The organism is Mesorhizobium sp. P3_B5, assembly GCF_056402815.1.
Genome location: NZ_JBFUGR010000001.1, coordinates 946,546 through 1,004,216, shown reverse-complemented (window position 1 = coordinate 1,004,216; position 57,671 = coordinate 946,546). Strand labels below are relative to the sequence as shown.

Genomic DNA, 57,671 nt, shown 5'->3' with positions numbered 1-57,671 from the left:
TAAAAGCAACTATTTAATTGGACAAGTTGACCCTATTTCATTTTTCATCGGCGCGATCCCCCGTGGCGAAAAAGATTGGTGGCCACTGGTGCGTGCCACTGGCTAAGCTTCGTGACAGATTCCCGCACGAGGCCGCTTCATGCCCACCGATAGCCAGTACATTCTCGACAGCATCAGGCAGGGATGCGTGATGCTTTCCGATGACGAGTTCGTCATCGACAGGCTGGTGAAATATTTCGGCAATGGCAGGATCCGGTGGCACGTTGAATTCCGTGGGCATCGCATCGAACTGACGACAGGCCAGATCAAGAAACAGCCGACCTTCCGCAGGAAGATGCTCGAACAGGCTGGTGTACTGCCGCCGCAGCGTGCCGGGGTCGACTACAGGCGATGGGCACTCGATCTGAGAAAGAATGCCATCGAGCTTCCCTGGCGGGATAGGCCGGTCGATGCGGGTTTCGCCATCGAGAGGCTCACCAGCCACGGGGATGGGCGCTGGACGGTTGAATACCAAGGCAAGCCAATCAAGTTCACGACCACCAAACTGCGCAGGCAAGTCAGTTTCCGCAAACGCATGCTGGCCAAGGCCAAGGTGCTGCCGCCCCAGCTGGACCCGGCTGCCTATCGGAAGTGGATGGGCTGGCTCATGCAAAACGCCAGCGAGGCCGCACCGGCGGCCGGCGATGCCTTGATGGCGGAGAAAAGCTGGCTTGACGACCTGCCGGAACTGGCCGGCTGGCAAGAATGAAGCGCCGGCCCAAGGGACCAGCCAGGGAAAGTACAATCCGCTCATTCCGCGATTCAACTCGTTAAAGTCGGCTGAGCCTCCTATGCCGCCGGGCCGCCATTGTCAGAAAGCCGCCATCGACGGAAGCGCTTCGCTCCAGCACGTCCCCCGCGCGGGGGATGTGCTCAGGCATACGCCTTGGTAGGCCCCGGCGGTTGGTGGCTCAGCCTCGATGCTTGGCGCCACCTCTGATGAAATATGGAGAGATTTTCATGCTCAGATTTGCCTCAACGCTGGCGCTGCTGCTTCTCGGCACGGCGCCCCTGTTTGCCGACGACATGCCGATGAACGCGGACAGCATCAAATGGGGGCCCGCTCCTGCTGTCCTACCCGCCGGCGCCGACTTGGCCGTTATCGCCGGAGATCCGTCAAAGGATGGCATCTATGTGCTGCGGCTGAAGCTGCCCGCCGGCTACAAGATCCCCGCGCACAATCATCCGACGTCGGAATATGTGACGGTGATTTCCGGCAACTTTCATATCGGCATGGGCGACAAGCTCGACGAAACGAAAGGCATCGAACTGACTGCCGGCGGCTTCGGCGTGGCCCCGACCGGAATGAACCACTACGCGTGGACGACAAGCGATACGATCGTCCAGGTTCATGGCTTAGGGCCTTTCGCCATCACCTACGTCAACCCGGCGGACGATCCTAGCAAAAAGTGACGGTTCGCACTCTGGCTTTGAACAGTCGAACGGCCGAATGCTGTTCTGATCTGCTGGGCTAGCCAGACCTTCAAACCCCGGCCCGGTGCCGGGGTTCTTTTTCTGAAACTTACTCCGCTACCTGCACCCGGTTGGCCTGGATGATCGCCCGGATTTCTGCGCAGCAGAAGCCGCAATTGGTGCCGGCCTTCCGCGCGCTGCCGATGGCTTCGCCGGTCGCGCAACCCGTCCGGCTGCGGCAAGCTGCCAAGCTGCTGTGATGCAAGTTATATTAGCAATCAACGATATGTTAATAGCTATGGTGCAGCCTTTCCGTATCGGGGATGAGAAGCAACCTCCGATCGACGTTCCAGCGCCTCTTAATGCCTGGACGTGCGACCGATGCGGAGCAAAACGCATGAGTGTCGGAATAGGACTGGCACAGCTGCTGCGGATGATTCACCGTCGCGCCCTGAAAATAGCGGCGTTGCCAGACGATGAGAGAGATCCGCACTACGATCTCATCCGCCTGTCATGCTGCGGAGCCGCTGAACAGATTGGGCAAAGTCCCGATAAGGCAGCTGTCACGGCAAACAGTATGGTTGAATTTACGCGCGCGATGGTTGGGATCATTGAGTTAGGCCGCGGATCAGACGTGCGGCGAAGCGCCAATTGGCCGCTGGGCGAGAGTTCGACAGTTTGGCGGCCTGGGCGATCGCAGTAGGCATGGTCGCTGGCCCGCTTCATCACCCATAGCTGCCAGCCTTCAAGAGGTCGAGGCTTGACGAAGGCCTAGCAGCCTGGGCTCTGCGCCCTCACTCCGCCGCCTGCACCCGGTTGGCCTGAATGATCCCCCGGATTTCGGCACGGCAGGAGCCGCAATTGGTGCCGGCCTTCAGGGTGTTGCCGATGGCTTCGACGGTCGCGCAGCCCGCCGCCACCGCCGCCGCGATCTGATTGGCGCCGACGCTGAAGCAGGAGCAGACGATGGCGCCGGCATCCGGCCGCTCGGCCCCTGCGCGGCCGGCGACGATGCGGAAGCGCTCGCGCTGGCCGGCATGGGCCGCCTCAAGCTGCTCGGCCGCCCAGCCGCGAGACACGGCGACCGGGCCGGGTGCGACGAACAGGGCTCCCGACAAGCGGTCGCCGTCGAAAGCGGCGATGCGATGCTGGCCGGCGTCGCGGTCGTGATAGGCGAGGATATCGGCACTAGGCGACGTGTCGAATAACGATCCGGCGAAGGCGGCCCAGTCGATGTCGTCATCGGCAAAGGCCAGTTCGACGCGCCAGCCGCCCCGGCATCTGGCCACGGCCCAGTAGCTTGCGGCAACCGCCACCGGCAGCCTTTGCATCACCGCGAAGCCGAAGGCTTTGGCGGCGAATTTCTCGATGCGGGCCGCGACATGTTTTAGCGCCGGCTGGCCGGAGATCGGGTCGGTCAGCGGCGCGGTCAGTGCATCGAGCCGGCCTTTGGCGGCAAACTGGTCGGTCCAGTGCATCGGCGCAAACACGCTGCCCTGGCGCTGGCGGGACGTAACCAGCGCGCGGACCAGCACATCGCCGCGCGGGCTGGACACGCGCACGATGTCGGCGTCGCCGATGCCGTAGTGCTGCGCGTCGACCGGGTGGATTTCGACGAAGGGCTCGGCAATGTGCTGGGACAGCCGCGGACTTTTGCCGGTGCGCGTCATCGTGTGCCAGTGGTCGCGGACCCGGCCGGTGTTGAGGATCAGCGGATAGTCGGGGCTGGTGCGGGTGTATGTAGTCGGGCGGATGGCGATGAAGCGCGCCTTGCGGTCGGGCGAGTAGAAATTGCCGTTGGCGAAGAAGCGGGTGCTCTCGCCTTCTGACTGAAGTCGAGCTTGAGCCCCCCCCTCTGGGCTCGGCGCTGGCCATTGGAAGGGCGCCAATTGCTCATACGCCTGCGCATCGATCGCAGCATAGTCACCAATGTCGAAATCCCGCGCGCCGTTATTCTCGAACCCCGACAGCGCGGCGTGTTCGGCGAAAATCTCGGCTGGCGTCTCATGTGCAAACGCCTCGGCAAAGCCCATCCGCTTGCCGACTTCGGCGATGATCTGCCAGTCGGGCCGCGCTTCGCCCGGCAGGCCCAGAAACGCCCGCTGGCGCGAGATGCGGCGCTCGGAATTGGTGACGGTGCCGTCCTTCTCGCCCCAGGCGGCGGCGGGCAGCCGGATATGGGCGTGACGGACCGTGTCGGTGTCGGCCAGCACGTCCGACACCACGACGAAGGGGCAAGCCTTGATCGCCGCTTCGACGGCGTCGGCGTCCGGCATCGAATCGACCGGATTGGTGGCCATGATCCACAGCGCCTTGATGCGCCCGTCGGCCACCGCTTGGAACATGTCGACCGCCTTCAGGCCGGGTTTTTTGGCCACGGCCGGCGCGTTCCAGAAGCGCTGCACCCGGTCGCGATGCTCGGGGTTTTCGATTTCCATATGGGCTGCCAGCATATTGGCCATGCCGCCGACCTCGCGGCCGCCCATGGCATTGGGCTGGCCGGTCACCGAAAACGGCCCTGCCCCCGGTCTGCCGATGCGGCCGGTGGCAAGATGGCAGTTGATGATGGCATTGACCTTGTCGGTGCCCGACGACGACTGGTTGACGCCCTGGCTATAGACGGTCACGGTTTTCGCTGTGGCGGCAAACAGGCTGTAGAAGCGGCCAAGCTCGTCCTCGCTCAAGCCGGTGGCGGCGGCGATGCCGGCAAGATCGAGCGCTGACGCAGCAAAAAGCGCTTGCCCGAAGCCGGTTGTGTGCTCGGTGACATAGGCACGGTCGAGCGCGTTGTGTTGGCCGAGATAAGCGAGCAGCCCGGTGAACAGGGCGACGTCGCCATCCGGCGCGATCGCCAGATGCATGTCGGCGATGTCAGCGGTCATGGTGCGGCGCGGATCGACCAGCACGATCTTCATCTCCGGCCGCTTTTCGCGGGCCGCGGCGATGCGCTGGTAGAGCACGGGATGGCACCAGGCGAGATTGGAGCCAACCAGCACGATGAGGTCGGCAAGCTCGAGATCCTCGTAATTGCCCGGCACGGTGTCGGAGCCGAAGGCACGGCGGTGGCCGGCAACCGACGAGGCCATGCACAGGCGCGAATTGGTGTCGATATTGGCCGAGCCGACAAAGCCCTTCATCAGCTTGTTGGCGACATAGTAGTCCTCGGTCAGCAACTGGCCGGAGACGTAAAAGGCAACTGAGTCAGGGCCGTGCTCGTCGATGGTTTGCGAGAAGGTCGAGGCGACGCGGTCGAGCGCCTCGTCCCAGCCGGCCCGGCGGCCGTCGATCTCGGGATAGAGCAGCCTGCCGTCGAGATCGATGGTCTCGGCCAGCGCCGAGCCCTTGGAACAAAGCCGGCCGAAATTCGCCGGATGGTCAGGATCGCCGCGGACGGACACCTGCCCGTCCGCGGCGACCTTCGCCAGCACGCCGCAGCCCACCCCGCAATAGGGGCAGGTGGTCCTCACCTCGCGCGCTGCGTCGATCTCCATGATTTTCAGGCCGCGCGGCTGGCCAGCGCTTCCAGCGCAATGAACAGAAGCTCGCCTTCGATCCTGACCGGAATGGTGCGCACCACGCCCTCGTCGGCGCCCAGCGCCTTGCCGGTTTCCAGCGAAATCACCCAATTGTGCAAGGGACAGGTCACCGCCGTGCCGTGGACGATGCCCTGGCTGAGCGGCCCGCCTCTGTGCGGGCAGTGGTCGTCAATGGCATAGACCTGATCGTCCTGCGTGCGGAAGACGGCAATTTTTCCCTGAGGCGTGGCGACGCAACGGGCGCCGCGCCGAGGTATGTCGGAGATGGAGCCGATTGATATCCAGTTCATGTGCTCCATCCTTCTTTGCGCGTGTTTTTGACCGAAAACCGGCCTCCACTTTTCGGGAACATGCGACTACTCCGCCGCCTGCGCAAAACCGACCGAAGCCATCGGCCGGAATTCGTGCTTGTCCTTGCCGGAGACGCGTTCCGACCATGGATCGACCTGGGCGAATTTCTGGCTGAAGACGAAGCGCTCGTAATAGGCCTTGCGCTTCTCGCCATCCTCCATGATCTGGCGCTTGATCTCCGGGATGCCGATGCGCTTGGCCCATTTGTAGATGCGCTCGAGATAGCGGCCCTGCTCGCGGTACATCTGCGTCAGCGCCACGATATGCTCCAGCGCCTCGTCTTCCGTCTTCACAAGTCCGAGCACTTCGGTGCCCTTGATGTCGAGACCGGCGGCCCCGGCGAAGTGGATCTCATAACCACTGTCGACGCAGATGACGCCGACATCCTTGCAGGTCGCCTCGGCACAATTCCTCGGACAGCCCGACACCGCCATCTTGACCTTGGCCGGCGTCCACGAGCCCCACATGAATTTCTCGATGCGGACGCCAAAACCGGTCGAATCCTGCGTGCCGAAGCGGCACCAGTCGGAGCCGACGCAGGTCTTCACCGTACGCAGCCCCTTGGCATAGGCATGGCCAGAGACGAAACCGGCCTGGCCGAGATCTGCCCACACCGCCGGCAGGTCTTCCTTGCGGATGCCGAGCATGTCGATGCGCTGTCCCCCGGTGACCTTGACCATCGGGATCTCGAACTTGTCGACCACGTCAGCGATGGCGCGCAGTTCGGCGGCGTTGGTGACGCCGCCCCACATGCGCGGCACCACCGAATAGGTGCCGTCCTTCTGGATGTTGGCGTGGACGCGCTCGTTGATGAAGCGCGACTGGTAGTCGTCGGCGTACTCGTTCGGCCAGTCGCAGACGAGGTAGTAGTTGAGCGCGGGCCGGCATTTGGCGCAGCCGCAGGAGGTTTTCCACTCCAGTTCCTGCATGACGGCTGGAATGGTCTTAAGGTGCTTGGCCTTGATCAGCCGGCGCACTTCGTCATGACCGAGCGTCGTGCAGGAGCACATCGGCTGCACGGCGGCCGGGTTGTAGGTGTCGCCAAGGGTCAGCACCATCAGCTTCTCGACCAGCCCGGTGCAGGAGCCGCAGGAAGCAGACGCCTTGGTGTGCGCTCTGACATCGTCGAGCGAGGTCAGGCCCTTGCCGGTGATCGCACCGGTGATCTTGCCCTTGCAAACGCCGTTACAGCCGCAGATTTCCGCATCATCCGGCAAGGCTGCAACGGCCGCCATAGGGTCCAGGGGGGCACCCCCCTGGTATGACTGGCCGAAGATAAGCGTGTCGCGCATCTCCGAAATATCGGTCTGCTTCTTCTTGAGGTCGTTGAACCAGGCGCCGTCGGCCGTCTCGCCATAGAGCACGGTGCCGATGATGCGGTCGTCCTTCAGGACGAGGCGCTTGTAAACACCGGCTGAGGCGTCGCGGAGCACGATCTCCTGGCGGTCGTCGCCATCGGCGAAGTCGCCGAGCGAGAACAGCTCGATGCCGGTGACCTTGAGCTTGGTCGGCGTGTCCGAATGAACGAAGGCGGCAGTCTCGTCGCCGGCCAGTTGGCTGGCCGTGACGCGTGCCATCTCGTAGAGCGGCGCCACGAGGCCGTAGACCATACCGTTGACCTCGGCGCATTCGCCGAGCGCGAAGATATCGGGATCGTTGCTGCGCATGCCTGCATCGACGACGATGCCGCGGTTGACGGCAATGCCGGCCTCCTTGGCGATCGCCGCGTTCGGACGGATGCCGACAGCCATGACCACCAGCGTCGCCGGGATGATGGTTCCGTCGGCAAGTTCCACCTGCTCGACCTTGCCGTTGCCGGTGATTGCTTGAGTGTTGGCCTTGGTAATGACCTTGATGCCGCGTTCTTCAACCGCGCGCTGCAGGAGGTAGCCGGCGGCGGGATCGAGCTGGCGTTCCATCAGCGTCGGCATGACATGCAGCACGGTGACGTCCATGCCTTGCGCATTGAGGCCGGCCGCGGCCTCCAGCCCGAGCAGGCCGCCACCGATGACCACGGCCTTTGCCCTGGACTGGGCGGCAAGCATCATGGCGCGGACATCGTCCAGATCGCGATAGGTGAGCACGCCGGGCAGATTGTGACCCGGCACCGGGATGATGAAAGGCACCGAGCCGGTGGCGATGACAAGCTTGTCGTAGGGCTCGGTCACGCCATGATCGGAGATAACGGTCTTGGCCTGCCGGTCGATGGCGACGATCTTGTGGCCCTTGTAGAGGGTGATGCCGTGTTTGATGTACCAGCCGTCACCATGAATGATGATCTCCTCATAGGCCTTCTCGCCCGACAGAACCGGCGACAGCATGATGCGGTCGTAGTTCACGCGCGGCTCGGCGTTGAAGATGGTCACCTGGTAGCGGTCCGGCGCCTTTTCTAGGAGATGCTCCAGCATGCGCCCGGGGGCCATGCCGTTGCCGATGATGACGAGTTTCTCGGTCATATTGTTGATCCGCTCCGGTCTCACTCAGCCGCGTATGACAGGCTTGGAGCTTCGGCTGACGCCGCGCGCTCCATGCGCCTGATGGAGACGTGCATCCAGGCGAAGCCGGTGACGACGATCACGAAGAGCAGCATGAAGCAGCTCGACCACACGCCGGTAAGGTCGTTGAGGGCGCCGAAGGCGATCGGCAGGATGAAGCCGCCGAGCCCGCCGATCATGCCGACAACGCCGCCGACGGCGCCGACGCTTTGCGGATAGTAGGCCGGGATGTGCTTGTAGACGGCGGCCTTGCCGAGGCTCATGAAGAAGCCGAGCACGCAGGCGACGGCGATGAAGGCGAGCGGGCCGATCTCGAAATGAAAGGCGATCGGCCCGCCTATGCCGCGCACGACGTAGTCTGCCGAGGGGAGAGACAGAACGAGAGTCGCGACGGCACTGACCGCGAAGGTCCAGTAGAGCACGGTGCGAGCGCCAATCCGGTCGGACAGCACGCCGCCATAGGCGCGGAAGATGCTCGCGGGAATCGAATAGGCGGCGCCGATCATGCCGGCGGTTGCAAGCCCGAAGCCGTAGACGCCGATCAGGTAGCGCGGCAGCCACAGCGACAGCGCCACAAACGCGCCGAAGGCGAAGAAATAGTAGAAGGCGAAGCGCCAAACCTGCAGGTTCTTGAGCGGCGCGAATTCCTGCCAGAAGCTTCTGGTCGGCGCCGCCTTGCCGGCACGGCGCTCACGGATGACTGGATCGTCGCCGGTGGTGAACCAGAAGATGGCGGCCATGACGACCAGGGCTGCCGCCCAGATCAGTGCCACCGACTGCCAGCCCCAGGAAAGAAGCACGAACGGCGCCAGGAACTTGGTGACCGCGGCGCCGACATTGCCGACACCGAAGATGCCAAGCGCCGTGCCCTGCCTGCCGGCCGGGAAGAAGCGCGAGACATAGGCGACACCGACGGCGAAGGAGCCGCCGGCGAGCCCAACACCGAGCGCGGCGACCAGCATCTGCCCGTAGGTGTGCGCAAAAGCCAGCAGGAAGGTCGCGACCGCCGCCGCAAGCATGGTCGCGGTGTATACCAGCCGTCCGCCAAAACGGTCGGTCCAGACACCGAGCACCATGCGCACGAGCGAACCGGTGAGGATCGGCGTGCCGACCAGCAGGCCGAACTGCGTCTCGTTCAGCCCAAGCTCCTGCTTTATGCGCACGCCGATGATTGAAAAGATCGTCCACACCGCGAAGCAGACGGTGAAGGCGATGGTGGACATCACAAGCGCCTGCCGGGAAGCACTGTCCTGGCTGGGCGCGGCTGGGAGATTTGCGGTCAATGTCTGGCTCCGGTTTGCGGCGTGGAAGGCACCGCGGTGTCTTGTGAGTGAATGATCAGCGGCGCGGCATCGGTGCGTGCAACGAGACTGGGCCGGCCACGGTCAGGTCCTTGCTTTCGGTCTTGGCGTCGACGGGAAACAGCAGGAGTGCCGCGGTGAACAGCGCCGCCGTCAGCGCGCTGCTGGCCAGAAAATCACGGCGCGTGAAGTCCGCGAGGGACGCGCCAGTTCCGATCCGTTTCGTCATCGTCGTCTCCGGTTGGGCGCCGCCTGGGGTCAGCGCCGTCGATTGGGTCAAAACAAAAAAAGCCGCCGGCCAGGTCTTCGCGTGCCCGTCCATCCGGGATCGCGTATTGACCTGAGCGGCAGCTTTGCCTGTGGCGCCCGCCATTGGACGCCGTGTCACTTGGCCCTTGTGGGCCTGCATTCCGAAAAGCAGGAAGCGTGCCAATTCGATTTCGCTCTGGATTATCGAATGAAATCAATGCGAATTGTAGCCGCGCAACTTTCGATCACGCCCGGCAGCGGATCAAAGATTAGTCAGAATGCCTTGCACAGCAGCATAATATTTGTGCAATGCGGTAGATTGCCCATTGTCGATGCAGGTTGCCAATTGCGTTTTTCGGTCATGGCCTTACTCCACGGCCTCGACGAAGCGGTGGCGTTCGTAGAGGAACTTCAGCACCGCCTCGCGACAGCGCAGGAAGGTGCGGTCGGAAGAGAGCTCGACGCGGCGGCGCGGCCGGGCCAGCGGCACGGCAAGCACCTCGCCGATTGTCGCCGCCGGACCGTTGGTCATCATGACGATGCGGTCGGAAAGCAGCACCGCCTCGTCGACATCGTGGGTGATCATGATCGTCGTCGAGCCGAGCCTGGAATGGATGTCCATCACCGCATCCTGCAGATGCGCGCGGGTCAGCGCGTCGAGCGCGCCGAACGGCTCGTCCAGCAGCAGGATCTTCGGCTCCATGGCCAGCGCCCGGGCAATGCCGACGCGCTGCTTCATGCCGCCCGATATTTCCGCCGGACGCTTGTCCCTGGCGTGCGCCATCTGCACGAGGTCGAGGTTGCGCATGATCCAGTCATGGCGCTCGGCCCGGCTCTTGCTGCGGCCAAAAACCTTGGACACCGCCAGATTGATGTTTTCGTAGACGGTGAGCCACGGCAGCAGACTGTGGTTCTGGAACACTACGGCGCGTTCTGGCCCAGGGCTGTCCACTTCCTTGTCTTCGAGCAGCACGGCGCCGGCGGAGACCTTGGTCAACCCGGCGATCAAATTGAGCAAGGTCGACTTGCCGCAGCCGGAATGGCCGATGATGGAGACGAATTCGCCCTTGTCGATGGTCAGCCTGATGTCTTTCAGCACCTCGCTGACCTGGCCGCCACGAGCAAAGGATTTGTCGATATGGTCGAGTTTCAGATAGGCCGCCATCGCCCCTCTCCTCACTTTGCCGTTGTGCCGCGGGTGACGAAGGCGCCGACGCCAGCGACCAGGCGGTCGAGGCAAAAGCCGGTGACGCCGATATAGGCGAGCGCGACGATGATGTCGGGCAGCCGCGACGAATTCCATGCGTCCCAGATAAAGAAGCCGATGCCGACACCGCCGGTCAGCATTTCGGCGGCGACGATTGCGAGCCAGGACAGGCCGATGCCGATGCGCAGGCCGGTGAAGATGTAAGGGGCGGCTGCCGGCACCATGATCTTCACGAAGAATTCGAGCTGGTTGAGCCTCAGGATGCGCGAGACGTTTCGGTAATCCTCGGGGATGTTGCGCACGCCGACGGCGGTGTTGATGATGATCGGCCAGATCGAAGTGATGAAGATGACGAAGATCGCCGACGGGCTGGAATCGCGAAACGCTGCCAGCGACAGCGGCAGCCAGGCGAGCGGCGGCACGGTGCGCAGGATCTGGAACACCGGGTCGAGGCCGCGCATCGCCCAGATCGACTGGCCGACCAGGGCGCCAAGCGCGACGCCGACGATTGCCGCCAGGCCAAAGCCGATGGCGACGCGCTGCAGTGAGATCAGCACGCGCCAGGCCAGCCCGATGTCCTGCGGGCCATTGTTGAAGAACGGATGCGCGATCAGATCGTAGGCCTCGGTCCACACCTGGCTGGGCGGCGGCAGGCTTGATGTGGGCGACGAACAGGCAATCTGCCAGACGACGAGCATCAGCGCGATGACGATGACCGGCGGCACCAGCGCGCTCGCCAGTTTGCCGGCGATCGCCACCGGGTCGAAACGGCGTCTTGCCTTGCCAGTGAAGGCAATGACCTCAGCCGGCTTGGCCGGCGCGGGAAACGTCTTCACCTTGGTGTCCTCGATGGCTTGGATGGACATTTCTGGAAAAGCTCCTTGGGCGGTATTCTTGGGTGACAACAGCGCAAGCGCCGTTGCGCCGGGGTCGGTGCTGGCGACAACGGCGCATGCGCCGTTGCGCTTAGGCCGATGCCTTGATCTTCAAACTGTCGAGATAGGCGGACGGGTTGGCCGGATCGAAGGTCTTGCCGTCAAAGAAGGTCTCGACGCCGCGCGACGAAGACGCCGGAATATCGCTTGCCGCAACGCCTAGATCCTTGGCCGCCTCGCGCCAGATATCCTCGCGGTTGACCTGGTCGACCAGCGCCTTGATGTCGGTGGTCGGCGCGAATTTGCCCCAGCGGATGTTTTCGGCCAGGAACCAGCTGTCGTGGCTTTTGAAGGGATAGGATACGCCGCCATTCCAGAATTTCATGTAGAGATCGGTGCCGGTGGCGACGCGGCCGTTGCCGTAGTTGATGTCGCCCTTGAGGCGGCCGATGATGTCGGCGACGGGCACGTTCATCCATTGCCGCTTGCCGATGATGGCGGCCATCTCGTCCTTGTTTTCCTTGGCCTCGCACCATTGCTGGGCCGCCATGACGGCCATAACGATCGCCTTGGTGGCGTTCGGGTTCTTGTCGATGAATTCGGCGCGCAGGCCGAGTGCCTTTTCGGGATGGCCCTTCCAGAGTTCGCCTGTGGTGGCCGCGGTAAAGCCGACGCCCTGGTGGACGAGCTGCTCGTTCCACGGCTCGCCGACGCAGAACACATCCATGTTGCCGACCTTCATGTTGGCGACCATCTGCGGCGGCGGCACGACGATGGTGGAAACGTCCTTGTCGGGATCGATGCCGCCGGCGGCCAGCCAGTAGCGCAGCCAGAGATCGTGCGTGCCGCCCGGGAAGGTCATGGCGGCCTTGACCTCCTTGCCCTCAGCCTTCTTGGCGGCGAAGGCGTCCTTCAGCTTGGAGGCGTCGAGGCCGACGCCGGTGGCGGCGTATTCCTGTGCAACCGAAATGCCCTGGCAGTCGTAGTTGAGCCGCGCCACGATCGCCATCGGCATCGGCTGGTTGTTCTGCGTCACCTTGCCGGTGTGCATGAGGTAAGGCAGCGGCGTCAGGATATGGGCGCCGTCGATGCCGTTGGCCTCGCCGCCGAGCATCAGATTGTCGCGCGTCGCACCCCAGGAGGCCTGCTTGAGCACCTCGACATCGGGCATACCGAATTTCTCGAAAAACCCCTTCGCCTTGGCGATCATCAGCGGCGCCGCATCAGTCAGCGCGATGAAGCCGAGCTTGGCGCCGGTGACTTCCGGAGCGGCGGTCGCCGCATAAGCTCCCGACGGCAGCAGCGCACGTGCGGCCGCCAGGGTTGCCGCGGTGGCAGCACTTGCCATCAGGAAATTGCGGCGAGTCATGACCTCGAGAGAGGCTTCGGTCTTGATGCGTTTCGTCATCGTCATCTCCGGTTGGGCGCGCTTGGGATTCGCGCCGTCGATTGCGTGTTCGATCAAAACAAAAAAGCCGCCGGCCAGGCAGCGCGCGTCCGTACATCCGGGATCGCGTGTTGACCTGAGCGGCAGCTTTGCCTGTAGCGCCCGCCATTGGACGCCTGTTCCGTGACCCCGAGAAGGGTCTGCCTATTGCAAAGCAGGAACCGTGCCAGTTTCGGGACGGATGACAAACATCAATTGAATCAATAATATGACGCAATCGTCGGCGCGCCGGCGCGCTGGGCGAGCAAGCCAAAGATTGTTCATTCAGCGCAGTTGCACGCACAATTTTTGTGCAATGCACAAGAATGGCGCGAAAATGATCAGGCGTCAGTGCGGGCCGATTTCTGGCCTGCAATGTAGGCGTCAATCTCGTCGGGATCGAAGATCTGGCCGTCGAAGAAGCCGTCGGGACCGAGCACGAGGCTGGCGCCGGCGGAGCCGACCGGGGTCGCGGCCTTCAGCGCACCCTCGACCTTGGCATTGGCGCCGGGAAGGGCCACGCCAAGCGGCTTCAGCGCCGAGCGATAGAGGTCGGGACGGTAGCAGTCGCGGGCAATGGCGAGGTTTTCCGGCGTGTGCGCGACATGTCCCCAGCGCACCATCTGCGTGTAGAACCACAACGCATGGCTCCTCCACGGAAAGTTCGCCGCCTTGTCGAAGGGCAGGAAGAAGTCCTCGACCACGCGGTCGGCGACCTCGCCCAGCCTGAGTTTTCCCGTCAGGATCGGCATCTGCACCGCCGGCGGCAGGCCGAGGAAGCCCGGCTGTGCCATGACAGCCGCCAGTTCGCCATGGTTGGCCGGATCCTGGCACCAGCGCGCCGAATGATGCAGCGCGCGCAGCAGTGCTGCCAGCGTCTCCGGGTTTTCGTCGGCCCAGGCTTTGCGCACGCCGATCACCTTCTCCGGACTGTTCTTCCACAGCAGCGCCTTGACGGTGACGATGTGGCCGATGCCGGCGGCGACCGCGGCGCTGTTCCAGGGTTCGCCGACGCAGTAACCATCGATGCGGCCAGCGGCCAGCGCGTCGGCCATGAGGGGCGGCGGCACGATGACGATCTCGATCTCGCGTTCCGGATCAATGCCGCAGGCGGCTAGCCAGTAGCGCAGTTCGTAATTGTGCCCTGAATGCGGATGGACGACGGCAAAGCGCAGCGGCTCGCGGCCGGCAGCGGCCCGCTCACGGATGAAGGCACCGAGGGCTGCACCGGCCCGCGCGGGCTCGAGATCGGGCACAGCACCATGCGCCGCCATGCCGGCCCAGACGGCGTTGGAGATGGTGATGCAATTGCCGCCCAAGCCCAGCGAGAAAGGCACGATCGTCTCGGAAGCGAGCGGCGTCAGCCCGAGATTGCAGGCGAGCGGCATCGGCCCCAGCATATGGGCGAGATGGAAGTGGCCGATGGCGATGCGGTCGCGAATGTTGGCCCAGGAGGTCTCGCGGTGCAGCGTGAGGTCAACGCCCTCGCGCGCCGCAAACCCCAGTTCGCGCGCCGCGACCAGCACGGCACTGTCGAACAACGGCATGAAGCCGGCGGTAATCTGGTGTGTCGCGCTCATTCGTCCTCCGCCGGTCCGAGCAGCCCGGCGGCGGTCACCAGGCTCTGGGCGATGTCGCTGATCTTGCGGTTCTGGTTCATCGCCGTCTTGCGCAGCAGTGTGTAGGCAGCCTCTTCGGAGAGGCCGCGCGACTTCATCAAAATGCCCTTGGCGCGGTCGATGACCTTGCGGCTTTCGAGCTCGCCGCGAACCTCTTCCAGTTCGCGCGCCATGCGCGAGAAAGCGTTGAAGCGGCTGACCGCCATATCGAGGATCGGCTTGACGCGTTCCTGCCTGAGGCCATCGACGACATAGGCCGACACGCCGGCATCGACCGCCGCCTCGATCGAGGCCTGGTCGGAGCGGTCAACGAACATGGCGATCGGCCGTTTTACCGCGCGCGACAGCTGGAACATGTTTTCGAGCATGTCGCGGTTGGGGTTTTCCAGATCGATGACGATGACGTCGGGCTCGATCTCGGCGATGCGCCGGGCAATGCCCGACACGTCATGGATGACGGTGACCCGCTCATGGCCGGCCTCGCGCAAGCCGGCCTCGATGATCGAGGCGCGGATGCGGTTTTCGTCGATCACCAGAACGGCGAGTGAGGAACGGACCATGGCTCCAATATGTCGAAGCGGGGGGATTGTGCAATGCGGTATGGTGAAGTTGCCGGCGCCGCTCGTTGGGAGATTGGGGTGCCCGCCAATGGTTATATTAGCATAAGCGCAAGGAGCGGTTGTTGCGCGAACCCGGAAGGCGCTGCCTCGCCAGCCCTCACGCTACTGCCCGTCGTTGAGCCAGGCACTCAACGAGACAGCCGTAGCCCCGTCGAACCGCTCACTCCTCGAAGGAGCTCGCGGCGATATAGATCGAAGCCAGTTGCTCGATGCCGGCCTGGTCGGCCTTGTCGAAGCGGCCGGGCGTCGGGCTGTCGAGATCGAGCACGCCGAAGACGCCGTCATTGTCCCTGAGCAGCACGACCAGCTCCGAACGCGAGGCGGCGTCGCAGGCGATATGGCCGGCAAAGTCATGCACGTCCTTGACCAGCATCGACATTTCGAGATCGACCGCGGTGCCGCACACGCCTTGGCCGACCGCGATGCGCACGCAGGCCGGCTTGCCCTGGAACGGCCCAAGCACCAGTTCTTCGTCGGATGCCATGAAATAGAAGCCGGCCCAGTTGATATCGGGCACCATTTGGAAAATCAGCGCTGATGTGTTGGCTGCGTTGGCGATCGAGTCGCGCTCACCATCGAGCAGCGCCTTCAGCTGCGTGGCGAGGTCGCGGTAGAATGCTGCCTTGTCGGTGGTGTCGATGGCCTTGGCCGCAAACATCGTGCCTTCTCCGTTGCCGGCGTGCCGAAACGCCCGCTCCCTGTCTGCCACCAATGCAGCGGCCGCGAAATACACAATCGCGAATGTTGCCAGCCGAAAACGCCACGGCGTTCAGCCGTTCACTCGCCTGAACTGGCTATCGGCGCTCATATCGGCCGGCGGCCAAAGACGCGAGCGGCTCGCCCAAGCAGGCCGGAACCGGCACTGGCTGATGGGGCCGGTTGCGCCGCATTGTCGGCTGGGGGATGATTTCTCTTGTCGGACGCCATTGCCATGACCGCTTTGCTGGCGTCGAAGCCGGCGGTTGGCCTTGCGTCCTTCATTCTTTGCTGGGTCAGCGGCGAACATGTCGGATGGCCGTCGGCGCCGAGAATCTCTCCGACAGTCAGTTGGTTGGTGAAGCGGTAAATATCCCAAACGGCATATTTGACGGCCTGTGCGTCATAGGCGCCGCTTTTGTGCTTGGCATGCATGTCCATCAATTGCGGGATCAGGAATTGCGCCTTGTCCGGCGCGGCCTCGCCTTCAAATGGCAGCGTGCTCCAGCCAGACTTTATCAATGTCGACCTGAGTTCGGCCGGCCCTCGCCACAGTGCGACAGACGTTGCAGGATCGACAAAAGTGGCAACGTAGTTGCCCTTCATGTTGTGGGCGATGCCGACATCGGCCAGCAGGTCCTTGCATTCGGGGACGAGCCAGACGGCCTTCGGAAAGATCGATTGCAGTTCGAAGTCGTAGTTGAGTTCCACCGCCATCGTTCCATCGACTGACCTGGTGCCATTCTCGCTGTTTCCGCTTAAGGTTTTGCTATCCCGTTTGGTGAACGGTTGGTTCGCTGGCAGACAGGGCGGGCCGCAACATCGTTTGTCGTCTCCGTTGCCAGTGTGCCGAACCGCCCGCTACAGTTTCCCCTGTCAGCCACCCATGGGCGCGAAAGTCATCATCGTGAATGTCACCAGCAGAAAACGCGACCGCGCGCAGCCGACGACAAACGAAGGCCCCCTTACCTTCGCCGTGCTGGTGTTTCCCGGCTTTCCGATGATGGCGTTCAGTTCGGTGATCGAGCCGCTGCGCGCGGCCAATGTGCTGGCGAAAAAGGACTGCTACCGCTGGGTGATCGTTGGCGCTGCCGTGGGGGCAGTGGAGGCCTCCAACGGTGTCGTTATCCAACCCGGCTTTTTCGCCGGTGGTGCGCCCAAGGTCGACCGCATCGTCGTCTGCTCGGGCGGCAATGCCGACCATGTCGTGGCGGACGACGCCATGAACTGGATCCGCAAGAGCCTGCGCAATGGCGCCCATATCGGCGCGGTGGCGGATGCCGCGTTCTTCCTCGCCAGGGCCGGCCTGCTCGACGGCCATGCCTGCACCTTGCACTGGACCAGCCAGGCTGCCTTCACCGAAGCGTTTCCGGATATCGAGCTCAGGCGCGATCTCTATGTCATCGACCGCAAGCGCTTCACTTCGGCCGGCGGCGTCGGCAGCCTCGACATGATGCTGGAAATCATCACCAACGACTATGGCGCCGAACTCGCGGCCGGCGTCGCCGAATGGTTCGTGCACAGCCCTTTGCGCTCCAGCGTCGACCGCAAGCTGATGCCACTCAGGTTGCGCACCGGCGTGCAGAACGAACTGGTGCTGTCGGCCATCGCCATCATGGAGGATGCGGTTGAGGAGCGGCTCGCCATGACGGAACTGGCGGAGCGGCTCGGCGTCTCCTCAGACAAGCTCGAACGCAATTTCCGCTCCGAGCTGAGCATCTCGCCCAATGGCTACTACCGGCGGCTCAGGTTGAAGCGCGCCGCCGACCTTTTGGCGCACTCAACGCTGATGGTGCGCGACGTGGCGCTGGCCTGCGGCTTCGCCTCGATGTCGAGCTTTGCCCGGGCGTTTCGCGAAGAGCATGGGCATGCGCCAAAGGCGATGCGACGGCATTAGCTGTAGCGGCATTTCGCACGACATTTGCGGGAATCCGCACAGAAATTGCCCGACGCACCGCTATGTTCTAGCCTTCAGGAGGCACCCATGAGCATTGTCGTATTCGACCCCGACAACACCGAGGACGTCGACTTCAAGGACCGCATGCGCCACCCGGCCACGGCGGACCCGGCCGGCGGCATGTGGCTGTCCGACACCGAGCCGTCCTTCATCGATGCCGATGCTTTGCGCAAAGGCCGGCTGGCAAAACTGCGCGGCTGGATGCGCGAGGCCGGCTATGGCGGCGTCGTTTTGTTCGATCCCTACAACCAGCGCTACGCCACCGGCTCGCGCAACATGTTCGGCTATTTTCTGCGCAACTCGACCCGCTATTTCTTCATCCCCACCGTTGGACCGATCGTGCTGTTCGAATATCCGCAGAGCTACCATGTCTCAATGGTGCTCGACACGATCGACGAGGCGCGCCCGTCCAAGCTCGTCTGGTCGTCGGTCTCGGGCCGCGACGACGAAACCGCCGGACCTTTCGCCGACGAGATCACCGAACTGTTGAAGCAACACGGCGGCGGCTCGATGAAGCTCGGCCTCGACCGCTGCAGCCATTTGCAGGCGCTGGCCCTGGAAAAGCGTGGCTGCGAGGTCCGGGATTGCCAGGGCGAGATCCTGGCGGTGCGCGCGGTGAAGACGCCAGAGGAAGTAAAATGCCTGCAGGTGTCGATGGCCGGCGCCGAAGCCGCTGTCTACGCCGTGCGCGAAGCGATCAAGCCCGGCGTCTCCGAAAACGAGTTGTTTGCCATCATGTATGGCGAGGTGATCCGGCAAGGCGGCGAGTTCATCGAGACCCGCCTGCTCACCTCCGGCCAGCGCACCAATCCGTGGTTCAACGAGGCGAGCGGCCGCAAAATCCGGCCGGGCGAACTTTTGGCACTCGATACCGACACGATCGGCTGCTACGGCTATTATTCGGATTTCTCGCGCACCTTCCGCTGCGGGCCCGGCAAGCCGACCGATTATCAGAAATCGCTCTACCGCATGGCGCATGACCAGGTTCAGCACAACATCTCGATCGTGAAGCCGGGCATGGCGTTTCGCGAGATCGCCGAAAAAGCCTGGAAAATCCCGGACCGTTTCGTCGACCAGCGCTATACCTCGGTCATGCACGGCGTCGGCATGCATGGCGAGACGCCGTTCATTGCGCATGCCATGGACTACGAAACCTACGGCCGTGACGGCCATATCGTGCCAGGCATGGTGGTGAGCGTGGAAAGCTATATCGGCGAGAAAGGCGGCCGCGAGGGCGTCAAGCTGGAGGACGAGATGCTGATCACCGAGACCGGCACCGAGCTTTTGTCGCGCTTTCCCTATGAGGATGACTTTCTGGAGAAACAGGTTTGATGAAGGTTGCACGCCTCGATGAACCATCGCCGGCTGTTGGGAATAGCCGCAGCGCCCATCGCTTCGTCATCCTAGGGCGAAGCAAGGAGCGCAGCGACGCGGCGCAGACCCTAGGATCCATGCCGCGACTTCCGAGCGCTGCCGCAGTACTGATCTGGTCTGCTGCATTCCTCGGCCAAGGTCACGGCATGGATCCTCGGGTCTGCGCGTCCGCTTCGCTTCCGCTCCGCCCGTGGATGACGAAGTCGGGGAGGCTTCGGCCAATCACCAAGGGCGATAGCCCACTGAAAGCCACTACGTTGCCTCTTGCAGGCCCATCCGCATGAAGGCCCCCATCTCCATCAAGCGCCGCACGGTGGCGGCGGTGTTCATCGATCTCCAGGAGGAGCACCGGCAGGACAAGCGCTATCTGGTCGAGGGTTTTGGCGACATCCTCGCCAACGTGCAGCGCCTGCAGGCGGCGGCGCGAGCCAATGATGTGCCGCTCCACCACTGGGCCTATATCGTCGACCTCGCCAAGGCGCGGCCGTTCCATCCGGTCGACGCCAATGGCAAATCGGCCTTCTCCGACAAGAGTGATCCGCTGACCGCGATCTGCCCGGAAGTGGCGCCGGCGGCGGGCGAGACGATGCTGGTCAAGACGCAAGCCAGCGCCTTCGGCGCGGGAACTGCGGCAGACGAATTGAAAGCGCGCGGCATAGAGTGGCTGGTTGTATCAGGCGTGTGGACCGAGGCCTGCATCGACGCCACGGTCAGGGATGCGGTGGCATCAGGCTTTCGCGTGCTGCTGGTCAAGGATGCCTGCGGCAGCGCGAGCAGCGCCATGCACCAGACCGCCATCCTCAACCTCGCCAACCGGCTCTACGGCGGCGCCGTCACCAACACCGAAGGCGCCTGCCGGCTGATATCGGGCGATACGGTGACCGCATGGCAGGTTGAGGGCTCGGTGCCTTTGCGCTTCACTTATGAAAACGCGGCCCGGCTCTACGACGAGCTTTGACGATTGGATTGCTGTGGGCACGATCCACCAGATGACGGAGCGCGGGAAATACGCCAGGCGGCTCGATCCGGCTTTGTGGGCTTATGTCGATCGGGTCAATGACTGGTACCCAACCGAGATCGCCGAACTGCCGATCGACAGGCAGCGCGAGGTCTATGACGCGATGTGCCGGGCCTTCCACCAGGGTCATCCGCCGGGCGTATCCGTCAGTGATGGCCTGATCGCCAGCGCCGACCACGGCATTCCAGTTCGCCGCTACCAGCCTGCCGGCAAGGCCGCGCGAGCAATGGTCCTCTATTTTCATGGCGGCGGCTTCGTGCTCGGCGGGCTCGACAGCCATGACGACATCTGCGCTGAAATCTGCGCCGGCACCGGCTTTGCCGTGCTTTCCGCCGACTACCGGCTGGCGCCGGAACATCTGCATCCCGCCGCCTTCGACGATGCGTTGGCGGTGTTCGAATGGGCCGCCGCGACGACCGACCTGCCGATCGTGCTGTGCGGCGAAAGCGCCGGCGGCAATCTCGCCGCAGCGGTCGCTCACGCCACGCGCCGCCAGGCGAGTGCGACAGCCGGCCAAGTGCTGATCTATCCCGACCTTGGCGGCGACGAGAGCGCCGGATCCTACATCGAGCACGCTGAGGCGCCGCTGCTGTGCGCGCGCGACGTCGAGACCTATCGCAGCATCCGCTCGGGCCCAGCGCAGTCACCGGATGATGCGACCTTCTCGCCGCTGCGCGACAGTGATTTCTCCGGCCTGCCGCCGACGGTCATCATCACCGCAGAGTGCGACCCGCTGTCCTCGGACGGCGAGACCTATCGCGACCGCATTCTGGCCGCCGGCGGCAGGGCGTGGTGGCACGAGGAGAAGCGCCTCGTGCACAGCTTTCTGCGCGCCCGCACGACGGTGCCGCGCGGCGCCGAGGCCTTTGCGCGCATCATCGCGGCGGTTGCGGCGCTGGGTGAAGGTGAGTGGCCTTACTGAGGGCCAACGAAGCAGCGCCGATCTCCCCCCTCGTGGGGGAGATGGCCGGCAGGCCAGAGGGGGGCGCGAAGGATCACCACCGTCGATCCGATTATCCGAAATCCATCTGAGAGCACTGCTGAACTTGGCTGAGAGGTCGGCGGGACAGCGCCCCCCTCTGTCCTGCCGGACATCTCCCCCACTTGGGGGGAGATTGGCTGTCCCATTGGTTGCGGAACAGCGCACAAGAACTGCGGAAAGCCGAACACTCCGCTGCGTAACCCGGCCCTATCATCCCTCGAGGCAACGGCGTCCCGGCGAAACGCATCGCGTCGGTGTTCCGCCGGGGCGCCCAACAAGAGGGAACGACGATGAAGTTCATGCTGACCGACAGAAAATTGCACCCCAAAGCCAAGCCCGTCGCCGACGATTTCAAAAAGGGCGGCCTGAACCGGCGCGAATATCTCGCCATGATGGCCGCCTTCGGCGTCAGTGCTGCCGGCGCACTAGCGCTGGGTGGCCTCAGCACCTCTCCGGCCCTGGCCGAGGAGCCGAAGCGCGGCGGCACCTTGCGCGTCGCCATGAACGTCAAGGGCTTCAAGGATCCGCGCACATTCGACGGTGTCGAAATGTCCAACGTCGCCCGCCACTGCAACGAATATCTGGTGCGCTGGAACACCGACTTCACTTTTGAACCCTGGCTGCTCGAAAGCTGGGAAGCCAGCGATGACGCCAAGACCCTCACCCTGCATGTGCGCAAGGGCATTTCGTGGTCGAATGGCGACGCCTTCAACGCCGACGATGTCATCCACAATCTCACGCGCTGGTGCGACGCTTCGGTAGCAGGCAATTCGGTCGCTGCGCGCATGGGCGCGCTGGTCAACGCCGACACCAAGAAACTGGTCGATGGCGGCATCCAGAAGGTCGACGACTTCACCATAAAACTCAATCTGCCGAAGCCCGACATTTCGCTGATTGCCGGCATGGCCGACTATCCGGCGCTGATCATGCACCGCTCCTATGAGGGCGACGGCGACCCGATGAAGGCGCTGGCGATCACCACCGGACCTTGCGAGCTGGTGAAATGGGATGCCGAGACCGGCGCCGAGGTTAAGCGCAAGGACAAGCCGTGGTGGAAGGGCGACTTCTACCTCGACGGCATCAAATGGGTCGACTACGGCTCCGACCCCAACGCGATGCTGTCGGCCTTCGAATCCGGCGAGATCGACACCGACCACGAAACCGCTTCGGACGCCGTCTCGCAGACCGAGCAGATGGGCTTACAAAATTCCGAGATCGCCACCGGCTCAACCATCGTGGCGCGCTTCAATGTCGGCAATCCGCCCTATGACGACGTCAAGGTGCGCCGCGCGGCCCAGCTCACCGTTGACAATTCCGCCGTGCTGGCGCTCGGTCTCGGCGGTCGCGGCAAGCCCGCCGACAACCATCATGTCGGCCCGATGCACCCCGAATATGCCGATATCGGCCCGGCCAAGCGTGACATCGATACGGCGAAGAAACTGCTCGCCGAGGCCGGCAAGGCCGATCATGAATTCGACCTCATCTCCGTCGATGTCGAGTGGCAGAAGAGCACCGGCGACGCCATCGCCGCGCAGATGCGCGAGACCGGGCTGAAGATCAAGCGCACCGTGCTGCCGGCCGCCACCTTCTGGAACGACTGGAGCAAATATCCCTTCTCCACCACCGAATGGCTGGGACGGCCGCTCGGCGTCCAGGTGCTGGCGCTTGCCTACAAATCGGGCGCTGCATGGAACGAGAGCGCCTATGCCAATCCCGAGTTCGACACACTGCTCGACAAGGCACTGGCAATGCCCGACGCCCAGGCCCGCAAGGAGATCATGGCCAAGATCGAGCAGAATTTGCGCGACTCCGGCATCATCATTCAGCCCTACTGGCGCTCGGTCTACCGGACCTATCGCAAGGGCGTGCATGGCTGCGAGCAGCACCAGTCGCTGGAGCAGCATTTTGAGAAGGTCTGGCTGGAGAGCTGATCCGTTTTGACCGGATGCCTGGCGCGGCCACCGACTGTGGGCGCGTCAGGCAATAGCCTGCCTGACGACGTCCGGAACCCGTCCGACCGACATCCGCTCGATGATGGTCGTCGGAAGAACGATCCTTTCGGGCGGCCTGTCATCGCCTTTCAGGCGGCGTATCAGAAGCTCCGCCACGGATTTTCCGAGCGCATAGACCGGCTGGTCGATGACGGTGATCGGAGGCGTCGTCACGCTGGTCCAGTCGGCATCGTGGAAGGTGATCAGCGACATGTCCCGCGGAATGCGCAGCCCGCACTCCCGGATCGCCTTGAACAGTTCGAGTGCGACGACGCTGTCGGATGCGAGAATTGCGGTCGGCCTCTCGGCGCTCCGGAGCAACGCATGCATCGCCGCCCGCGATGTCTCGGACCGTCCGGTACCGAAATGGATGTTGCGCTCGGCTCGCTCTATGCCGGCGTCCCGGCAGGCATCGAGGAAGCCGACAATGCGCTCGCGCACGCTGGAGGTGTTGATCCTCGACTCGCCGCCGCGAAAATCTCCGGACAACACCGCAGCGGTCACATAGGCGATCCTGGTGTGGCCCGCCCGCGTCAGGATGCGCGTGGCGCGCAGCGCCGCATCCCGGTCATCGACGGTGACGGTGTCGACATCGAGGCCCGGCAGCGCCCGGTCGAGCAGCGCCAGCGGACAGGCGGAGTGCGCAATTTCGACGAGATGGGCGATTTCTCCGGATTGGGCGGGCGTGACGATCAGCCCGTCAACCTGCTTTGCCATGAGCACGCGTATTGCATTCTTCTCGGCTTCGACCTGTTCGCCCGAATTGGCCAGAATGACATTGATCCCCGACAGGCGCGCCGCGTCGCTGATGCCGCGCACCGCAAGCGAGAAGAACGGATTCTCGATGTCGCCGACGACCACGCCGATGCTGCCGGAGCGTCCGGTCGTCATGCTGCGCGCCAACTCGTTCGGACGATAGTCGAGCACCTTTGCGGCTTCGAGCACGGCGGTGCGCACCTCCTTGCTCACCCGACCATAGCCACCCAACACGCGCGCTGCCGTCGCTTTCGAGACCTTCGCCTGGCGGGCGACGTCGCTGACAGTGATGGAAGCAGCCTTGGTCGGACGTTTCATTCTCGAAAAAATCGCTTCTGAGTTCGTTGACGGATGGTCATTCCTGTGGCTACAAATGTCAAGAGACCGGTCTCAATTGCATTTGAGACCGGTCTCACAATAAAGAGCGCCTGGAGGCGTCGTACTGAAAGCCGTTTCGAAAATTGGCGCGTGTCCGTTGTGAAAGCTTCAGCGCCCCCTGCGGACCGATCTTCAGAGTGGAGAACAACAATGAGCATCTATGGCCCTTTCACATCAAGCCCGCGGCAGCGTGTCGGCTCGATCATTTTCGCCATCGCACTGGCTGCCCTGTCCTTGCCCAAGGCATGGGCCGCCGGCGACAACCCCTACAATCTGATCGATGCCAAAACGATCAGCGTCGGCACGATGGGCGATGCCAAGCCCTACGCCTTCACGACCGCCGATGGCAAGTTCACCGGCTTCGATCTCGAGTTCTTCCTGAATGTGGTGAACCGGATGGGATTCAAGGCGGATCAGGTGACCTTCACTGGGCAGGAATTCTCGGCACTCATGCCCTCGGTCGCCAATGAGCGTTTCGACGTCGCGGTCGCCGCAATCGGCACCACGGCCGAGCGGAAAAAGAACGTCGATTTCTCCGACGGCTACCTGGCCGGCTACCTCTCGGTGCTGACGTCGGACGCCAAGATCACCGATGCCGAAGGCCTGGCCGGCAAACGCCTCGGGGTTGTCCAGGGCACGCTGCAGGAGATCTATGCCGCGAAAAGCTTCAAGAACACCGACCTGGTAAAATTCCCGGACAACAACTCCGCAATCGCAGCTCTCAACAATGGCACGGTCGACGCGCACTTCCTCGATTACGAGGCGGCGAAACAGTACGGAGAGCGCTATCCGGCGTTGAAGATCGCGATCAATATTCCCTCCTTCGACGCGCCGGCAGGCTTTGTCATCCGCAAGGGCAACGACGCATTTCGTGAAGCACTCAACAAGGGCATTCATGAAGCGATGCAAGACGGCACCTGGAGGGATCTCTACCAGAAATGGTTCCCCGGATCGCCGATGCCGGAACAATATCTTCCCAAGAAGAACTGAGCCGCGTAGGGCCGCCGGCGCGAATGCCGGCGGCCCTCACCTATGAGCGATCGCGCGACCGGTGGCCTTGCCGCCGCGCAAGGCAGGTTTGCAGATGAACTGGCTTGAGAACATTCAGCGCAGCTTTTTCGACTGGGACGCGATGGCATCGGTCCTGCCGACGCTGCTTGCCGTCGGGCTGAAAAATACCCTGATCCTCGCGGCGGCTTCCACCGTGCTCGGCATCCTGCTTGGCATGGTCCTCGCTGTGATGGGTATCTCGCGCTCAGCCTGGCTGCGCATTCCGGCACGCATATACACCGACATCTTTCGCGGCCTGCCCGCCATTCTCACCATCCTGCTGATCGGCCAGGGATTCGCCCGCATCGGCCGCGAGATTTTCGGCCCCTCGCCCTACCCGCTCGGCATCCTGGCGCTCAGCCTGATTGCCGGCGCCTATATTGGCGAGATCTTTCGCTCGGGCATCCAGAGCGTCGAAACTGGTCAGATGGAAGCGTGCCGCGCGCTCAGCATGAGCTACGGCCAGGGCATGCGGCTGATTGTGATCCCGCAGGGCGTGCGCCGCGTGCTCCCTGCCCTGGTCAACCAGTTCATCGGCAACGTCAAGGATTCCAGTCTCGTCTATTTCCTCGGCCTGCTTGCCTCCGAACGCGAGATCTTCCGCATCGGGCAGGACCAGGCGGTGGTCACCGGCAACCTGTCGCCGCTGCTTCTGGCCGGAATGTTCTACCTGATCATCACGGTCCCACTGACCCATGTGGTCAACACCATCGACAATCACCTGCGGCTCGGCAGGCAAAAATCCGGCGGCGTCGTCAGCGGCCTCGTAGAAGTCGGCGAGCTTGAGACCACGTCAGGCAAAGCCTCGGTGTCGACCGGCGCCGCGCCGTCAGCCATCAAGGCCGGCAGCTTGGACGTCCGCGATCTCGACATGGCCTATGGCGATTTGCAGGTGCTCAAGCAGATCCGGCTCAAGGTCGAGCCGGGAACAGTCACCTGCGTCATCGGACCGTCGGGTTCCGGAAAATCGACGCTGCTGCGCTGCCTCAACCGGTTGGTCGAGCCGAAGGCGGGCGACGTACTGCTCGATGGCGAAAGCATCCTGGCGATGAAACCGGAGACGCTGCGGCGTCGCGTCGGCATGGTCTTCCAGCATTTCAATCTGTTCCCGAACCATACCGCGCTCGAGAACGTCATGCTCGCCCTCACTGAGATCAAAGGCATGGCGAAAAGCCAGGCCAGGCGCCAGGCGGAAGCGCGCCTTGCCGAAGTGGGCCTGGCCGCGCGCAAGGACTACCGGCCGAGCCGCCTTTCGGGGGGCCAGCAACAGCGCGTGGCGATCGCGCGCGCCCTGGCGATGGACCCGGAGGTCATCCTGTTTGACGAGGTGACCAGCGCGCTCGACCCCGAACTCGTCAAAGGCGTTCTCAATCTCATGGCCGATCTCGGCCGGCGCGGCATGACGATGATCGTCGTCACCCATGAGATGGGCTTTGCCCGCAAGGTGGCGGATCAGGTCGCCTTCATGGACGAGGGCCGCATCGTCGAGGTTGGCCCGCCGGCGGAGATATTCGACAGGCCGAAGAGCCCGCGGCTCAAGCAATTCCTCGCCGAGGTGCTGTGAAAGATGCCGCCGCGCCAACCGGCCAGGCTCGGCGCATCCCTGAAAAACCCACCATCCGATCATCGAAAGCTGCTTCTATGACTGATAAATCCGCTCTCAAGGTCGTCGTCGTCGGCGGCGGCATCTTCGGCGTCTCCACCGCCGTCCATCTCGCCCGCCTCGGCGCTAAGACGACGATCGTCAATGACGGTCCAGCCGCCAATGGCGCATCGTCGCGTTCGCTCGCCTGGCTCAACTCGGCGCGAAAGCGCTCGGCCGCCTATCACAGGCTCCGCATGCAGGGCCTCGACCGCTACAGGACGCTGGCCGCCAGACAGGACTGCGGTGCCTGGCTCCGCCTCGACGGCGGGCTCACCTGGGACACCGATGATGCTTCCAACCAGATCCCGGAAATCTTTCGCCACGAACAGGCGATCGGCTATGAGACGCGTCTGCTCGCGCCCGGCGACATCGCCGCCGTCACGCCGGGTGTCGATGCAAGTGCCGTCTCGCCCCAGGGCGCGATCTTCAATGCGGGCGAAGGATGGGTCGACCTGCCTTCGTTGATCAGCCTAATGCTGAAGGAGTTTCTCGAACGCGGCGGCCGCATCCTCACCGATGCCGGTTCCGCAGACGTCACTCTCGCCAATGGCCGCGTCAGTGGCGTGAAGACTGCGTCCGGCCAGGTCGTTGATGCCGATGCCGTCGTGGTCGCGACCGGTTCGGCAGTGCCGGACATGGCCGCAAAAGTCGGACGACGCATCGGCGACGGCACGACGCGCGCGCTGCTCGTCTTCAGCAGCCCGATCCGGCATCCGCTGCGCGCAGTGTTGAACACGCCGCGTATCGCCATCCGTCCGACGCCGAACGGGGCCTTCGCGCTCGACTCGGCCTGGTCCGAAGACGAAGTCGTCGTGCGTGCCGACGGCACGTACGGGGCAAGGCCATCGACGATAGCGGGACTGCTCGACGAAGCCTCCAAGGTCCTGGATGGAAACCCGACGCTTGCCCTGCAGAGTTATCACACCGGGCCAAAACCAATTCCGGCGGACGGCGAGCCGGTGATCGGCCAGTTGACCGGCATTCCAGGCTATCACGTCGTCTTCAGCCATAGCGGCGCGACGCTCGGGCTCGTCGCCGGAGAATTGCTGGCCGGCGAGATCGTCAGTGGAAAGCCCAATCCGTTGCTCGAAGGGTTTCGCCCCGGAAGATTCGACGACTGACCCGGGGCACGCAGCGGTCGAATGCCATTTGCCTTGCGCACGCATTCGTCACAAATTGCACTGACCAGACTTATCGGCTCAGGCCAGGAATTTGCGCGAGACGCACGCAGGCATGCACCACTTCAACCTTGGCACCTATCGGCGCCCCATTTCCACCCGCTCAGCAGAAACCCAGCGCTGGTTCGATATCGGCCTGAACTGGTGCTACGGCTTCAACCACGAGGAAGGCATCAAATGCTTCGAGAAGGCACTGGAGACCGATCCTGATTGCGCTTTCGTGCATTGGGGCATCGCCTATGCCGCCGGGCCCTTCTACAATTTGACGTGGAAGGAGCATGGCGAGGCGGAAGCCAATGCGGCGACCAAACGCTGTTTCGAACATATCCAGCTTGCACGCGCCAACGCGGCTCACGCCAGCGCGGTGGAGAAGCGGTTGATCGAGGCGCTGGCCTGTCGTTTCCAGAAGCCGCACGCTGTGACGCCTCCAGAATTCGAGCAGTGGGACAATGCCTACGCCGCCGAGATGCGGCGCGTGTACCAAAGCTTTCCCGACGACCACGACGTGATGGCGCTGTTCGTCGAGGCGCTGATGATGCGCACGGTACGGCGCCTGTGGGACCTCAAGACCGGCAAGCCGGCGCCGAACTCGGACGTCGTCGAGGCGCTGGAGGTTTGCGAGCGGTCGATCCGGCTCGCTGACGAGGCCGGCGTCGCGCAGCATCCGGCGATCGTCCACCTGCACATCCATCTGCTGGAAATGTCTGTTATGCCCGAGCGCGGGATGCGCTCGGCGGATCTGCTCGGCGAAATGTGCCCCGATGCCGGACACATGAACCACATGCCGGGGCATATCTATGTGCTGTGCGGCGACTATGAGAAAGCAAAACTCGCCAGCGAAAAGGCGGTGCGGGCCAACGACCTCTATCTCGCCTATGCGGACGAGCCGACCTACTATCTGCTCGGCTGCTGTCATGACCTGCATCTGATGATGTTTTCTTGCATGCTGCTCGGCCAATACCAGCCGGCGCTGTGGGCGGCCGACAAGGTGCGCAGCCTGGTCACCCGCAGTGTCGTCAGCATTCCGGACCGGCCAAAGCTCACCCAGACGGTGGAAGGCTATCATGCGATGAAATCGCATGTGCTGGTGCGGTTCGGGCGTTGGCAGGAGATCATCGACGAGCCGATGGTCGAGGAGCCCGAACTTTATGTGCTGGCGACGGCCATGCAGCACTACGCCAAGGGCGTCGCGCATGCGACACTACGAAACTTCCCCGAAGCTGAACAGGAGCGCGAGCGATTCCACCTTCATCTGAGCCGAATCCCCCTAGAACGGCGTTTTCTCAGCAACCCGACGCGGGCCTCGCTCGCCGTCGGTGCTGCCCTTCTCGATGGCGAGCTTGCCTATCACCAGGGAAGGCACGAGGAGGCCTACCGCCATCTGCGGCAAGCGGTCGAACTCGACGACAATCTGTCCTACACCGAGCCATGGGCGTGGATGCACCCGCCGCGCCATGCGCTGGCGGCGCTGCTTCTTGACCAGGGCCATGCGCAAGAAGCCGAGCAGGTCTATCGCGACGACCTCGGCCTCAGCGGCAAGGTACAACGCTGCGCCCAGCATCCCGACAATGTCTGGGCGTTGCACGGGCTGGTCGAATGCCTGAAACGTCGCGGCGAGAGTGTGGAGCTGCCGGGGTTGCAGGCCAGGCTCGCCACAGCACTTTCAAAGGCCGATGTGGCGATCACCTCATCGTGCCTGTGCCGGACGAGCGTGCAATCGGAACATGGCTGCTGTCATTGAGGCCGTGGGGGCCTCGGGAATGCCTGATGCCCCGGCTGCGACCCCTGCCGAGATCGGCCTGATGTCTCAGGCCGATCGTCGACGCGGCGACGCCTTTCCTACGAGAAGACTTCCGCCAGCTCTTCGACGCTGGTGCCTTCCTTGACCTGACGCAGTTCGACGTAGCTGACCGCGGCCGCAATCGACAGCACCATCGACACCACCGTCTGCACCAGGGCTGCCGCCACATAGGCGACAATTCCACCAAAGAGCAGAACCACCAGCGCTATCGCCCATTGGATGACCGCTGCGATGATGATCAGGATCAAGAACAGGCCGAACAACGGCCAGCGGTTGCCCTTGGTCAGGACGCGACTGCGCGACATCGAGCCGAAAACGCCAAGCCGCTCCTGGATCAGAACCGGCACCGACACCGACCAGCCAAGCCACAGGATAATGCCGGGCACCACCAGGGCAATCATGGCCAGGGCCGATCCCAGACCGACGAGCAGGCCGATCCCCAGTGTCGGCAGCAAAAAGCGGATGGCGATCTGAATGCAGTCGCCAAAGGTCGGCCGCTTGCCGTTCAAGTCCTCGATGGTCGCCCGCACAAGCGCCGACTGGAGCAGCAGGGCGAGAACAAAGGATATCAACGAGGCGGAAATCGTGACCCAAGGGTTACCAAACATCGCAGCAGGGTTGGCCGCAGCGCCGGGTTCGGCTTGCAGAATCGCGTCGATTTGCGGTTGGGTCAGCAGTCGAATGACAATCGCCGGCAGGCCTGAGAACAAAAAAGCCAACCCGAGGCACAGGCCGATATTGCGGCCGATGACGGCGAAGCTGTTGTTGAACACCCTGCCGATTCGGAATTTGTCCGTCCCACCCAGTGTTACAGAAGTCATGATGCGTCCCCCCGTGATCACCGCCGAATAGCGGCGGCTATCTTAACAGTAAATCTGCCAAGTTTGATCTCCGGCGTCCAGCCCACTTGCAATTTTCTTGCTGCATTGCCAGTGTCCGCGCGGAACCGCAGGTTGCAGGGGGAGTGGGTGACAGCTGCACAGCCAGACGCTGCGGGAGCCGAGTGGCTGGCCAAGGTGCACAAGCAGCTGCTCGCAGATGATTCGATTCAGTTCGACCTGCCGACCCTTGTGCAGCCCGAGCCGCCGGCATGGCTGAAGCCTATGCTGGACGGATTGGGGAAGATTGGCCCCTACATGATTTATCTGTTCTGGGGCGCGGTGATCATCGGCCTAGCAATCATCGCGCTGCTCGTCGCTCTCGAAGCAAAGGGGGTGGCGTGGCGCCTGCCGTGGCGGCGTGCCCGCAAACAGGCAGAGGCGGAAGAGGAATGGCGCCCGGATGCCGGTGCGGCGCAGATCCTGCTCTCCGAGGCCGACGCGCTCGCCGCGCGCGGCGCGTATGACGAGGCGGTGCATCTTCTGCTTCGGCGCAGCGTCGCCGACATTGCAGGGCGGCTGCCCGACTTCCTACGCCCGTCGCTGACATCACGCGACATTGCCACTGCCCCTTCCCTGCCGTCGCGGGCACGCCAGGCATTCAGCGAGATCGCGCGTATTGTCGAGGCTGCCCTGTTTGCCCGCCGGCCGGTCGGCGTCGAAGGCTGGCAGCAGGCGCGCGGCGCCTACGAGCGTTTTGCCTTCAGGGATGCCTGGACATGAGTGCGCCTGCCGTCGATGCCGCGCAGGAACCGTTCAACCGCAGAACCTTGTTCTGGGGCATTTTTGCCAGCCTGCTCGCGGCAGCGGGATTTTTCCTGCTGTCGACCTACGCGCCGGACTTCCGCCAGCCGGCAGGCGGCGCCACGCCGCTCTCCAAAGGCGGTTCTGGGTATGCAGGGCTTGTCGAATGGCTGAAACTTGCCAACGGACAATCACCACCAATGGTGCGTAGCGAGGAAGATCTCAGTTCCGGTCTGGCGTCCGGTTTCCTTTTGATCGTCACCATCGCTCCGAACAGCGACCCAGCTGCGCTCGAAAGAATCATCAGGCTTCGCTCGGGCAAGGACACGCTTTTCGTGTTGCCCAAATGGGTCACCATGCCGTCGTGGGAGCATGAGGGCTGGGAGATGAAGATCGAGCGGCTGCCAGATACAGCCGTCAACGACTGGCTCGGCCGCATCGCCAAGGCGAAGCTCGGCGCCGGCAAGACCACAATGGAACAGATCAGCGTCGAGGGTCGCATGGTGGCCACGCCGGATGATTTGCAGTGGGTTGCCGACGAACACCCGCTGATCGCTGCAGGCAACGGCAAGGCCGTTCTCACCGAGCTCGACAATGAGCCGTTCTACATCCTGACCGACCCCGATCTGATCAACAATGCGGCGTTGAAGGATCCGCAAAAGGCTGCTGCGGCACTCGACATGATCGCCATGCTGGAGCCCGGCAAGGGCGCGGTGATGTTTGACCTCACCTTGCACGGCATCGGGCAGAAATACGATCTTGCCAAGCTTTTGGTCGAGCCGCCCTTCCTGGCGCTGACATTGTCGGTGCTGGCGGCGGCCGCACTTGCCTTCCTGCACGGTCTCGGCCGGTTCGGGCCGCCACGCACAGAGACCCGCGCCATCGCCTTCGGCAAGCGGGCACTGGTCGACACCACGGCGATGCTGCTCAGGCGCGCCGGACGGCTGCAGGAGCTCGGCGACCGTTATGCGGTACTGATGCGTGCGCGCGCCGGAGCATTGCTCGGCGCGCCGCAGGGACTGCAGGGGGAAGCCCTCGACCACTGGCTAGACTCCCGTGACAAGGACGAAGCCGGCGGATTTACCGCGCGCTTCAAGGCCGCGAACAATTCCGGCACATTGGCTAAAATGCACGCGGCAGCGCAAGAGCTGCATGACTGGACGACAAGGAGGCTTGGTGAACGTCGATGATGTGAAGGCCCTGGCGAACGCGATCAGGGAAGAGGTGGCGAAAGCCATCACCGGGCAGCGCGACACGGTCGATCTGATGCTGACGGCATTGTTCGCCGGTGGGCACATATTGCTCGAGGGTCCGCCAGGTACGGCCAAGACCATGACCGCGCGCTGCTTCGCGCAGGCACTCGGCGTCGTCTACGGGCGCATCCAGTTCACGCCCGATCTGATGCCTGGCGACATCGTCGGCTCGAACATCTACAATTTTCAGAGCGGGCAATTCACGCTGACGCACGGTCCGATCTTCTGCGACCTGCTGCTTGCCGACGAGATCAACCGCACGCCGCCGAAGACGCAGGCGGCGCTGCTGGAAGCCATGCAGGAACACGCCGTCACCTTCGACGGCACGACGCATGCGCTCAGCCAGAACTTCATGGTGGTGGCGACCCAGAACCCGATCGAGCATCAGGGCGTCTATCCGCTTCCCGAAGCCCAGCTCGACCGCTTCCTGTTCAAGCACAAGGTGAGCTATCCCGACGCGCAGGAGGAACGCGCCATCATCGTCCATCACGGCGGCGGTTCCGCCTCCCACGACATCAAGCAATACGGCATCGCGGCACAGGCCGACAGCAAGACGCTGGAGAAGGCGCTCGCCACCGTCGGCCAGGTCACGCTGGTCGACGATGTCGTCGGCTACATTGCGGCTCTCGTGCGCGGCACGCGCGAAAGCCCCGACCTGGAGGTTGGCGCCAGCCCGCGTGCGGGCGCCATGCTGGCGCGCGCCGCGCGCGCCAGGGCAGCGCTCGACGGCCGCGCCTATGTCATCCCCGACGATGTCAAGGCACTGGCGGTGCCGGCTCTGCGTCACCGCGTTATCCTGTCGCCGGCGGCGCAAATCGACGGGCGGCTGGTGGAACAGATCGTTTCCGACCTCGTCGACCAGACGGCAGCGCCCCGTTGATCTATCCGAGCGGCCGAGCGGTCTGGGCAGCGGCGGCGGGCGCCATCCCCGCCTTCCTGATCGCGCTTGCGCTACCTTCGTTCTGGTATCTGGGCCTGTTGTGGATCTGCGCGCTGCTTGCTTTCCTGGCGGTCGACGCGGCCGCCGGGCGTGGACGCGCCTCGCTCACCGCCAGCCTTTCAGCGCCGCCGCAAGTCGGCGTCGGCGGGCGGTTCACCCTGCATATCGCGGCGAGCCTCGGCGGGCGGGCGCGCATGCTGCAGGCGCGAGTCGGTCATGACCAGCGGCTGGCGCCGGTCGCCGGCACCGGTGGCGCACTGCCGGCCAATGGCGGCACGCTCGACCTCGAATTCGATGCGCTGAGGCGCGGCATCGCCAGCTTTGATCGGCTATGGCTGCGCTGGCGTGGACCGTTCGGACTGATCTGGAACCAGGTCGTCCTGCCGATGGACCGGAAAGTGGCGGTGCTGCCCGACGTCAGCAGTGCGCGCGACGAAGCGATCACATTGCTGCAGCGCTCCACCCTTGCCGACGGCCACGCGCAAAAGCGGGCCGGCCAGGGACGCGAATTCGAGTCGCTGAAGGATTACCAGCCGGGCATGGGCCGGCGGATGATCGACTGGAAGCGCAGCGCCCGCCACGGCAAGTTGCTGGCGCGTGAGTTCCGCATCGAGGAGAACAACAACATCGTGCTGGCCATCGACAGCGGAAGGCTGATGTGCGAGCCGGTCGACGGCGTCCCGAAGGTCGACCGCGCGGTGACTGCCGCCTTGCTCACGGCTTTCATCGCATTGAAGGGCGGCGATCTGGTCAGCCTGTTTGGCTTCGATGCGCGGCCGCGCGTTTCCAGCGGTGCGGTGCGCGGCTCGGCCAGCTTCGCGATGATCCAGAAGCGCGCCGCCGAGATCGACTATTCGACCGAGGAGACAAATTTCACCTTGGCGTTGACGACATTGGCAGCCAAGCTCGACAGGCGCTCCCTGGTCATCATCTTCACCGACTTCGTCGATCCGATCAGTGCCGAGCTGATGCTGCGCACGGTGGGACGGCTGACCGAGCGCCATCTGGTGCTGTTCATGATGATGAAGGATGTCGAGCTGGAAACCTTGGCCGATATGCCACCCGCGACCCCGGAGGATGTCGCGCGGTCGGTGACCGCCGGCGGTCTGTTGAGGGAGCGGCAAGTGGTCATCGGGCGGCTGAGGCTGCTCGGCGCACATGTCATCGAGGCCGACCACCAGCGCCTCGGCCCCACGCTGATCGAGCGCTATATCCAGCTCAAGGAGGAGAACCTCTTATGACGCTGCCCGCCGGCACCGATGCGGTACGCCAGTCATTGGCCAGCTTCCGGCAGGAGCGCGAGGCCGATTGGAAGGCGTTCGAGGCGCTGCTCGCCCGCGTCGAGAAACGGGCGCCGCGCGTGCTTTCGGAAGACGAGCTGCTGTCGCTGCCGCTGCTCTACCGCTCGGCGCTATCCTCGCTTTCGGTAGCCAGGGCCACTTCGCTCGACAGCGCCCTGGTAGCCTATCTCGAAGCGCTCTGCCTGCGCGGCTATTTCTATCTCTACGGTGCGCGGCGCGGGCTGCGCCAGCGCATCGGTGATTTTTTCCTGCGTGACTGGCCGGCGGCGATCCGCGATCTGTGGCGCGAGACCTGGGCCTCGGTCGGATTGACGCTTGTTGGCGCCATTGCCGGTTACTGGCTGGTCGCATCCGACAAGCGCTGGTACGACGCCATCATTGCGCCCGGCCTCGCCGGCGGGCGCAATCCGGATTCGTCGGCCGAGATGCTGCGCAGCGTGCTTTATGATGGCGGCAGTCACTTCCTGTCCGGCTTCGCCGCCTATCTCTTCACCCACAACACCCAAGTGGCGATCCTGGCCTTTGCCCTCGGTTTCGCTTTTACGGTGCCAAGCGTGCTGATTATCCTGATGAACGGATGCATGCTGGGCGCCATATTCCAGATCTATGCCGCCAAGGGATTGGGCTTCGAACTTGGTGGCTGGCTGTCGATCCACGGCACCACCGAATTGTTCGCTATCGCGCTGGCGGGTGCCGCCGGCATGCGCATCGGCACGCGCATCGCCTTCCCCGGCGAGCTGAGCCGCATGGCGGCAGCTGCCCAGGCCGGGCGGATTGCGGCGACCGCCATGGTTGGGGTGATGATGATGCTTTTGTTTGCCGGCCTGCTCGAAGGCATCGGCCGGCAGACGATTACCGGCGATACGGCACGCTACGCCATTGGCGGTGGCATGCTCGCGCTATGGATCGCCTATTTCTACCTGTTGCGGATGGTGCGGCATGGCAACGGCTAGAAACCCGGCCGCGCTGACAAGGCCTTTGATTACGCCGGAGGGCGTCGACCTCAAGGTCAAGCTGGCGGATGCCGGCACTCGGGCTGCGGCCTTCCTGCTCGATGTGGTCATCATCGTCATCGCTGCAATCGCGGTCACTCTCGTTGTGATCTTCGGTCTTGGGGGGCTCGGCGCGCAAGAAGCGGAGCCGCTCTTCATCGCCTGGATCATCTTCATCTTCTTCTTGCGCAACATCTATTTCATTGCCTTCGAGGCTGGCCGGCGCGCCGCAACGCCGGGCAAGCGGATGGTCGGCGTTCGGGTCGCTTCCCGCAGTGGCGCCGGTCTCACCATCGATCAAGTCATCGCGCGCAACCTGATGCGCGAGATCGAGGTGTTTTTGCCGCTTTCGATCATCGCAGCGCGCGGCGGGGCCGGCGTCGCCGATACGCTGTCAACGATCTTCGGTCTGGTATGGGCGCTGCTCTTTTCGCTGTTCCCGCTGTTCAACCGCGACCGCATGCGCATCGGCGACCTGCTGGCCGGAACCTGGGTGGTCGAGGCGCCGAAGGTCGCGCTGGTCGAGGACCTGTCGACACGCAAGGATCCTGGCGCCGGAACCTTCCGCTTCAGCCAGGCCCAACTCGACGCCTATGGCATCGCCGAACTGCACAAGCTGGAGGAGGTGCTGCGTCGCGACGATTATTTCGCGCTGAAGACGGTGGCCGAGACGATCGGGCGCAAGATCGGCGCGGCCCCGCAAGCGCATGATGCCCGCGCGTTCCTGACGGCATACTACGGAGAGCTACGCGCGCATCTCGAACGAAAGCTGCTGCTTGGCACCCGCAAGGCCGACAAGCACCAGCGGTAGGTCGTCTTTTGGACGCGCCCTACCCCACCCACTTCTCATAGTCCGACACCAGCAGATGCAGCGGCGCTACATCCTCGTCGATGTTGGAAAAGCGGCCGATCGGCTCGCGGAAGACGTTATCGGTGAGATCGTCATTGACGGTCGAGACCTCGCCGATCAGCACATCCTTGCCCTCGGCCCAGAAGGCATGCCAGACGCCGGGCATCAAGGTGACGCTCTGGCCCGGATCGAGCTTCAGCAGCCCGCCCGCCGGCAAGCGGTGGATGGTGCCGTCGACCGGCACCGACACCTCGGCCTTCGGATCGATCCCGCCGTCGCGATCATGCATGAACAGTTCGAGCACCAGCTTGCCGCCGCCACGGTTGATGATGTCCTCGGCCTTGATGTTGTGGCGGTGCATCGGCGACAGCTGGTCCTTGCGCGAGATCATGATCTTTTCGGCATAGAGCATGCCCATGCCCTTCTTCATGTCGGCGTAGACGCCGTTGCGCACGGTGAACAGAAACAGGCCGAGTTCATCGAACTTCTCCTGTCCGTAGTCGGTGATGTCCCAACCGAGCCGCGAGCTAAAGACGGCGGCGGAGTCCGCTTTGCGCGCCTTCATCTCTTCCGGGCTCCAGTAGGCGAAGGGCGGCATGATGTAGCCGAACGAGCGGATGAAGGCGTCGGCGTCGCGGATAATGTCGTTGATGGTGGAGCGCTTCATGATCATGATCCCTTCTTCAGGCGGTGCCTACAGCGCATAACCGAACACCGATCCGGTGTCGACGTAAACTGCATGCTGGCCTCATGACATCCGGCTCGATCGAGGCCATAAGTCTGGGCAAATTTCCCAAGGTGATATTCATGCTCAGCATAGACGATCTCGATACGCCGGCGATCCTGATCGATGCCGGCCGCGCCGAAGCCAACATCGCGCGTGCGCAGGCCCATGCCGACCGGCATGGGTTGAAACTTAGGCCGCACATCAAGACCCACAAACTGCCTTACTGGGCCAGGAAACAGGTCGCCGCCGGCGCCGTCGGCATCACCTGCCAGAAGATTGGCGAAGCCGAAGTGATGGCCGATGCCGGGCTTGCCGATATTTTTCTACCCTACAACATTCTCGGGCGAGCCAAGCTGGAGCGCTTGCTGGCGCTGCATGGCCGCGTGACGCTTTCGGTAACCGCCGACAGCAAGGAGACGCTTGAGGGACTGGCCGCCACCTTCACCGATGCCGGCCACCCTCTGCCGGTGCTGGTCGAATGCGACACCGGCATGGGGCGCTGCGGCGTCCAGTCGGCCAGCGAGGCGGTGGCGCTGGCGAAAGAGATCGACAGGGCAACGGGGCTTAGCTTCGGCGGGCTGATGACCTACCCGGCTGCCGGTCGGGCCGACGAGGCCGAAGCCTGGCTTGCCGAGGCCAAGCAGGCGCTTGCCGCGTCCGGCCTTGCCTGCGAGCGCATCTCCAGCGGGGGCACACCGGATATGTGGCGCTCAGGCGAAGGCAGCGTCGTCACCGAATACCGCCCCGGCACCTACATCTATCTTGACCGCTACCAGGTTGCCAAAGGCGTCGGCAGCCTTGACGATTGCGCGCTGACGGTGCTGTCGACGGTGGTCAGCCATCCGACGCCGACCCGGGCCATCCTCGATTCCGGCAGCAAGGCGCTGTCCAGCGACACGCTGGGGCTTGCCGATTTCGGCGAGTTGCTGGGCATTCCCGGCGCCAGGATCACCGGCCTCAGCGAGGAACATGGCAACATCACGCTTTCGGGCGACGCCAAGCTTCGTATCGGCGAGCGCGTGCGCATCGTGCCCGACCATTGCTGCGTCGTCACCAATCTGTTCGACCAGGTGCATCTGATTGCGGGCGAACAGGTGCTGGAAACGTTGCCGGTGGCCGCGCGCGGCCGCACGGGGTGACGCACATAATCCAAACTCCGAGTTCAAGGTAGCCCTCGGTCGCCCCTGTCTAAGGTCCGGCTTGTCGCCTGCGTTCCCTTACGTCAATCTGCGTTCAGCAGGCTGGCCATTGGATGGATTCCGGCTTTGCTCGGGAGGAAAAAATGGCTTACGCAATCATGCATTATTTTCCTGGCGGCACGAAGGAGCAGTACGAGGCGTCCATCGCCGCGGTGCATCCAGCAGGCGGAAAAAGCCTGCCAAAAGGCCAGGTCTTCCATGTTGCCGGTCCGTCGGCCGGTGGCTGGTCAATTGTTGCGGTTCACGAATCCAAGAAGAATTGGGAGCAGTTCCGAGACGATATCCTGATGCCTCAAATGAAAAAGGGCATCAAGGGCGGGTTCACCTCGCCGCCTCAGGAGACTTCGTTCGAAGTTCACAATCTGCAAAAATGACAGGCCGGCGCAGCGGGCCTTAGATCGGCTACCCCTCCGCCTGCCTCGCCGCCACCCGCCGCATGGCAATCACGCGGCGGCGGCGGATTTCCGTGCGCATCGCCATAAGGTGCAGGGCGAAGAACAGCACGGTGAAGCCAAGCGCCATCACCAGCAAGGGCCACAGCAGGCTGGGATCGATGGTCGGCCCGCCGAGGCGGAACACCGATGCCGGCTGATGCAGCGTGTTCCACCAGTCGACCGAGAATTTGATGATCGGGATGTTGATGAAGCCGACCAAGGTGATGATGGCCGCGGCCCAGGCGGCGCGGCTGGCGTCGTCGAGCGCGCGGGTCAGCGCGATGATGCCGAGATACATCAGAAAGAGGATGAAGACCGAGGTCAGCCGGGCGTCCCACACCCACCAGGTGCCCCACATCGGCTTGCCCCAGATCGAACCGGTGATCAGCGCCAGGGCGGTGAAGACGGCGCCAATGGGTGCGGCGGATTTCAGCGCGACGTCGGCCAGCGGATGGCGCCAGACCAGCGTGCCGAGGGCGGAGATCGCCATCACCGTGTAGCACATCATGGCGAGCCAGGCGAAAGGCACGTGGATATACATGATGCGCACGGTGATGCCTTGCTGGAAATCTTCCGGCGCCGTGAAGCTCATATAAAGCCCGATGGCGAGCACAATGGCGGCGATGGACGCCAGCCAAGGCACGATCCTGTCGGCCAGCCCGACAAAGCGCGTCGGGTTGGCAAGATCCATCCAGCCGGCAAGGCGTGAAGTCGTGTCGCTCATGCGGTTCTACATAGACCGGCGACGCATGGGGGGCAATCGAGTGGTGGTGTCGCAGGGCGCTCTTACCTTCTCCCCTTGTGGGGTGAGGAGCGGTCCGCGCTGGCGGACGAAAAGCCAATTGCTTGGCTTTTCGAGCTTCGAACGCCCTGAGCCTGCGAAGGGCCGGGGTCGCCGATCCACCCTGCCGGGTCCCCGCTGCTTCGCAGCGTCCCGGCGTTCGCCGGCCTTTCATCGTGCCACTGGCACGATGAATTCGCTTACGCGAACCGGCTGCTCACCCCATAAGGGGAGAAGGTAAAGGCACCTGTCAGGCAGCCTGTTCCTGCTGTTGCTGCACGGTGCGGCTGAGGCGGCGAACCTCCTCGTCGTTGAGCAGGCCGCCGGCACGCAGCAGGCTGGCAAAGCGGCCGTTGCGGATCGACAGTTCGGCGAAACCGCCCATCTCGATCACACGTCCCTTGTCCATGAACACGACTAGGTCGGCGTCGCGAACCGTGGTCAGGCGGTGGGCGATGATGAAGGTGGTGCGGCTGCGCCGCAATTCGTCGATCGCTTCCTTGACGCGGTCTTCGGTCTCGACGTCGAGCGCGCTGGTCGCCTCGTCGAGCACCAGGATCGGCGCGTCCTTGAGCACGGCGCGGGCAATGGCAATGCGCTGGCGCTCGCCACCGGAAAGCTGTCCGCCGCGTTCGCCGACGACCGTATCGTAGCCGGCGCTCTTCGACAGGATGAAGTCCTGCGCGGCAGCGGCATTGGCGGCGGCGTGAACCTCGTCATAGGTCGCTTCGGCGCGGCCGACGCGGATGTTGTCCTCGATCGTGCGATTGAGCAGGCCGGCATCCTGGAACACGGTAGCGATCGAGTGGCGCAGCGACTTGCGGGTCACCGCGCGGGTATCGACGCCGTCGATCAGGATGCGGCCGCTGGACGGCGTGAAGACGCGCTGCAAGAGATTGATGAGCGTGGTCTTGCCAGCGCCGGTCGGTCCGACAATGGCCACGGTCTGGCCAGCCTGGACCTCGAAGGACACGTCGTCGACGCCCTGCCCCGAATTGGCGAATTCGAAGCCGACATTCTCGAACCGGACGTGACCGGTGACATTGGCGAGATCGCGCAAACCATCGGGCTCGGCGGATTCGGCCGCAGAGTCCTCGAGCTGATAAAACTCCTCGAGCTTGGCCCTGGCTTCGGAAATCTGGTTGGCGAACGCCGACATCTGGTCGAGGCGAGCGATCAGCAGCGTGGCAAAACCGGTAAAGGCAATGACGTCGCCGATGCGCAACTGGCCATGCATCACCAGATAGGAGCCGATCAGAAGCACGATCATCATCGAAATCGTCGACGACAGGCGGTGCAGCGCGTTGGCCATCGCCCACCAGTCGAGCACCGGATTCTGCGCATCAAGCAGGTTCTTGACGTAACGCTTCAGCGCCTCGGTCTCATGACCGATGCGGTTGTAGCTCTGCAGCACGGCGACGTTGCTGACGGAATCGGTGACATGCGCGAACACCTGGTGATAGTGCCGCTCGACGGCCGCCTGGCCCTCCTTGGTGCGACGCATGACCAGCCGACCGATGCCGACATAGAGTACGCCGAGGCCCAAGAGCACCAGCGACATGCGCAGGTCCATGCTGATCGCGGTCGGCACCAGCAGAACCAGGGCGACGGCGGTGGACAGGTGCTGGCGCATGAATTCGAGCCAGAGGCTGAACAGGGTCTCGACCGCGCGCAGCAGCGTGTGCAGCGCGTTGGAGGTGCCGCGCTGATGATGCCAGGCAAGCGGCATGGTGATCACGCGCTCGAACGACTGGCAAAGCACCTCGCTGCGGCGCTTGTGGGCAAAGCGGTCGGCGCCACGCGCCACCAGAACGAAGGCGACGATGTTGAAGGCGCCAAGGCCGGCCCACATCGCCAGCGTCTGGAAGACGGAGCCGCGTTCCGAGATGGCACCGATCACCCGTCCGAACATGATCGGCTCAAGGATGGCTATGGCTGCGAGGGCGACATTCGCGCCGCAGATAAGCGCGACGCGCTTCCTGTCGGCTGCGAGATAACCCAGCGCTCTCCAGTAGATTTGCAGAAGGGACACTTCAGCTTACTCCGCCAAACTATTTATTGTGCACTGCATCATTTTCAGACTCGTACCTGTTGATGCGTCGCAAAACAATGCCCCTGTACCGCGTCAGTTCCCATTTCGCGAACAAAACATGGCGACGGCACGAAATCTGGCGTGATCATCTAACGGTTTGAGATAAAAGGTGAAATGCCAGCCTTGCGGCAAAATCATGGCAGCGGACGGACCCTGCCACAATTTTAATCAGCAAGTGATTGCGCGCGTCCCCGAAGCCCTCGGGCGGCTTGCCGGAGATTATCTCGGGCCAAGTAAAAGCGATGAGCACCGTACGGCACGCGGACGCTCTAAGCCATTGAATCTACACCCCTTGGTTTCCCCGTCGAAGGTCAGATGGGCAAAAGTCGGTGCCGATTTCGAATGGATACTGTGGCGCGCCCCAAAAAGGGGCGCGCGGCATTCCGGAACGCGGCGCTTTAGGCCGGAATCCTGACGATCACGTCGGTCTTGTCGCCGGCCTTGGGTTCGAAAGACGACCCTTTTGTCTTGGTGCCGTTGACCTCGAGCGAGATAGCCTTGGCTTTTTTGTCGCGGATGACGCGAAGCTTGATTTCGGCGCCCAGCATTTTGAGGGTGGCCGAATAGCCATCCCAATGTCCCGGCAGTTTCGGCCTGAACTGGATGCTCTGGCCGCGCCGTTCGATGCCGAGGATGCTTTCGACCGCGGCCCGGTACAGCCAGCCGGCAGAGCCGGTGTACCAGGTCCAGCCGCCCCGCCCGCCCTTGCCTTCGCCGGCATAGATATCGGCGGCGACGACATAGGGCTCGACCCGATAATGCTCGGCCGCACCCTCATCGAGGGCGTGGTTGGCCGGGTTGAGCATCGAGAAACAGCGGTAGGCGTCGTCGGTGCGCCCCATCTCGGCGAGCGCGATGACGAACCAGGTCGCCGCATGGGTGTACTGGCCGCCATTCTCGCGGACACCCGGCGGATAGCTCTTGATGTAGCCCGGATCCTTCTCCGTCCTGGAGAAGGGCGGGGTGAACAGCTTGACGATCTTGAGCTCGTCATCGACGAGCATCTTTGTCGCCTGCTGCATGGCCGTGGTCGAGCGCGCCGGATCGCCCTCGCCCGAGAGCACGCTCCACGACTGGGCGATCGAGTCGATCTTGCATTCGTCGGAATCGTGCGACCCCAGTGGCGTGCCGTCGTCAAAGCTGCCGCGGCGATACCATTGCCCGTCCCAGGCGGTGCTTTCCAGCGCCCGCTTCAGCACGTCGGCATGCTTGGTCCAAGCCTGCCCTCGCTTGCTGTCGCCTTGCGTCTTGGCGACAGCGGCAAAGTCGCCCAGCGTCTTCAGAAGGAACCAGCCCAGCCAGACGCTCTCGCCCCTGCCCTGCTCGCCGACGCGGTTCATGCCGTCGTTCCAGTCGCCGCCAAGGATCAGCGGCAGTCCGGCAGGGCTGCTGCGCTTGACGGCAAGGTCGAGCGCCCGCGCGCAATGGTCGTAGAGCGAGGCGGTGGTCTTGGAGATTTCAGGGGTGAAGAAGGCATCGTGCTCGCCCTCACCCAGCACCTGCCCGTCGATGAAGGGCAGTTGCTCCTTGAGGATCGCGGTGTCGCCGGTCACCAGCAGATAACGTGCGGTGGCGTGCGCCAGCCAGACCACGTCGTCCGAGATCATGGTGCGCACGCCCGCATCGGTGCGCGGCAACCACCAATGCTGCACATCGCCCTCGGGGAATTGCCGCCGCGCCGCGTTGAGGATCTGGTCGCGCGCCAGTTTCGGATCGTGCGCCAGAAGGGCCAGCGTGTCCTGCAGCTGGTCGCGGAAGCCGAAGGCGCCACTCGCCTGGTAGAAGGCGGAGCGGGCGCGGATGCGGCAGGCAAGGCTCTGATAGGGCAGCCAGTGGTTGACCATGGCGTCGAGCGCCTTGTCCGGCGTCTCGACCTGGATGGTGTCGAGGAAGCCGCGCCACTCGCGCTCATTGTCGGCCAGCCGCTGATCGAAATCCTTACCGCGGTGGGTCTGCACCAGGGCACTGGCCTCCTCGGGAGAAGCTGCGTCGCCGAGCAGCCAGAGCAGTGTCACGTCGCCGCCGGCGGGGATGTCGACGTCGCGTGCGATGGCAGCACAAGGATCGTCGCCAGCCTCGACCCGGCCCGACAGGCCAGCACCGCTCAGCACAGCGTGCGGCAGCTCGCTGGTGCCGTTCCTGCCGATGAACTCGCCGCGGTCGGATGTCACCGAATGCACGGCGCCATCGGCGGCCAGGAAAGCCACCCGTTCGGCAAAATCGAGCCCGTAGGGATTTTGCGCCAAGAGCGCGCCGGTGGCGGCATCCCTTGACGAAACGATGGTTGCAGCCGTGCGCGACCGATGACCGCCAAGCACCCATTCGGCATAGGCATAGACGCGCAGCCGCGCCGGCAGCGAACCCGAATTCTGGATGCGCAGCCGCGTGATCTTCACCGGGTCGAGCGGATCGACGACATGGGTCAGGTCCATCGACAGCGGCCCGCGCCTGGAGCGGAAGGTCGAAAAGCCCTGGCCGTGCCATGTCTCATAGGTCATGGCCGGATCGCGCACCACGGCGGCTGTCGGCGAGAACGCCCGGCCGCTGGCATGGTCGTAAATGTAGATGCCCTCGCCCGGCCGATTTGAGACCGGATCGTTCGACCACGGCGTCAGCTGATAGTCGCGGCTGTTGCGGCTCCAGGTGAAGGCAGCGCCCTCCGCCGAAACGTGGAAGCCGAACGAGGCGTTGGAGACGACGTTGATCCATGGCTGCGGCGTTGTGCGCCGGCCGGCAAGGCGGGTGACATAGTGGCGTCCGTCGCCTTCGAAGCCGCCAAACCCGTTCCACAGGCTGAGACCGCTGCCGTCAGCACTGCTATCGACCGGAGCATGAAATACCGGCGCGCTCGGCACCGGCAAGGACGGTTCGCGAAGGGTTGTCGTACCCGGCGGCAACAGTGCATCGCGCGCCTGCAGCGCTGCCGCCTCGGCGCGCTCGATCTGGTCGAAGATGGTGCCGTTGCGGGTGTGCAGCACGACGCGGGCGACGGCGAGCAAGGTCTTGTAGGTCGCCTCGTCCATCAGGTCGCGGCGCACGGCAAAGATGTGCTGGCGCGGCCCGAGTTCCTTGCCGCGCAAGCGGCTGTTTTCGCACAGCGTCTCGACGGCGCGCTGCAGGTCCTGCACGTAGGACGAAGCCTGCTCGTTGACGACGACGAAGTCGATCATCATGCCGCGGGCGCGCATGTACTCCTGGAAGCGAAGCGCCTGGGCGACGATCTCCAGATCGGCGACGTCGCCGATCCTGACCAGGAAGATCGGGAAGTCGCCGGAGATGCTGGTCGGCCACAGGCTGGATTGCTTGCCGAGCCCCGACGCGATGGATTCCGCGGGAAGGCGCAGGAACGGATCGGGATAGATCAGGTAGCGCGCCAGCTTCTGCACATTGGCGGCGTCGGTCAGGCTGAGGCCGAGATGGCGTGTCTGCACCTGGCTGCGCGTCCAGGCGAGCATCGCCTGGCGGGCGAAGCTTTCGGGATGATCGAGCCGCGCGACGGCTTCATCCAGTTCGGCACGGTTGGCGCCAACCACGGTCCAGAAGGTCAGCGAGATCTTCTTGTTGGCGGGAACGCGCACTTGCCGGCGCAGCGAAGCGACCGGGTCGAGCGTGAAGCCGGAATGGCCGCTAAGTTTGGCGCCCTGATCGAAGGCGGCGGCCTCGGCGACGGTGCGGCCGCGACCGATGAAGGCGCGACGATCGGTCTCCGCCTCGGCATCACGCGCCGACCCGGACGGATCGGTGACGAAATGCACCACGGTCACGTCTGGTTCATTCTTGTCGCGCTTGCGCCGAGTGGCGAAGATCGCCGCGTTGTTGGCCGCGATCTCGGTTTCCACGAACATCTTGGAAAAGGCCGGATGCGCATTGTCCGACGTCTCGGAACCCAGCACCAGTTCGGCAAAGGAGGTCACTTCGATATGCCGGTCGGTGGCGCCGTCATTGAACAGCGTGACCCGCCGTCCCTCGCCATTGCCTTCCGAGATTACGATGCATTCGACCTCGGAACGCAGCGATCCCACCGATTTGACGAAACTCGCCTTGTCGTCGGAAAACAGCGTCTGCACCCGTTCATCGGTTGCACGCTTCGGCTCTGATGTGGCCGACCACCAGTCGCCGGTGCCGGCATCCCTAAGGAAGATATAGGAGCCAAGCCGGTCCTCGGTCGGGTCCGGCTGCCAGCGGGTGACGGCAAGTTCGCCCCAGCGGCTATAGCCGGAGCCGGTGGCGGTGACCATGACCGAGTAGCGGCCATTGGACATGACGCTGGTCGAACGCAGCGCCCTGGCCGGATCGAGGATGATCCGGGAATCCGGGCTCTCGAGCTCGGTTTCGTCCTTCGACCGCTCGTCGGCCTCCGTCCTTACGGTGGCGGTCGGGATGTCGCGTGGCGCCCTCTCCTGCAGCAGCAGTTCGGCCGACTCAATCACCGGGTCGCTGTGGAAGCGGTCACGCAGGCGGCCTTCGAAGATGGCGTTGGCAACGGCGGCGATCGACATTCCGGAGTGGTGGGCCATGTAGTTCAAGACGACGGCATGGTCGGTGCCCTCAGGCACGCGCTGCGGCGTGAAATCGACTGCGTCGTAATAGCCGTGCCGGCCAAGGGCGCCGATCGCCTTCAACCTGGCCAGATTCCGGACGGATTCGCGCGGCGTGAACTGCGCCGCCAGCACGGTCGCGTAAGGCGCGATCACCGTGTTCTGGCCCAGGCCGCGCTTCAGGCCGAGGCCCGGCACGCCGAAATTGGTGTACTGGTAGGTCAGTTCGCGATCGCGGGCGTTGTAGGCCGCTTCCGAAATCCCCCATGGCACGTTCTTCGAGCGGGCATACTGGATCTGGCGCTTGATGATCAGCTTGCTGGTCTGGTTGAGGATCGAGCCTTGCGGCTCCTTCATCACCAGCGGCGGCATCAGATACTCGAACATCGAGCCGGACCAGGACATCAGCGCGCCCTGGAAACCGATCTCGACGATCGGCCGGCCAAGCCGGAACCAGTGCTCGGTCGGCAGGTCGCCCTTGGCGATGGCGAACAGGCTGGTCAGCCGCGCCTCCGAGGCGAGCAGGTCGTAGCAACTCTCGTCGAGCTGGTGTTCCTCGACCCGGTAGCCGATCGACAGCAGCTTGCGCTCCTGCCGCAGCAGGAAGGCGAATTCCATCTCGAAGGCAAAGCGGCGCGTACGCTCGCGCAACGCCAGCAGCTTGGCACGCAAGGCTTCGATGGCGTTTTCGTCGCTGTGCGAGTCATGCACATGCGCCTCGCAGGTCGCCTCCAGCCGCGCCGCCCAGTCGGTGATGACGTCGCTGCGCGGCGATGCGGCTTCGGTGTGGATGGCGGTCGCGAGCTTGCGAATCTCGCCGGCGAGCACCGCCAGGTTGATGGTACGGATCGACGCCATTTCCGGCTGCGCCTTGATCGTCATCACCGCGCGCCGCATTCCGTCAAGGCGGTCGGCCAGACGCTGGCGCAACGGCCTGAGCTGACGGCGGTCGTCGGGCAGTTCCTCGAGGCTCTCGTCGAGGATCGTCACCGTATCGAGAACGCCTTCGAAATCGCCCTGCAGATGCACGGACGGCGCTTCGGCCCATTCGGCGCAGGCGGCAGCCACTGCCACCAGGTGGCCAGCGAGATTGCCGCTGTCGACGGCCGAGATATAGAGCGGATAGAGCGGCTTCAGCGTCGTCGTATCGTACCAGTTGAACAGATGGCCGCGGTTGCGCGGCATGCTCTCGATGGTCGTCATCGTCGCATCGATGCGGGTGATGGCATCGGACAGGCTGATCCAGCCGAAATCGCGCGCTGAAACCACGGACAAGAGATAGACGCCGATATTGGTCGGCGACGTGCGCGGCGCCACCACCGGCGCCGGGCTTTCCTGGAAATTGTCAGGCGGCAGATTGTGATGCTCTGACGTCACGAAGGTTTCGAAATAATGCCAGGTGCGCCGCGCCACCGTGCGCAGCGCATGGATGTCGGCCGCCGATATGCGCAGCCGGTCCTCGGTTTCGGCCGAGCGGCTGATCCAGGCGGCAATGGCCGGCGAGCCGATCCAGAACAAAGCGAAGAAGAAGGCGACGAAGGCGCCGGTGGAATCGGCCAGCACCGGAATGGCGAGGCCGACGAAGCCGATGATCACGGCGCCATACATCATGCCGTAATAGGAGCCGATATCGTTGTCGCCGCTCTTATGCGCCTGCGACGCCGTGCGCCATTCCAACAGGTTCTGTCGGCTGACAAACAGGCGGTAGAGCGTACGCACAATGGCATCGCCCATCATCCAGGCATTGTGCGCCATCAGCACGATCTTCAGCGCCACCATGGCGGTGCCGAAGGCGACATCGCGCGCCAAAGCGGAGAAGTGGCCGCGCGCCGTCTGGTCGCCACTCTTCGGCAGGATGGCGTTGACGATATTGAAGGTCGGCGCCATGAACAGGCTGAGGATCAGCAGGGCCTGCCATTGCGCGGCCTGCGTGAACGGCAGCAGCGTCCAGCCGGCGATCGCCGCCATCACCCAGAAGATCGGCGTCAGCGAGCGGCGCAAATTGTCGACCATCTTCCAGCGCGACAGCGCCGGCACGCCGGAGCGCGGGTCGAGGATGAAACCGAGAAGCTGCCAGTCGCCACGCGCCCAGCGATGGTGACGCGACGCATCGACCGAATAGCGGGTCGGATAGTCCTCGACCAGCTCGACGTCGGTGACCAGCGCCGAGCGCGCCAGCGCGCCTTCGAGCAAGTCGTGGCTGAGAATGGTGTTTTCCTCGATGCGGCCTTTCAGCGCCGCCTCGAAGGCGTCGACGTGATAGAGGCCCTTGCCGGTGAAGGAGCCGTCGCCGAAGACGTCCTGGTAGAGATCCGACACGGCAAAGACGTAAGGATCGAGACCGCGATTGGCGGAAAACACCCGCTGGAAGAACGAGGCGTCGTCGCCGCTGGTCAGGGACGCGGTGATGCGCGGCTGCAGGATGGTGTAACCGGCGGTCACAACGCGCTTGGCCGCGTCGAAATGCGGACGGTTGAGCGGGTGGCAAAGCTTACCGACCAGCGTGGCGACTGCGTCACGGGTGGTGCGAGTATCGGCGTCCAGCGTCATGACGTGAACGACGTTCTCCGGCAACGGCACACCGGGCGGCAGGAAAGTCGTATCGCTGTCGCCGCGCAGCAGCAGATCCAGTTCGTGCAACTTGCCGCGCTTGCGCTCCCAGCCCATCCAGCAGCCTTGAGCGGCATTGTAGAGCCGGCGGCGGTGCAGGACATAGAAGCGCGGTGCGCCCTCTGAGGGATAGCGGGCATTCAGCCGGGCGATCTCGTCGCGGGCATATTGCAGGATCTCGACGTCGGCCGCATCGATTTCGGTCTTCGAGTCCGGCCAGTCCGAAAGCAGCGCGAAATGGATTTCATCGGCCGTGTTGGCGAGATGATGCACTTCGATGTTGCGGATGCTTTCCTCGACGTCGTCGCGCGAGCCGATCAGCGATGGCACCACGACCAGCGTGCGCGCCTCGGCCGGCACGCCGTGCCTGTAGTCATAGCCGATGAGCCGCGTCGGCTTCAGGAACAGCGACACGACGGTGTTGAAGAAGGCGAGCGCGCCTTCGCTCGCCGGCACGGCAAACAGCACCAGCATGAGGACGATCGACGGCACCGACAGGCCGAGATTGGCCAGCGCATTGCCGGAAAGGACCAGAAGCAGCGCCGTCAGCGCAAACACTGGCACGACGATGCCGAGCCAGCCGGTCCTGGCGAATGCCCGTTTGACCGCAACACTGATGGTCGGCCGATAGCCGATCGCCTTTTCCAGCTCCTGCCGGCGCGGACCGACGAGAAAGAACCCGACATCGGCCTTGGCAACCGGATCGGAAGGGGTCGCATAAGTGCCTGAGGCATCGCCTGGAGCGGCATGGCCGGCAAGCTCGATCGCCGTTTCAGCGACACGAAATTCGGAAAGATCGGAGCGGCGCGCCAGCTCCTCGATCGAAGTCCGATACTGGTCGCGCGAGAAGAAATCGAGCGCGGCGAAATCGGTGCGTTCGCGCAGCAGCGTGTCGATGCGGCTGACGCCCTCGAACCACACCGTCCAGTCGACGTCGTTGATGAGACGCAGGCCGCGGATGATGTTGCCGGTGGTGACGTTGCCGCCGGACAGCGTGCGATGCTCGCTGATGATGATTTCCTCGGCGTCGGAGCCGGTCTTCTCGAGCTCACCCTCCAGCCATTCCAGCGCCCGGCCGGCATTCTGCGATCCATCGCGCAGGCGGTAGAGCAACTGGGTGGCGAAGGTGGTGTCCTGCGCATGGGCGCCGTAGTTTGCAAGGATCGCCTGGCGGTCGGCGCTGTCGTCGGTGGCCAGCACGCGGTCGGCGACCTCATTGGCAATCTGGCGCATCTGCCTTGTGCGGTTGACGCGAACCGCGATGCGGCGAAGGTTTTCGATCAGGACGAAGCGCAGCAGCGACGGCAGCGCCCACAGCTCGCCGATCTTCAGCGGCTCGATGAACTGAAAACCCTCGACGATCGACTTGAACATGGTCGCCGAGACCGAGCTGTCGGAATGCGCGACATAGGTCCATGCCAGCGCCAGCGCGCGCGGCACGGTGGCGCGTTCGGACAGCTTCAGGGTCGGCAACTGGCGGTAGAAACGGCGCGGCAGGTCGCGCTTGACCTGGAAAATGGTCTCTTCGACCAGATAATTGTTGTCGAGCAGCCATTGCGCCGCCGGTGTGATGGTTTCGCCCCGCGCCTGCGCGGCATTGGTCGAGCGGTAGACTTCGAGAATCTTCTTGGCGCTGTCGCGGATGCGCGCCTGGAAGTCGAATGGCGTCAGGCCAAACAGATCCGCAAGGTCGCCCTTGGCAAGGCTGACGCCCAGCGTGCGCAGACGATCCTCCGGCAGGAAATTGGAGCGTATCGGCTCTTCGGTGATGGCCGGGAAGCTGGCGCTCGTCTTTTCGATCTGGGCAGGATTCGTCTGAATATTCATTGAAAATTCCGCATGGGGGGACGCAATGCGGCGTCACCGCCACGGCAATGTCCCTAAAACCGTTTCAAATGCAATTGGTTGCATCGCAACACTTGGCCGAAAGTTTGTTTTCGCACCGCGACAGGGCGTCATCCCTCAGCAACTCAAAGACGAGCGCCCCACGCTCCCGTCCGCATTTGATCGACGGAAGGATTCGGGCTTTTTCGTGATACGGCCAACAGCTTACGCGATATTTCGCCAGGGTTGCGATCATGTTTGGCAACAGGCGTTAATCGTTGCCGGAAACACCTTCGATGCGGATGACGAACAGGGTCGTCTCCCCGGCCGGCTCGAGGCGCAATTTCCCGGCCCCAGGCCCGAGCAGCAGCGCGTCGAGCGGTCCGATGCTGACCGGTGCTACACCAGCCACCGTGACATCGCCGTCGAGAGGCAGAACGAGGGTCGTATCGGCCGCCGGCTGAACCTCGGTTGGAGCGGAAAGCAGCAAGCGCTCGACCGTGTGGGTCATCCGCCCGCGGCGGGTCATGACGTTGAGATCGGTGATCGGACCGGCGATCAGCGCGGCTGATGTCGACACATCGGCCGGAAAGGCAAGCGGAGCGGAAACCCTGGTCAAGGTGGCCGGCGGCTGGCCGGCGATATCAAGGATGATGCCCTCGCCTTCCAGCACGGCCAGCGTTCGGTCGACGCCGGCAAAGCCGGAGAATGGCCCGCCGCTGTCGACCCGCGCCATCGACACGCGCCAGTCGAAATCGTCGAGCCCGGCGCCGTCAGGTGAAACGGCGATCTCGGTCGTCGTGCCGCCGCCATTCTTCCACGGCATGACGCGGTAGTCGGCTGCCCGCAGGATGCGCATTTGTGCTGCTCAGCCGAGAATGCCTGGCAAATTGAGCTGGTGCTCCTTGGCGCAGGCAATCGCAATGTCGTAACCGGCATCGGCGTGGCGCATGACGCCGGTCGCCGGGTCGTTCCAAAGAACGCGCTCCAGGCGCTTGGCCGCTTCGCGGGTGCCGTCGGCGACGATGACCATGCCGGCATGCTGCGAAAAGCCCATGCCGACGCCGCCGCCATGGTGCAGCGACACCCAGGTGGCGCCAGACGCGGTATTAAGCAGTGCATTGAGCAACGGCCAGTCGGAGACGGCATCCGAGCCGTCCTTCATCGATTCCGTCTCGCGGTTCGGCGAGGCGACCGAGCCGGAATCGAGATGATCGCGGCCGATGACCACTGGTGCCTTGAGTTCGCCCTTGGCCACCATCTCGTTGAAGGCCAGTCCCAGCCTGTGCCTATCGCCGAGACCGACCCAGCAGATGCGGGCCGGCAGGCCCTGGAAGGCGATGCGCTCGCGCGCCATGTCGAGCCAGTTGTGCAGATGGGTGTTGCCGGGCGTCAGTTCGCGAACCTTGGCGTCGGTCTTGTAGATATCCTCGGGATCGCCGGAGAGAGCCGCCCAGCGGAACGGGCCGATGCCGCGGCAAAACAGGGGGCGGATATAGGCCGGCACGAAGCCCGGGAAGGCAAAGGCGTTCTCGAAACCCTCATCCTTGGCCACCTGGCGGATGTTGTTGCCGTAGTCGAGCGTCGGCACGCCGACGTTCCAGAATGCGACCATGGCCTCGACATGCTCGCGCATCGACGCGCGCGCCGCCTTTTCGACCGCCTTTGGATCGGAAACGCGCTTTTCGCGCCATTCAGCCATCGTCCAGCCTTTCGGCAGATAGCCGTTGATGGGGTCGTGCGCCGAAGTCTGATCGGTGACCATGTCGGGGCGGATACCGCGCCTGAACATTTCCGGGACGATCTCGGCCGTATTGCCGAGCAGGCCGACCGACTTCGCCTCGCCGGCCTTCGTCCAGCGCTCGATCATCGCCATCGCCTCATCGAGCGTCTCGGCCTTCTCGTCGACGTAGCGGGTGCGCAGACGGAAATCGATCGAGTCCGGATTGCATTCGATCGCCAGGCAACAGGCGCCGGCCATGACGGCCGCCAGCGGTTGGGCACCGCCCATGCCGCCGAGGCCGCCGGTCAGGATCCATTTTCCCTTGAGATTGCCGCCATAGTGCTGGCGACCGGCTTCGACGAAGGTCTCGTAGGTGCCCTGCACGATGCCTTGCGTGCCAATATAGATCCACGAGCCGGCCGTCATCTGGCCGTACATCATGAGACCCTTCTTATCGAGCTCGTTGAATTTATCCCAGGTCGCCCAGTGCGGCACGATGTTGGAATTGGCAATGAGTACGCGCGGCGCATCGGCGTGGGTGCGGAACACACCGACCGGCTTGCCCGACTGCACCAGCAGCGTCTCGTCGTCGCCAAGCGTCTTCAGCGAGGCGACGATCTGGTCGAAATCGTTCCAGGTGCGGGCGGCACGGCCGATGCCGCCATAGACGACCAGCTCATTGGGGTTCTCGGCGACCTCCGGGTCGAGATTGTTCATCAGCATGCGCAAAGGCGCTTCGGTCTGCCAGCTCCGGGCGTTGAGCTTGTTGCCGCGCGGCGCGCGGATTTCGCGAATGTTGTGACGGGGATTGGTCATCATTGTTCCTTTCGAGTGGGGCGGCGCGTCAGCGCCCGGCCCAGGAAATCGCGGTTTCGAGAATGGTCTTCAGCGTGGCGCGGATCGGAGCGGCGAAGGTGGCGTCGTATGGCACCGGCCAATTGCCGGGCGCACCCTTGCCTTCCGGCTCGCGCATATAGCCGCGGTTGGAGAGCTCCATCTGCAGCGCGTGCACCCCGTTCTGCGGGTTGCCAAAATGGCGGGTGATCCAGCCACCCTTGAAGCGGCCGTTGACGATCCAAGTCTCGCCGGTTGCGGCCATGATCCTTGCGACCTTTTCCTGCAGCGCCGGATCGGCGCTCTTGCGGTCATTGGTGCCCAGGTTGAAGACCGGCAGCGTGCCCTCGAACAGGCGCGGCAACACCGAGCGGATCGAGTGGCAGTCGTAGAGCACGATCTTCTCGTGCATGCCGCGCAGCCGGCCGATCTCGGCCTGCAAGGCGGCATGGTAAGGCGCGAAATAAGTCTCGCGGCGACGGTCGATCTCGGACGGCGTCGGTTCCTCGCCCATGCGGTAGAGTGGGTCGCCGTCGAAAGTCTCGGTCGGACAGAGCCCGGTCGTCGCCTGGCCGGGATAGAGCGAAGCGCCGGAGGGGTCACGATTGACGTCGATGACGGTGCGCGAGATCGCCGTGTGAACGACGGTCGCTCCGAGGCCTGCGGCGAAATCATAGAGATTGTCGATCCACCAGTCGCAATCGCGGCGGCCGAGCCAGGGCGAGACCAGCCGGTTGTCGATGCCGGCGAGATCGATACCGGTATGCGGGATCGACACCAGCAGAGGCGCCGTGCCACGCGTCACCGTGAGCCAGTTGGTCACAATGCCCCTCCCGAAATGGATGGCAGCGCGATCGCGCCTGCCGCTTTCACCGCCGCGCCGCTGCGCACCATGGCGATGGCCCTTTCCATGTCGGGGTGGAAATGCCGGTCATTGTCGAGATGCGGCACTTCGGCCCGCACCAGCTTGCGCACCGCCTCGAGGGCCGCACTCGACGGCAGAGGCGCATGGAAATCGCAGCCTTGCGCCGCGGCCAGCAATTCGATGCCGATGACGGCCGTCGCGTTCTCGACCATGCCGATCAGCCGGCGCGCGCCGTGCGCGGCCATCGAGACATGGTCCTCCTGGTTGGCGGAGGTCGGGATGGAATCGACGCTGGCCGGATAGGCTTTCTGCTTGTTCTCGGAGACGAGTGCGGCCGCCGTTACCTGCGGGATCATGAAGCCGGAATTCAAGCCGGGCTTCGGCGTCAAGAAGGCCGGCATGCCGGACAGCGCCGGATCGACCAGCATGGCGATGCGGCGCTCCGACAGCGAGCCGATCTCGCACACGGCGAGGGCGATCATGTCGGCGGCGAAAGCCACCGGCTCGGCGTGGAAATTGCCGCCGGAAAGTGCTGTGTCGTCCTCGGCGAAGATCAGCGGATTGTCGGTGACGCCATTGGCCTCAGTTCCCAACGTGTCGGCCGCCTGGCGCAACACGCTGAGGGCAGCGCCCATCACCTGCGGCTGGCAGCGCAAGCAGTAGGGATCCTGCACGCGCTCGTCACCGACGCGGTGCGATTCACGGATGGCACTGCCGGCCATCAGATTGCGCAGTGCTTGCGCCGTCTCGATCTGGCCGGGGTGTTTCCTGAGCAGATGGATGCGCGGATCGAAGGGCGCGTCCGAGCCTTTTGCGGCATCGGTCGACAGCGCACCGGCAACCAATGCCGACTGGTAGAGCACTTCGGCCTCGAACAAAGCAGCCAGCGCATAGGCGGTCGAAAACTGGGTGCCGTTGAGCAATGCCAGACCTTCCTTGGCGCCGAGCGTCACCGGCTCCAGCCCGTGCGAAACAAAAGCGACCTTGGCCGGGAAGCGGCCATGCGGGGTAAAGCATTCGCCGACGCCGATCATCACTGCCGTCATGTGTGACAACGGCGCGAGGTCGCCTGAGGCGCCGACCGAGCCTTGCGCCGGCACCACCGGGATGACGTCGTTGGCCAGCATCGCTTCCAGAAGTTCGATGGTCTGTGGCCGCACGCCTGAAGCGCCCTGCGCCAGGCTGGCCAGCTTCAGCGCCATCATCAGCCTGGTAACAGCGACCGGCATCGGCTCGCCGACACCGGCGGCATGCGACAGCACGATGTTGCGCTGCAGGGTTTCGAGATCGGCGGCGGGGATACGGACGCTGGCCAGTTTGCCGAAGCCGGTGTTGATGCCATAGACCGGCTCACCCTTGGCGACGATGCGGGCCACCGCCTCGGCGCTGGCCTTGATTTTGGGACGGCAGGCATCGTCCAGCTTCGGCACGGCGCCACGATAGATGGCGCGCCATTCGGCCAGCGTTGAGTTGCCGGGCTTGAGGGTGAGTTCGGTCATTGTCCTCTCCAGATGCGGGCATGCAGCGGGTTGAAGCCCATGCGATAGACGAGTTCGGCCGGGCGCTCGATGTTCCAGATCGCCAGGTCGGCGGATTTTCCCGCCTCGAGTGTGCCGGTCTGGCCCAGCAACCCAAGCGCACGCGCGGCCTCGCGGGTGACGCCGGCCAGACATTCGTCGACCGTCAGGCCAAAGAGCGTCGCCGCCATGTTCATGGTCAAAAGCAGCGAGGTCAGCGGTGAGGTGCCGGGATTGTTGTCGGTGGCAACCGCCATTTTGACGCCGTGCTGGCGAAACAGGCCGACCGGCGGCTTCTTGGTCTCGCGGATGAAGTAGTAGGCGCCGGGCAGGATCGTCGCCACGGTTCCGGCCTTGGCCATCGCCGCGGCGCCCGCCTCGTCGGTGTATTCGAGGTGATCGGCCGACAGCGCATCATAGCGCGCGGCGAGTTCGGCGCCGTGCAGGTTGGAGAGCTGATCGGCATGGAGTTTTACGGGCAGGCCTGCCGCCTTGGCTGCATCGAAGACGCGCGCCATCTGCTCCGGCGAAAAGGCAATGCCTTCGCAAAAACCGTCGACGGCGTCTGCCAGGCCTTCGGCGGCGACCGCTGGGAGAATCGTCTTTGCCACCAGATCGATAAAAGCATCCTTGTCGCCCTTGGCTTCCGGCGGCAGGGCGTGAGCGCCGAGGAAGGTTGTGCGCACCGTCACCGGCCGCTCTTTGCCCAACTGCCGCGCCGCGCGCAGCGATTTTGTCTCGTTTTCGAGGTCGAGCCCGTAGCCCGACTTTATTTCGACTGTGGTGACGCCTTCGGCGATCAGCGCATCGAGGCGCGGCAGCGACTGAGCGACCAGTTCGTCCTCGCTGGCGGTTCGCAGCGCCTTGACCGAGGAGACGATACCGCCGCCGGCCCTGGCGACCTCTTCATAGGTGGCGCCGGCAAGCCGCATCTCGAATTCGTTGGCGCGGTTGCCGGCATGGACGAGGTGGGTATGGCAGTCGATCAGCCCAGGCGTGATCCAGCGGCCTTCGCAATCGATGGTCTCCGCGCCCTGAGCGAGCGCCGCCGGCATCTCCGTTTCGGGGCCGGCGTAGACAATCAGGCCATCGCGAGCGGCAATCGCACCCTTTTCGACGATGCCGAGGCCAGCTTCGCTTTCGGCCATGGTCGCCAGGCGCGCATTGCGCCAGATGCGAATCGCCCCTGCCCGGCTTTTGCTTTCTGCAGCCATCATCTTTTCCGTTTGATTGGATGGCGATTATGTATATACATATTGAAACGCACTGCAAGTGCTATCATGCCATGAGACACAGAGAACCGGAGAGAAAAGTGACGGCGATCTTTGCAGAACAGGCGCTCCTGCCTGACGGCTGGAATGCCAATGTGCGGATCTCTACAAGCGACGGCCGCATCGCCAAGGTCGAGTTGGACACGTCACCGCTGCCCGGCGATGAGCGCCACGGCATTCTCTTGCCGGGCATGCCGAACCTGCACAGCCACGCCTTCCAGCGCGGCATGGCCGGTCTCGCCGAATTGCGCGGCCCCTCAGCCGACAGTTTCTGGAGCTGGCGCGAGGTGATGTACCGTTTCGCACTGTCGATGACGCCGGACCAGGTCGAGGCCGTCGCT

At 63.8% G+C, this 57,671-nt stretch carries 43 protein-coding genes (1 of these 43 running past the window's edge); 20 read left to right on the top strand and 23 right to left on the bottom strand.

The genetic code is table 11. The annotated features are described in order from the left end of the window. Nucleotides 1–139 precede the first annotated feature (139 nt). Together AC1DVW_RS04930 and AC1DVW_RS04925 are read left to right on the top strand one after the other, a co-directional pair. The gene (locus AC1DVW_RS04930) at nucleotides 140–748 is read left to right on the top strand and encodes a hypothetical protein (protein WP_477321539.1); all 609 of its coding nucleotides are present in this window, start codon (nucleotides 140–142) and stop codon (nucleotides 746–748) included. A 251-nt stretch (nucleotides 749–999) separates the two neighbouring features. Next, nucleotides 1,000–1,452, top strand: coding sequence for a cupin domain-containing protein (locus AC1DVW_RS04925; protein WP_477321537.1), 453 nt, complete (start codon nucleotides 1,000–1,002; stop codon nucleotides 1,450–1,452). A gap of 794 nt (nucleotides 1,453–2,246) precedes the next feature. Here the strand turns inward: AC1DVW_RS04925 and AC1DVW_RS04920 are convergent. The 12 genes from AC1DVW_RS04920 to AC1DVW_RS04865 form a co-directional block, all read right to left on the bottom strand. Then, nucleotides 2,247–4,943 carry a nitrate reductase gene (locus tag AC1DVW_RS04920; RefSeq protein ID WP_477321535.1) on the bottom strand — a complete coding sequence of 899 codons (2,697 nt, stop codon included), beginning with the start codon at nucleotides 4,941–4,943 and terminating at the stop codon, nucleotides 2,247–2,249. Nucleotides 4,944–4,948: 5 nt separating this feature from the next. Further along, nucleotides 4,949–5,278, bottom strand: a complete 330-nt coding sequence (gene nirD / locus AC1DVW_RS04915) for a nitrite reductase small subunit NirD (RefSeq protein WP_477321533.1) — start codon at nucleotides 5,276–5,278, stop codon at nucleotides 4,949–4,951. Between the two features lie 66 nt (nucleotides 5,279–5,344). Beyond that, entirely contained in the window at nucleotides 5,345–7,795 is a 2,451-nt protein-coding gene (gene nirB / locus AC1DVW_RS04910) for a nitrite reductase large subunit NirB (protein WP_477321531.1), read from the bottom strand. A gap of 20 nt (nucleotides 7,796–7,815) precedes the next feature. After that, nucleotides 7,816–9,057, bottom strand: a complete 1,242-nt coding sequence (locus tag AC1DVW_RS04905; protein ID WP_477321617.1) for an MFS transporter — start codon at nucleotides 9,055–9,057, stop codon at nucleotides 7,816–7,818. Nucleotides 9,058–9,172: 115 nt separating this feature from the next. After that, nucleotides 9,173–9,568 (bottom strand): twin-arginine translocation signal domain-containing protein, encoded by a 396-nt coding sequence (locus AC1DVW_RS04900; RefSeq protein WP_477321529.1) that lies wholly within the window; start codon nucleotides 9,566–9,568, stop codon nucleotides 9,173–9,175. A 183-nt stretch (nucleotides 9,569–9,751) separates the two neighbouring features. Beyond that, nucleotides 9,752–10,549 carry an ABC transporter ATP-binding protein gene (locus AC1DVW_RS04895; RefSeq protein WP_477321527.1) on the bottom strand — a complete coding sequence of 266 codons (798 nt, stop codon included), beginning with the start codon at nucleotides 10,547–10,549 and terminating at the stop codon, nucleotides 9,752–9,754. An 11-nt stretch (nucleotides 10,550–10,560) separates the two neighbouring features. Then, nucleotides 10,561–11,457, bottom strand: coding sequence for a nitrate ABC transporter permease (gene ntrB / locus AC1DVW_RS04890; protein WP_477321525.1), 897 nt, complete (start codon nucleotides 11,455–11,457; stop codon nucleotides 10,561–10,563). Between the two features lie 100 nt (nucleotides 11,458–11,557). Beyond that, nucleotides 11,558–12,874 carry a CmpA/NrtA family ABC transporter substrate-binding protein gene (locus tag AC1DVW_RS04885; RefSeq protein ID WP_477321523.1) on the bottom strand — a complete coding sequence of 439 codons (1,317 nt, stop codon included), beginning with the start codon at nucleotides 12,872–12,874 and terminating at the stop codon, nucleotides 11,558–11,560. A gap of 359 nt (nucleotides 12,875–13,233) precedes the next feature. Beyond that, entirely contained in the window at nucleotides 13,234–14,472 is a 1,239-nt protein-coding gene (locus AC1DVW_RS04880) for a CmpA/NrtA family ABC transporter substrate-binding protein (protein ID WP_477321521.1), read from the bottom strand. Further along, nucleotides 14,469–15,071 (bottom strand): ANTAR domain-containing response regulator, encoded by a 603-nt coding sequence (locus tag AC1DVW_RS04875; RefSeq protein ID WP_477321519.1) that lies wholly within the window; start codon nucleotides 15,069–15,071, stop codon nucleotides 14,469–14,471. The genes AC1DVW_RS04880 and AC1DVW_RS04875 overlap by 4 nt, the downstream gene beginning before the upstream one ends. A gap of 220 nt (nucleotides 15,072–15,291) precedes the next feature. Next, nucleotides 15,292–15,789, bottom strand: a complete 498-nt coding sequence (locus AC1DVW_RS04870) for a GAF domain-containing protein (RefSeq protein ID WP_477321517.1) — start codon at nucleotides 15,787–15,789, stop codon at nucleotides 15,292–15,294. Between the two features lie 146 nt (nucleotides 15,790–15,935). Then, the gene (locus AC1DVW_RS04865; protein WP_477321515.1) at nucleotides 15,936–16,544 is read right to left on the bottom strand and encodes a hypothetical protein; all 609 of its coding nucleotides are present in this window, start codon (nucleotides 16,542–16,544) and stop codon (nucleotides 15,936–15,938) included. A 283-nt stretch (nucleotides 16,545–16,827) separates the two neighbouring features. On the opposite strand from AC1DVW_RS04865, the gene AC1DVW_RS04860 reads away from it, so the two are divergent. The 5 genes from AC1DVW_RS04860 to AC1DVW_RS04840 all read left to right on the top strand — a co-directional run bounded on the left by AC1DVW_RS04860 (nucleotide 16,828) and on the right by AC1DVW_RS04840 (nucleotide 23,089). Beyond that, nucleotides 16,828–17,724 (top strand): GlxA family transcriptional regulator, encoded by an 897-nt coding sequence (locus AC1DVW_RS04860; RefSeq protein WP_477321615.1) that lies wholly within the window; start codon nucleotides 16,828–16,830, stop codon nucleotides 17,722–17,724. Nucleotides 17,725–17,811: 87 nt separating this feature from the next. Further along, a complete protein-coding gene (locus AC1DVW_RS04855) occupies nucleotides 17,812–19,116 on the top strand; it encodes a M24 family metallopeptidase (protein WP_477321513.1) in 1,305 nt (434 codons plus the stop codon). A 322-nt stretch (nucleotides 19,117–19,438) separates the two neighbouring features. Continuing rightward, nucleotides 19,439–20,116 (top strand): isochorismatase family protein, encoded by a 678-nt coding sequence (locus tag AC1DVW_RS04850; RefSeq protein WP_477321511.1) that lies wholly within the window; start codon nucleotides 19,439–19,441, stop codon nucleotides 20,114–20,116. Between the two features lie 31 nt (nucleotides 20,117–20,147). Continuing rightward, nucleotides 20,148–21,098 (top strand): alpha/beta hydrolase, encoded by a 951-nt coding sequence (locus AC1DVW_RS04845; RefSeq protein WP_477321509.1) that lies wholly within the window; start codon nucleotides 20,148–20,150, stop codon nucleotides 21,096–21,098. Nucleotides 21,099–21,448: 350 nt separating this feature from the next. Next, a complete protein-coding gene (locus AC1DVW_RS04840; RefSeq protein WP_477321507.1) occupies nucleotides 21,449–23,089 on the top strand; it encodes an ABC transporter substrate-binding protein in 1,641 nt (546 codons plus the stop codon). A gap of 45 nt (nucleotides 23,090–23,134) precedes the next feature. On the opposite strand, the gene AC1DVW_RS04835 is transcribed toward AC1DVW_RS04840, so the two are convergent. Next, nucleotides 23,135–24,223 carry a LacI family DNA-binding transcriptional regulator gene (locus AC1DVW_RS04835; protein ID WP_477321505.1) on the bottom strand — a complete coding sequence of 363 codons (1,089 nt, stop codon included), beginning with the start codon at nucleotides 24,221–24,223 and terminating at the stop codon, nucleotides 23,135–23,137. 210 nt (nucleotides 24,224–24,433) lie between these two features. On the opposite strand from AC1DVW_RS04835, the gene AC1DVW_RS04830 reads away from it, so the two are divergent. From AC1DVW_RS04830 to AC1DVW_RS04815, 4 genes are all read left to right on the top strand, one after another. Continuing rightward, on the top strand, nucleotides 24,434–25,273 hold the full coding sequence (locus AC1DVW_RS04830) for an ABC transporter substrate-binding protein (protein WP_477321503.1): 840 nt from the start codon (nucleotides 24,434–24,436) through the stop codon (nucleotides 25,271–25,273). A gap of 94 nt (nucleotides 25,274–25,367) precedes the next feature. Further along, the gene (locus AC1DVW_RS04825; protein WP_477321501.1) at nucleotides 25,368–26,897 is read left to right on the top strand and encodes an amino acid ABC transporter permease/ATP-binding protein; all 1,530 of its coding nucleotides are present in this window, start codon (nucleotides 25,368–25,370) and stop codon (nucleotides 26,895–26,897) included. 77 nt (nucleotides 26,898–26,974) lie between these two features. After that, on the top strand, nucleotides 26,975–28,099 hold the full coding sequence (locus tag AC1DVW_RS04820; RefSeq protein WP_477321499.1) for an NAD(P)/FAD-dependent oxidoreductase: 1,125 nt from the start codon (nucleotides 26,975–26,977) through the stop codon (nucleotides 28,097–28,099). A gap of 112 nt (nucleotides 28,100–28,211) precedes the next feature. After that, a complete protein-coding gene (locus AC1DVW_RS04815) occupies nucleotides 28,212–29,897 on the top strand; it encodes a hypothetical protein (protein WP_477321497.1) in 1,686 nt (561 codons plus the stop codon). Between the two features lie 98 nt (nucleotides 29,898–29,995). Here the strand turns inward: AC1DVW_RS04815 and AC1DVW_RS04810 are convergent, their stop codons facing one another. Beyond that, nucleotides 29,996–30,778, bottom strand: coding sequence for a hypothetical protein (locus tag AC1DVW_RS04810; protein WP_477242756.1), 783 nt, complete (start codon nucleotides 30,776–30,778; stop codon nucleotides 29,996–29,998). 147 nt (nucleotides 30,779–30,925) lie between these two features. On the opposite strand from AC1DVW_RS04810, the gene AC1DVW_RS04805 reads away from it, so the two are divergent. Genes AC1DVW_RS04805 through AC1DVW_RS04780 form a run of 6 tightly spaced genes read left to right on the top strand, consistent with a single transcriptional unit; the run spans nucleotide 30,926 to nucleotide 36,876 of the window. Beyond that, entirely contained in the window at nucleotides 30,926–31,558 is a 633-nt protein-coding gene (locus AC1DVW_RS04805; RefSeq protein ID WP_477321495.1) for a DUF4129 domain-containing protein, read from the top strand. Then, on the top strand, nucleotides 31,555–32,769 hold the full coding sequence (locus AC1DVW_RS04800) for a DUF4350 domain-containing protein (protein ID WP_477321493.1): 1,215 nt from the start codon (nucleotides 31,555–31,557) through the stop codon (nucleotides 32,767–32,769). Before AC1DVW_RS04805 ends, AC1DVW_RS04800 begins: the two co-directional genes overlap by 4 nt. Next, on the top strand, nucleotides 32,756–33,712 hold the full coding sequence (locus tag AC1DVW_RS04795; RefSeq protein ID WP_477321491.1) for an AAA family ATPase: 957 nt from the start codon (nucleotides 32,756–32,758) through the stop codon (nucleotides 33,710–33,712). The genes AC1DVW_RS04800 and AC1DVW_RS04795 overlap by 14 nt, the downstream gene beginning before the upstream one ends. After that, complete coding sequence (locus AC1DVW_RS04790; protein WP_477321489.1) at nucleotides 33,709–35,013, top strand: DUF58 domain-containing protein; 1,305 nt, start codon at nucleotides 33,709–33,711, stop codon at nucleotides 35,011–35,013. The genes AC1DVW_RS04795 and AC1DVW_RS04790 overlap by 4 nt, the downstream gene beginning before the upstream one ends. After that, nucleotides 35,010–36,026: a stage II sporulation protein M gene (locus AC1DVW_RS04785; protein ID WP_477273471.1), complete on the top strand. Its 1,017-nt coding sequence runs from the start codon at nucleotides 35,010–35,012 to the stop codon at nucleotides 36,024–36,026. Before AC1DVW_RS04790 ends, AC1DVW_RS04785 begins: the two co-directional genes overlap by 4 nt. Next, nucleotides 36,013–36,876 (top strand): RDD family protein, encoded by an 864-nt coding sequence (locus AC1DVW_RS04780; protein WP_477273473.1) that lies wholly within the window; start codon nucleotides 36,013–36,015, stop codon nucleotides 36,874–36,876. Before AC1DVW_RS04785 ends, AC1DVW_RS04780 begins: the two co-directional genes overlap by 14 nt. 19 nt (nucleotides 36,877–36,895) lie before the next feature. Here AC1DVW_RS04780 and AC1DVW_RS04775 read toward each other — a convergent pair whose 3' ends face one another. Next, nucleotides 36,896–37,582, bottom strand: coding sequence for a D-lyxose/D-mannose family sugar isomerase (locus AC1DVW_RS04775; protein WP_477243110.1), 687 nt, complete (start codon nucleotides 37,580–37,582; stop codon nucleotides 36,896–36,898). A 140-nt stretch (nucleotides 37,583–37,722) separates the two neighbouring features. Between AC1DVW_RS04775 and AC1DVW_RS04770 the strand changes: the two genes are divergently transcribed. Together AC1DVW_RS04770 and AC1DVW_RS04765 are read left to right on the top strand one after the other, a co-directional pair. Then, nucleotides 37,723–38,781, top strand: a complete 1,059-nt coding sequence (locus tag AC1DVW_RS04770; protein WP_477321487.1) for a D-TA family PLP-dependent enzyme — start codon at nucleotides 37,723–37,725, stop codon at nucleotides 38,779–38,781. A gap of 143 nt (nucleotides 38,782–38,924) precedes the next feature. After that, on the top strand, nucleotides 38,925–39,215 hold the full coding sequence (locus AC1DVW_RS04765; protein WP_477242748.1) for a hypothetical protein: 291 nt from the start codon (nucleotides 38,925–38,927) through the stop codon (nucleotides 39,213–39,215). A gap of 28 nt (nucleotides 39,216–39,243) precedes the next feature. Here the strand turns inward: AC1DVW_RS04765 and AC1DVW_RS04760 are convergent, their stop codons facing one another. The 8 genes from AC1DVW_RS04760 to hutI all read right to left on the bottom strand — a co-directional run bounded on the left by AC1DVW_RS04760 (nucleotide 39,244) and on the right by hutI (nucleotide 57,273). Next, on the bottom strand, nucleotides 39,244–39,999 hold the full coding sequence (locus AC1DVW_RS04760) for a heme ABC transporter permease (protein ID WP_477242747.1): 756 nt from the start codon (nucleotides 39,997–39,999) through the stop codon (nucleotides 39,244–39,246). A gap of 307 nt (nucleotides 40,000–40,306) precedes the next feature. Continuing rightward, nucleotides 40,307–42,088 (bottom strand): glucan ABC transporter ATP-binding protein/ permease, encoded by a 1,782-nt coding sequence (locus AC1DVW_RS04755; RefSeq protein ID WP_477242746.1) that lies wholly within the window; start codon nucleotides 42,086–42,088, stop codon nucleotides 40,307–40,309. Nucleotides 42,089–42,546: 458 nt separating this feature from the next. After that, the gene (locus tag AC1DVW_RS04750; protein ID WP_477321485.1) at nucleotides 42,547–51,123 is read right to left on the bottom strand and encodes a glycoside hydrolase family 94 protein; all 8,577 of its coding nucleotides are present in this window, start codon (nucleotides 51,121–51,123) and stop codon (nucleotides 42,547–42,549) included. A 268-nt stretch (nucleotides 51,124–51,391) separates the two neighbouring features. Further along, entirely contained in the window at nucleotides 51,392–51,979 is a 588-nt protein-coding gene (locus AC1DVW_RS04745; protein ID WP_477242744.1) for a HutD/Ves family protein, read from the bottom strand. A gap of 9 nt (nucleotides 51,980–51,988) precedes the next feature. Then, on the bottom strand, nucleotides 51,989–53,662 hold the full coding sequence (gene hutU, locus AC1DVW_RS04740; protein WP_477321483.1) for a urocanate hydratase: 1,674 nt from the start codon (nucleotides 53,660–53,662) through the stop codon (nucleotides 51,989–51,991). Nucleotides 53,663–53,687: 25 nt separating this feature from the next. Further along, nucleotides 53,688–54,503 carry an N-formylglutamate deformylase gene (hutG, locus tag AC1DVW_RS04735; protein ID WP_477321612.1) on the bottom strand — a complete coding sequence of 272 codons (816 nt, stop codon included), beginning with the start codon at nucleotides 54,501–54,503 and terminating at the stop codon, nucleotides 53,688–53,690. Further along, nucleotides 54,497–56,041: a histidine ammonia-lyase gene (hutH, locus tag AC1DVW_RS04730; protein ID WP_477321481.1), complete on the bottom strand. Its 1,545-nt coding sequence runs from the start codon at nucleotides 56,039–56,041 to the stop codon at nucleotides 54,497–54,499. Before hutH ends, hutG begins: the two co-directional genes overlap by 7 nt. Then, nucleotides 56,038–57,273, bottom strand: coding sequence for an imidazolonepropionase (gene hutI / locus AC1DVW_RS04725; protein ID WP_477321479.1), 1,236 nt, complete (start codon nucleotides 57,271–57,273; stop codon nucleotides 56,038–56,040). Before hutI ends, hutH begins: the two co-directional genes overlap by 4 nt. 98 nt (nucleotides 57,274–57,371) lie before the next feature. Between hutI and AC1DVW_RS04720 the strand changes: the two genes are divergently transcribed. Continuing rightward, nucleotides 57,372–57,671 carry the start of a formimidoylglutamate deiminase gene (locus AC1DVW_RS04720; RefSeq protein WP_477321477.1) on the top strand. Its footprint extends 1,053 nt past the window's final position, so only the first 300 of its 1,353 coding nucleotides appear in the window; its start codon is at nucleotides 57,372–57,374; its stop codon lies off the right edge, out of view.

Excerpts from the sequence above, each read along its gene's own strand:
- nirB (WP_477321531.1), bottom strand. The coding sequence starts at position 7,795 with ATGACCGAGAAACTCGTCATCATCGGCAACGGCATGGCCCCCGGGCGC.
- AC1DVW_RS04920 (WP_477321535.1), bottom strand. The coding sequence starts at position 4,943 with ATGGAGATCGACGCAGCGCGCGAGGTGAGGACCACCTGCCCCTATTGC.
- AC1DVW_RS04800 (WP_477321493.1), top strand. The coding sequence starts at position 31,555 with ATGAGTGCGCCTGCCGTCGATGCCGCGCAGGAACCGTTCAACCGCAGA.
- AC1DVW_RS04880 (WP_477321521.1), bottom strand. The coding sequence starts at position 14,472 with ATGAGCGCGACACACCAGATTACCGCCGGCTTCATGCCGTTGTTCGAC.
- AC1DVW_RS04775 (WP_477243110.1), bottom strand. The coding sequence starts at position 37,582 with ATGAAGCGCTCCACCATCAACGACATTATCCGCGACGCCGACGCCTTC.
- hutU (WP_477321483.1), bottom strand. The coding sequence starts at position 53,662 with ATGATGACCAATCCCCGTCACAACATTCGCGAAATCCGCGCGCCGCGC.
- AC1DVW_RS04850 (WP_477321511.1), top strand. The coding sequence starts at position 19,439 with ATGAAGGCCCCCATCTCCATCAAGCGCCGCACGGTGGCGGCGGTGTTC.
- AC1DVW_RS04870 (WP_477321517.1), bottom strand. The coding sequence starts at position 15,789 with ATGTTTGCGGCCAAGGCCATCGACACCACCGACAAGGCAGCATTCTAC.
- AC1DVW_RS04815 (WP_477321497.1), top strand. The coding sequence starts at position 28,212 with ATGCACCACTTCAACCTTGGCACCTATCGGCGCCCCATTTCCACCCGC.
- AC1DVW_RS04750 (WP_477321485.1), bottom strand. The coding sequence starts at position 51,123 with ATGAATATTCAGACGAATCCTGCCCAGATCGAAAAGACGAGCGCCAGC.
- AC1DVW_RS04885 (WP_477321523.1), bottom strand. The coding sequence starts at position 12,874 with ATGACGAAACGCATCAAGACCGAAGCCTCTCTCGAGGTCATGACTCGC.
- AC1DVW_RS04830 (WP_477321503.1), top strand. The coding sequence starts at position 24,434 with ATGAGCATCTATGGCCCTTTCACATCAAGCCCGCGGCAGCGTGTCGGC.
- AC1DVW_RS04835 (WP_477321505.1), bottom strand. The coding sequence starts at position 24,223 with ATGAAACGTCCGACCAAGGCTGCTTCCATCACTGTCAGCGACGTCGCC.
- AC1DVW_RS04770 (WP_477321487.1), top strand. The coding sequence starts at position 37,723 with ATGCTCAGCATAGACGATCTCGATACGCCGGCGATCCTGATCGATGCC.
- AC1DVW_RS04820 (WP_477321499.1), top strand. The coding sequence starts at position 26,975 with ATGACTGATAAATCCGCTCTCAAGGTCGTCGTCGTCGGCGGCGGCATC.
- AC1DVW_RS04845 (WP_477321509.1), top strand. The coding sequence starts at position 20,148 with ATGACGGAGCGCGGGAAATACGCCAGGCGGCTCGATCCGGCTTTGTGG.
- AC1DVW_RS04875 (WP_477321519.1), bottom strand. The coding sequence starts at position 15,071 with ATGGTCCGTTCCTCACTCGCCGTTCTGGTGATCGACGAAAACCGCATC.
- nirD (WP_477321533.1), bottom strand. The coding sequence starts at position 5,278 with ATGAACTGGATATCAATCGGCTCCATCTCCGACATACCTCGGCGCGGC.
- AC1DVW_RS04825 (WP_477321501.1), top strand. The coding sequence starts at position 25,368 with ATGAACTGGCTTGAGAACATTCAGCGCAGCTTTTTCGACTGGGACGCG.
- ntrB (WP_477321525.1), bottom strand. The coding sequence starts at position 11,457 with ATGTCCATCCAAGCCATCGAGGACACCAAGGTGAAGACGTTTCCCGCG.
- AC1DVW_RS04925 (WP_477321537.1), top strand. The coding sequence starts at position 1,000 with ATGCTCAGATTTGCCTCAACGCTGGCGCTGCTGCTTCTCGGCACGGCG.
- AC1DVW_RS04865 (WP_477321515.1), bottom strand. The coding sequence starts at position 16,544 with ATGGCGGTGGAACTCAACTACGACTTCGAACTGCAATCGATCTTTCCG.
- AC1DVW_RS04760 (WP_477242747.1), bottom strand. The coding sequence starts at position 39,999 with ATGAGCGACACGACTTCACGCCTTGCCGGCTGGATGGATCTTGCCAAC.
- AC1DVW_RS04860 (WP_477321615.1), top strand. The coding sequence starts at position 16,828 with ATGATGGCGTTCAGTTCGGTGATCGAGCCGCTGCGCGCGGCCAATGTG.
- AC1DVW_RS04855 (WP_477321513.1), top strand. The coding sequence starts at position 17,812 with ATGAGCATTGTCGTATTCGACCCCGACAACACCGAGGACGTCGACTTC.
- AC1DVW_RS04765 (WP_477242748.1), top strand. The coding sequence starts at position 38,925 with ATGGCTTACGCAATCATGCATTATTTTCCTGGCGGCACGAAGGAGCAG.
- AC1DVW_RS04905 (WP_477321617.1), bottom strand. The coding sequence starts at position 9,057 with ATGTCCACCATCGCCTTCACCGTCTGCTTCGCGGTGTGGACGATCTTT.
- AC1DVW_RS04745 (WP_477242744.1), bottom strand. The coding sequence starts at position 51,979 with ATGCGCATCCTGCGGGCAGCCGACTACCGCGTCATGCCGTGGAAGAAT.
- AC1DVW_RS04780 (WP_477273473.1), top strand. The coding sequence starts at position 36,013 with ATGGCAACGGCTAGAAACCCGGCCGCGCTGACAAGGCCTTTGATTACG.
- hutI (WP_477321479.1), bottom strand. The coding sequence starts at position 57,273 with ATGGCTGCAGAAAGCAAAAGCCGGGCAGGGGCGATTCGCATCTGGCGC.
- hutH (WP_477321481.1), bottom strand. The coding sequence starts at position 56,041 with ATGACCGAACTCACCCTCAAGCCCGGCAACTCAACGCTGGCCGAATGG.
- AC1DVW_RS04930 (WP_477321539.1), top strand. The coding sequence starts at position 140 with ATGCCCACCGATAGCCAGTACATTCTCGACAGCATCAGGCAGGGATGC.
- AC1DVW_RS04785 (WP_477273471.1), top strand. The coding sequence starts at position 35,010 with ATGACGCTGCCCGCCGGCACCGATGCGGTACGCCAGTCATTGGCCAGC.
- AC1DVW_RS04810 (WP_477242756.1), bottom strand. The coding sequence starts at position 30,778 with ATGACTTCTGTAACACTGGGTGGGACGGACAAATTCCGAATCGGCAGG.
- AC1DVW_RS04840 (WP_477321507.1), top strand. The coding sequence starts at position 21,449 with ATGAAGTTCATGCTGACCGACAGAAAATTGCACCCCAAAGCCAAGCCC.
- AC1DVW_RS04895 (WP_477321527.1), bottom strand. The coding sequence starts at position 10,549 with ATGGCGGCCTATCTGAAACTCGACCATATCGACAAATCCTTTGCTCGT.